We start from the raw sequence: 40,925 nt of genomic DNA on the forward strand, positions 1-40,925 counted from the left end.
GGTTTTTTTTTTGGCTCCCGTTGGGGTCCCCCTTTCCGGTCCCGGGGGGGGTGGGCCGTTTCTGGGGTTGGTGGGGGTCCTCTTGGGTTTCAAAAATACGGGGGGGGTGGGGTGGGGGGGGTGGACATTTGCGGTGTCGCGGCTTGCGCGGTCTGCGCGCAATCTCCGCCAGGAGCTGATTAATGTCGATGTCGGCCATTTTTTTGCATGCTGAAGTAGGCGGGCTTTCCTCGCGAATTTGCTGTACTCGCCCTTTTCTTACGCTCTAAATATAACACCCTATATTGAGAAAAAGGGCCATTCCGCAGCACTTAACTAGCGCCATTAGTTTGCATTTCCGCAGGTCGCGAGAAATGGCCAGAAATATTTGCTGGCCATTCCCCGCTGGTCAGCCCCCATTCTCACAGTATGTGAGCAACGTCACACTAGAACGTGTTACAGAACGATAGACGTTACGGAATTTGTCGCGTACAATGCCGCGCCCCGGTTCTTTACCTGTAGCCCGCGCCCAGCGGCCTACCGTGGGCCAGCAGCGACTCCCGCTCGATGCGTATCAGTCGGCCGCCGATGCGCCGTGCCTTGAGGTCGCCGCGCCGGACCATTCGCCGCACGGTCTTGTCGGAAACGTCAAGGTAAACTGCGGCCTTCCGGATCGAGATCCACGGCGGCAGCTTCGGCAGGTCATGCATTAGTGTGCTCCCTCTTCGGGTCAGGTGGCGTAACCCTTGTGGCTACGCCAGGTTCTGACGGCGAAACGACAGGGGAGCGCTCTCGTGTGCCGTCGTGTCCAGTTTAGGCCAGCGTGACCGCGAATCCGAACACACTAGGGGGTCTCATTTTGGGAATCCTGTTGTCCCCATTTGTAAGTACCGACGCTTACGCCTGGCCCTTGGCGAGCTTGGACAGCGCCTCAGCGATGACTCTGTCTCGCCCCTGCGCCGCATGCTGATACCGCATTGCAGCCTGAGGTGTTGAGTGTCCGAGTCGGGCCATCAGCTCCGCGAGAGTCGCCCCAGACTGAGCCGCGAGCACTGCTCCCGTATGCCGCAGGTCATGGAATCGCAGGTCAGTGCGCTTCGCCTTCGTTCTGGCCTTATACCAATGTCTGTAGAGGGTTGACGGTTGCAAGTGCTCCCCTGTCTTGGCGGGGAACACTAGGGCGTTCTGTTGCTTACCAACGTGTTTGGCTAGGTGATCCTCAACAGCGGGGATGATGTGCGGCGGGATCGCCACGTCGCGGATACCAGCGTCCGACTTGGGATCGCCGATCTTCCATCCCTCATCGACGCGGACCGCCTGGCGGCGGATCTTCACCAGATCCTCATCTAGGTCGATGTCCTTCCGGCGCAACTCCACCAGTTCGCCGAACCGTAGCGCCGTCCATGTGGCCAGCAGAACCATCAGCCGCAGGTTCTCGGGCATCTCGGTCACGATGGTGTTGAGCTGGTCCAGGGTGGCGGGTCGCGGTTTGATCACCCGTGATGCGGTCGCAGCGCCAACGATCATGCAAGGGTTGCTGTCGATGATTCGGTCACGAGTCCGTGCCGTTTCTAGAATCGTCTTCAGCAGGCTGTAAGCGTGACTACGAGAAGTCGGCTTGTCGACAAGGGTTTTGGCATACCAGCGGTCGACCTGTTGCATGGTGATCGTCCGGACAGCCTTGGCGCCGAACGTCGGGTAGACGTGGCGCTCCAGAATCTCTTCATAGTGTTCCAGCGTCCGCGGCCGAAGTGCCCGACCCTTCACGGTTCGCGTCTCCAGCCACCTCGCCGCGTAGTCCCTGAACGTCACATCAGCAGCGCGCTTAGCCTGCTTCTGCTCTTCGGTTCCAGGCGGACTCCACAGCTCGCGGTCGATCTCGCGACGGCGATCCGTCAACCACGCCTCGGCGTCCTCCTTGGCACCGAAGGTGCGCGGAGCGTCGTAGAGTAGGCCATCGGGTCCGGTGTATGACGCCTTCCACCGACCACTGCGGAACTGCCGCAAACGCCCGAACTTGCGTCGGGTGGAGCGAGGTTCACGCGCCACTGTGCTCACCCCAGTATCCAAAGCTGCACGACTTTTGCACCACATGAGTGTATAGCTGTGGATGATTGAGTCCAAGTAGGTCCGGTGGTACTGTTTCTCCTATTAGCAGGTCAGATGCCTGTTAATGCAGGTAGAACAACTACACAGGAAGTTTGCTCAGGCGGTTTCAATCCCAGTATCGCGCACCACACTTTTTGCAGGTCAGAGCGGTTTCCGCCGAGATTGGGGCGGCGGGATCTAAACGACCAACCAATGGCATCGGGTGATTCTGTGGTCCCCCCGAGTCGATTCGCAGACCGGTCTACACATTCGCGATCAGTGACCGCGACAACACCGCCCGAGTCAGCGAGACTGTCACCGGCCTTGAAGGCGATGTAATCGCCGAGCACCTTCCCATCGGCCGATTGGCGAGGTGGCGACGACCGGCAGCCGACCCCCGTTGGTGATCCGCCAGCGCGCGATATCGCCTGCGTGAGTCGGATGACGACGTGTGGTCCCCGGTAGGCCTGGCACGACCCGTGTGCAACCCTGCGCCGCTAGTCGTTGACGATGATCTCCGACAGCTTCGCAGCAATCGTCTCGTCGCCGTCCCCTGTGCGGCGTGCTGATCGAGCATGGCCGCGGCCGGAGTCGAACGGCGGAGGCGGGCCATCTATTCGGCGAGCGTGGTTCCCGCGGCACCATCCCGTCGACCCCGATCGCCGGCAATCGCTCGACACCCGAGAACGTCGTTCGTCACGACGCCAAAGACACACACTTGTGGCGATTTTCGAGAGCCGACGGGACTCGTGGCTATCGTCCGGGGTGACGTCGGGTGTGGAAACGGCTGGGAACCACTATTGCGACGCGGTCAGGCGATTGACGGGTGAAAGCGGGCGCGCGTTGGCGCACTGTGCGTGGGCCGAAAACAATTGCGATTGCAGCAACTGCATCCCCGCGTGCATGCGAAGATCACCGCATTGCGCGTGCGGTTCGGTGCAAAGGGGGCTAAAGCGTGAGTCCGGCCGACGAAGACGACGCCATGCCCGATCAAAACGACGACGCCAAGGGATTCGACCCGGCCGACCTCAACTCCACGGTGATCGCAATTCCGTTGCTCAAGGAGATGAAGGCCGAGCCTCACGAGCCGATCAAAGTGGTGATCGCGCTGCACAACGGCTACGGAACACCGGCGGAGGCCGCGGAACGCGTTCGTACCATCGTCAACGACGTCATCGCGAATGGCCCACACCCCGGCGAAAGAATCGTGGAGCGTCCGGTCGAAAAGTATGTGGTCGCCCGACTGACGGCGGATTCGATCAGAAGCGTCGCCGCGCGCGACCGGGTGGCAAAGAACAGGGCCATCTACCAGATTTGGCCGGACTTCGAGGTGACCGCGTTGATGAACCGGTCCGTGGCGACGGTGAAGGCGAACGCGGCCCGCACGACGTTCGCCGCGGAGGGCGCGGAAATAGTGTGGGCCGTCGTCGACTCCGGTATCGATGGGACGCACAAACACTTTGCCGAGCACAAGAACCTCGAACTGGACCCGTCGCTGAAATTGAAACATCGCGACTTCACCGAAGGCGCGACTGCGACGAGCGCACTACAGGATGCATACGGCCACGGAACACACGTAGCAGGCGTCATAGCCGGGGACAGCAAGAAATTCGGCCGAGCCAAACCTGCCGCCATCCGCGCTGTACTCGACGAGAACGGCGACACGGACTACAAGCCGCTGCCGGTCAAGGAGCGATTCGTTGGCATGGCGCCGAAGTGCAAACTCGTCAGTTACAAGGTCCTTGACGACAAGGGACGAGGTGACACCACGGCGATCATCGCTGCGCTGCAGGACATTCAGAAAGTCAACAGCTACGGTGACAAACTCAAAATCCATGGCATCAACCTGTCGGTCGGATATCCGATCGACCCGACCTGGTTCGCGTGCGGTCAGAGTCCCATCTGTGTCGAGGTGACCCGTCTCGTCAACTCCGGTGTCGTGGTCGTCGTCGCGGCGGGCAACACTGGATATGGCTTTTACAAGAACCGCTCGGGCGCAGGCGTTGCCGCCGGAATAGGGCAGACGATCAACGATCCCGGCAACACCGAGGCGGCTATCACAGTCGGGTCGACACACCGCGACATGCCCCACACGTATGGCGTCTCGTACTTCTCGTCCAAAGGGCCGACCGGTGATGGTCGCGCCAAACCGGACGTCATCGCGCCCGGCGAGAAGATCCTGTCGTGCGCGGCGGGACAGAAGAAGGCCGACATCGTAGCCAAATTGGGCGAGGGGGCGTCGGTTGACTACGTCGAGGACAGCGGCACCAGCATGGCGGCAGCACACGTCTCCGGTGTGATCGCCGCTTTCCTGTCGATCCGTAACGAGTTCATCGGCAAGCCTGCCGAGGTGAAGAACATCTTCACCTCGACAGCGACCGACCTCGGCCGTGTTGCCGACTTCCAGGGTAGAGGTCTCATCGACCTCATGCGGGCCATCCAATCCGTCTAAACCATCAGATTTGGGGATCGAAAAATGTTCGACTCATTCGGGCTTCGCGCCGCCGAGGTGCAGTTCGACAAGAACGCAGAGATTGTCGGTTCGGCCGACGACGTGCGCAACCTCGCCGCAGACGGCGAGATAACAGACCTGGTCGTCATGTCGCACGGTTGGAACAATGACATGGCCCAAGCCCGCGAGCTCTACGGCAGCCTCGCGAAGCAACTCCGAGCCGTTCTAGACGAGAACTTGATACCCGGGCTGGCCGAGCGCACCATCGGACTCGCGGGAGTGTTGTGGCCATCCAAGAAGTTCGCGGAGGAGGACCTCATCCCGGGCGGCGCTGCCGCGGCAGACTCTCCGATAGGGCAAGCCGAGGTGCAGAGCGCGATCGATGATCTTCGTTCAGTGTTTCCGTCAGCCGCCGACCAGGCCATCCTCGACAAGGCAAGCCGGGAGGTCCCCCATCTCGAGGACAAGGCATCAGCGCGGGAGAAGTTTGTCACCAATTTGTTGTCGCTGCTCGACCAGTCGGCACAGGAACCCGACGACGGCACGACCGACCTGTTCGAAGTCCCGCCGCGAGAACTAATGGACAGGCTTTCCATACCAGCCGAGATCGCGCCACCGGAACCGCCGACTGAGGGTGGGGCGCTGGGCTTGGCCGGCGAGGACGACCCCGATAGAGAAGGTGGTGCCGCCGGTCTTTTCAGCACGTTGGGCGGCTTCTTCGGTGCCGCCAAGAACCTGCTGAACGGCGTCACGTATTACGAGATGAAGGCGCGTGCGGGTACGGTCGGCGAACGCGGATTGGCACCGCTGATCACTCAAATTCTCGCCGAGCGCAACGGTTTACGCATCCATCTGGTCGGACACAGCTTCGGCGGCCGACTGGTCACCGCCGCCGCGAGCAGCCTTCACGAGAACAGCCTGGCGAGCCTGACACTGTTGCAGGCGGCGTTCTCTCATTATGGTTTCGCAGCCGAATGGACCCCGGGGAAGGCTGGCGCTTTCCGAAGCGCCATCGTCAACCACGCCGTGTCCGGCCCGATCCTGATCACCCACACCGGAAATGACAAGGCCGTTGGAATCGCGTATGCGATCGCGTCACGCATCGCTGGGCAGAACGCCGCCGCCGTCGGCGACGCGAATGACACCTACGGTGGAATCGGGCGCAACGGCGCGCAGAAGACGTCGGAAGCGAGCTTCGGCGAGCTTCTCGACGTGCAAGACGCATACACATGGAATGCCGGCGCCGTGCACAACCTCAAGGCAGACCGGTTCATCAAGAACCACTCCGACATCAAGGGAAAGCCTGTCGCGTACGCCATCCTGTCGGCGGTCGCGAGCACCTGACGGCGCGACGCGCGGAGTCAACGCGAGCGTGCTGCACAGCGCGCCACACGAGCCGACGTGATCGAGTTCGATCCATCGCTACCGCCTGAGCCCGGTTTGTTAACGGCGGTTGCGCGTTCCGAGCACGTCGCGGGGATAACCCGAGCGCGCGAAGAGACCGTCGGCTGAGTCCCGGACGCGTCGGATCACATCGGGTACGGAGACGTCGACCAGGCTCCCCTGGTATTTCACGACGTTTCCTCCCACCAAGACCGTCCACACATTCGACGTGTCGAGCAGCGTCACGACAGCGCCGGTCGCCGAGTTCAGAGGCGCTGCGTTGAGCCTGTCGGCTCGCAGCACAACGACATCAGCCTCCTTGCCCGGAGTGAGCGACCCCGTCACGTCTGCGAGGTGCGCGGCATGCGCACCACCGATCGTGGCCATTTCCAGGATGTCGCGCGTCGACACCACCGAAGGCAAGTCATTCTCACCGCGTGCACCCGCCTCCTGAATTCGGCTCCGCTGCAACGCAAACGCGGCCTTCATCTGCGCGAAGAGATCTGTCGGCCCCATTGAGACGGCGTCGGTACCCAAGCTGGGACGAAGGCCGTGATCGAGCGCCGGTTGCAGACCGGCGAAACCGTGTTGAAGGGTCTGCTCGACGATGATCGACAGCGACACCTTTCCGCCCGTCTCCGCGATCCACCTCCAGGTGCTGTCTTCGAGCCAGGTGCAGTGGATGTATGTGGTGTCGCTGCCCATCACACCGGCGCGCCCGAGTTCTTCGAGCCCCAGTCCGCCCTTGGTGTAGTTCACGTGGGTGAAGATGGGAACTCCCACTTCCCTTGCAAGCGCCCAATTGTCGGCGTCCATCGGGCTGTGCAGAGCAAGAGTGACCAGGCCGTCGCCGGCAAGGGCATCTTTCAGGCGGTGCAGATCCTGTGGGTACGCGTAATCGGGGGCCGGGATGTTGTCACCGGTCGTCGGCGAGTACACATACACCGCACGCAGCCCGGAATCCTGGAGCCCACGGATGGCGGCGTCGGTGTGGGCTGGGGTGTAGGAGCATTGGGAGGTGTCGACAGCGGTGGTGACGCCCGCGTTCAGACACTCGAGCGCTCCCGCGTACTCGCCGATATAGACGTCGTCCGATGTGTACTTGTGAAAGATCGCGTCGGGACCTTCGCGGGACTGTGCGAAGTAGTCGGGCGCCAGCGCATCCGTCCAGTACCCGCGCAGCGCCGTTTGGAACATGTGGATGTGACTGTTCACGAACCCCGGGATGACGATGCTGCCCGAGCAGTCGATCACCTCGCCGTCAGTGCCCAAGTCCGGACCGACATCTCGGATCGTGCTGTCCTCGATGAGGACGTCCCCAGCGACCAGATCACCGACGTCAGGATCCATGGTCAGGACCGTGGCATTCTTGAGCAGCTTCCGCTTCCCTTTCGGCGCAGGGGGATTCTCCCCAGTCGCCGGCCCAGCCAGACCCGCGGCGCTGCCGTGCGATGTTTTCGGACTAGTCACAAAGGTCCTCCTCCTCGTTGACGAGTTCCCAGCCGGCGAGTCATCGCGGAGCCAGCAGGTCCGGTTGCGGAAGCGCCATGCCACGGTCGACGCCATTGGTGGACGCAGAACCCCGACGGATCACGTTCGCATCGGGTTCCGCAGCCCCATAGGGGGTCGCTCAATCGAAATTGTTGCGTCGGCCCTCCCGCACGTAGTCGACGGTCGATTTGATGTGCTCCTTACCGTGAATCGACTTCTTCTTGGCCACATGGCCGAACATCTGAATCCCGAAGCCGCCGTCGAGGTCATCGGTGATGCGCTTCTTCCACGGGCGCCGGACGATCTGGGTGGTCAAGCGGCGTGTGGTGCGCGGCTGGGACATGATGTGGCCGGCGATGGTGCGGGCACGGTCGATCAACTCGTCACGCGGAAGCACTTCGTTTACCATCCCCCACTCCAGCGCCTGCGCCGCGTCGATCGCCTGACCGGTCAGCAGCGCATAGGCGGCCCGCTTCACCCCGAGCAACTCCTGGAAGCAGTTGTGAATGCCGTCGGCGGGAACCGAGCCGATATCGAAGTGTAGATCGAAAATCCGTGCGTCCTCGGCACATAACGTGATGTCGCACATCAGCACGATCTCGGAATGGAAGCCGCTTCCGTTCATGATGCCGATGGTGGGAATTTCCAGGTCATTGATCAACGAGCTGACGTTGATACGCCCGTCCTTGTACGCGTACTCGTAAGCCCAGTACGTCATGTCTTCGTCTTCGAGGGCAAAGCCTTCCGGATCGGAATCCATCATGAATTCCTCGCCCGATCCGGTGAGAATCAGAATCTCGTTCTTCGGGTCGGCGCCGACGGTCTTGAGCATCTGACCGAGCGCGCGGTGGTTCTGCACGCTCAGCTGGATCGGTCCGCCGAGGGTGTGCGCTTGGACGAGGAGGACCCCGTCGTCGGAGCGTTCCATCTTGAAGAAGTCTTTGAACCGCTCCGAATACTCATCGAAATCGGGTGTATCAAGAAAACTCTGCAAAGACATGGCACTCCTTAGTTGCTACTTCACCACTCGGTAGAGATTGACTTGGTTTCAAAGTGTTCGAGATTCCCGGCGTGTCCGCCTTCGCGGCCCGGGCCACCACTCTTCATCGATGCAATCAAGGGCGACGGTTTTGCTCGCATGGGCGTCGCCATCAGACCGGCGCATATTCGCCGGCATCCACTTCGATCTCGGGCACCCGGGGCGCCGGCTCCTGCCGGCCGAGGACCGACCACGCGGCGTCGACGATGTCCTGCGTGGACAGTCCGTACTTCTCGAAGAGGAACGGCGCCGATTTGGCGCCTTCGGCGAAGGTGTCGCGCAGACCGATCCGCCGCAGGGGCCGGGCCATGCCCGATTCGGCGATGACTTCAGCGACGGCAGAACCGAGTCCCCCGATGATGGTGTGGTTCTCGGCAGTCACTACTGCGCGAGCACCGCGGATCACCTCCTGGACTGTCTGTGTGTCAAGGGGTTTGATCACGGGTGCGTTGACCACGCTGACGCCGACGCCGTGTGCTCCGAGGAGTTCGGCCGCGCGCAACGCACTGGAGAGCATCATGCCGTTGGCGATGAGGGCGACGTCGTCTCCCGGGGTGAGCACCTGGGCTTGCGACAAGCTGAACTCGTGGTCGTCTTCGAACAGCACGGGGATCTCGCCCCGTTTGAGCCGTAAATAGACCGGGCCGGGAACGTCGACGATCTGCGGGACGGCCTGGCGGATCTCGACCGCGTCGGCGACATCGACGACGGTCATGTTGGGGATCGCGCGCATCAACGCGACGTCGTCGATCGCCTGGTGGCTGGGCCCGCCGGGGCTGGAGATGCCCGGCATGAAACCGACGATTCGCACCGGAAGCTTCGGATAGGCAATGGAATTGATGATCTGGTCCAACGGACGACGGGTCGCGAAGACTCCGAAAGTGTGGACGAACGGGAGAAATCCTTCGCGGGACAGCGCGCCCGCCATGCTCATCATGTTGGCTTCGGCCATGCCACCGTGGATGAAGCGTTCCGGCAGCGCGTCTTGAAAGAGGTCGATCTCGCATTGTCGGGTGAGGTCGCCGGTGATGCAGAGGATTTCCTCCCGGTTTCGCGCCGCATCCAGTAGGGCCTGCCCGTAGGGCTTAAGGACGGTGGCGTAGGGCGGTGTGGCAATGCAGTCTCCAATTCGTGCTCGGGTGGGGCGGGCTCAGGCCAGGCGCGACTCCAGTTCGCCGATGGCGGCCTCGGCGAGGGGCGGCGGCAGCTTGATGAAGTGGCCGTCGGCGTCGGGGGGAAGCACGGACAGTCCCTGCGCCGTCGAGGTGCGGCAGATGACGACCGTCGGTGACTCGGCGGTGGCTGCTGCCGACAGTGCCTTGGCGACCGCTTCCGCGTCGTGACCGTCGACGTCGTGGGCGTTCCACCCGAACGATTCCCATTTCGCCGCAATGGGTTCGACGGTGGTGATCGAGGACACCGGCCCGTCGACCTGGGAGTCGTTGGCATCGAGCAGCACCACCAGCTGATTGAGGCGGTGATGGCCGGCGAGCATCGCCGCTTCCCAGACCTGGCCTTCCTCGAGTTCGCCGTCGCTGACGAGGACATAGACGCGGCTGTCGTCGCGGCCCTTCAACCTGTTCGCCAGCGCGAACCCCACGCCGCCGGACAAGCCGGTCGACAGCGACCCGCACGTCAGGTCGATGGCTGGGGAACGTTCGGTACCAATCGCTTCCAGCGGTGAGTCGTTCTCGCCGTAGGTGGCCAGTTGTGCCTCGCCGAGGCTTCCCATCTCGGCCGCCGCGGCGTACATCCCGATGATGTAGTGGCCGGGCGAGCACACCAGCTTGTCGCGGTCGGGTCGGTAGGCCGTGCAGTACAGGGCGGCCAGGAGCTCTGCCGAAGACAGGACTTGTCCCAGGTAGCCGAACCCGTGTGGGGCGACCATGCGAACCGCGCGGAGCCGCAAGCGGTCAGCGAATCGCGTGAGGTCGATGTGGTCGGCAGTGTCGTTCATGGTTGTGCGTCCAATCCACTCGTGAGGCATCTACTTGCCGAGTTCGATAAGCCGGTCGCTCATCCAGTCGGCCATGACTGGGCGTGCGATGCTGTACGCCCCAGTGAGGTCGAGCGCGCGTGCGCGGTCAGCGGCGTCGTCGAAATCGAGCCGATGAGCGCCTCCGCACGACGGGAACTGTCTCGAAGCAGCGCAGCAGACAAAGCTTGGTCGACGGCCATGGCCATCTCACCTCCTCGTTAGGGAGCCCACCACCGGCTGCGCGAGTAAGCTGAGTCGCGATGTAATCGATTACGGACCGTACTCGCACCGCCACAGGGACGTCAATACCCCGTCACGAAGTGCCTTTGGCGCTATGACGGCAAACGAGAATGCATACGGCGCAACAGGTGTTCGCCCTGTTAGCATCGGTCAATGCCGAAGCGTCGCAATGCTCCCCGCATCAGCGATGTCGCGCGCGAGTCGGGCTTTTCGGTGGCCACGGTTTCTCGCGCGCTCAACCCGTTGACGGCTTCTGCGGTGAGCCCGGAAGCCCGCCGGGCGGTCGAGGCCGCTGCTGAGGTGCTCGGCTATCGCCCCAACGAAGCCGCGAGGTCGCTGCGGACCAACAAATCGCTCATCGTTGGCGTGGTCGTGCCGGACATCGCGAACCCGCTTTTCCCCCGCATGGTGCGCGGCATCGACGATTTACTCGACGACGCGAATTACAGTTCCCTGCTGGCCAATTCGGGTGGTGATCCCGCGAAAGCGGACAAGGCGATCGACCGCCTCCTCCAGCGAGGAGCCGACGGGCTCATCATCGCGACCTCCAACCTCGAAGACCGGCGCCCCAGCGTGCTGTTCGATAGCAATTTCCCCGTCGTTCTGCTCAACCGCCGTACCTATGACACGCGCGTGCCGAGCGTCACGGCCGCAGGCTCCCGCGGAACCGCAGCGGCGCTGGCCCAACTCGTCAAAGACGGCCACAGCGGTATCACCGTGCTCGCTGCTCCTCAGCACACCAGCACAGGCTGGGAGCGTTTGCGCGACATCGAGGGAGCGGCCGCCAAGCGACTCGGCAGGACATTGCCGGTGGTGAAGGCGACTGCGGTGTCAGAGAGCGCGGGCTATGAGGCGATTCGCGATCTCCTCGAGTCAGGCGACAGCGTCCCCACCGCCATCGTCGCGGCCAACGACCTTCTGGCCCTGGGTGCCATTCGCGCGATTCGGGAGCGCAATCTGCGTGTCCCCGAGGATATCTCGGTGGTCGGGTTCAACGACATGCCGTTCTGCGACCGGATGGATCCCCCACTGAGCACCATCGGCTTCGACCACTACAAGATGGGCGCGGAGGCCGCACGGATGGTGATGAACATGATCGCCGGCGACGTCAAGCCGAAATCGATCAGGATTCCCACGGTGTGGATCCCCCGCGCCTCCACGGCCGTTTGCCGCGACGCGTCGAGTCGCGTCTGACTCAGCTGTCGGCGGCCAGCGGCATCAGGTGTGCCGATCGCGCCTGCTGCACGTACAGCGACAGGAAATCCTCCTCGCGAAGGCCGGTACCGATCGCCGACTGGATCAGCTGGTGCACGGCGGCACCCGCGGGCATCGGAACCTCAAGCTCCCGCGCCGCCGCAAGACCGAGGTCGAAATCCTTGCGCAACAGTTCAGTTGTGAACGTGGGCGTCCAATCAAGTTGCACCAGATCGGGCGTCCGCTTGCGCATCCAGTCGCATCCCAGCACGGTGGCGTTCAGGAACTCCAAGAACGCTTCACGCGATGTCCCGCCCTTTTCTGCCAGCGAGATCACCTCGACAAGTCCCTGGACGATGATGCCCAAATACAAGTTGTGACAAAGCTTTACCAACCGGCTCTGTTCTTCCGTGCCTGCATGGACCGCGACTTCGGCGATCTGCTTCAGGTACTGCAATACCTTGTCGAACGTCGATCGCGGTCCTGAGGCGACAATGCACGAGTGACCCTCGGCGACGACATGCGGGTTGCCGCTGATCGGGGCGGCCAGAAACTCGACCTCCTCGGCGGTGACGGCTCTGCGGATGTCGGCTGAAGCCTCTGCGGAGACGGTTGAGCAATCGACGATGACCGACGGCTTTCGATCGCCGCTCAGCAGGCCTTTTGGCCCGCGCACGACCTCATGAAGGTCGCGTGGCGTCGACACCATGATGAAAACGATGTCAGCCTCGCACAGGTCGACGATCTCGGCGACCACCTTGGCACCGCGCTTCGCCAGCGGAACCGTCTTTGCCTCGGTGCGGTTCCATACAGCGACGGTGTTGCCCGCATCGAGCAGGCGGCCAACCATCGCCGCGCCCATACGCCCCGTGCCCAGCCAGCCAAGATTTGCCATGCGGACGTCCCCTCATCGATAGGTGCTTGCTCGGTGCCGTTACGTGCGTCTAGGTAACGGGCTCGCCGGCAGACTGTAATCGATTACACCGTCGACGGTCAATCGGCCCTACGACGGGTAACTCACTCAGCAGTGTTGAACCAAGAGTGAGCTACAAAGTGCTGCAAGCTCTTTCAGCGCCCACATCGAGCTGAATTGTGAATTTGACGACGGTTGGACGCCAAAAAGCGTCGCGGAATTTACAAATGAGCGCAGGAGGGGGTGAGCATCCGGCCGAACACAAGCAGGCCGAGACGAGCATCCGGCCGGGGAACCGTCCGCTATGCGGCGGGGTGCACCGCCCAGAAGTTCCAGGGGTACTCGCAGAACAAGGGCAAGCCGTCCGGCGACTGTGCGGCCACATGCTGACGGAAGTCCGGCGACTGGCCGTAGACGTCGAGGATGCACTCGGAGCGGATCGCACGCACGCCGACGAGCTTTCCGCCGGGCACCCATTGCGATTGCTCACCGGGCAGCGGGCTGCGGCAGGCCAACACGTTGCCGTTGGCGTCCCAGCCGAAGACAAACCTAGTGGTGTTCGTGCACGGCGTCCCCAGCGCGACACCGTCTTTCATGTTCGGCACTGGCGTATCCCCCGGAGCCGCACCGGCCGTCGGCGCCGCGCAAAGCGCGAGTGCGGCGGCGGCTGCAGCTACAAATGGCGCACGAGTCATGTTCGCAACATACCCAACACCGCTTGAAACTAGTCCGCGCACCCCGTTACCCCGACGCGCGAGATTCCACGAGATACGGTAGATAACAGTGGGAGCGGGCTACCACGACGCGATCATTGAGCCCACCAAAGCGAGCAACGCGTCGATGGCGAAGAACAGCGGCACGACGCTCGGGTCGTAATACAGAGCGAACGACGCGCAGGTTGGGAGATCAGCTCCCGCTACCATGCGCATATCTTTACACGATCACCGCTGGAATGTCGATAATCAATGCCAAGGTTACTTAGCAAGCGCAACTAGCTTATTTGCTGATTCTGTGTCCTGGCACTGTCCTGAGAAAGCCTGGCCGTCGTGCCGACCCGGGCGGGTCAACCCTTCGGGAGGGATGAGCTTCCGCACGCCGTCGACGCAGGCGATGCCGCCCGTCGTCAGAGCGTTCTGCTGCTCGTCCGGGGACTGGTCGGCCGTTGGCTGATCGTTTGACGGCAAATTTGGCACGGGCGCCACAGGCGGTTGCTCACTCGCCGACGTGAGCACATAGCGCACATTCAGGCGGAACGACGGGCATTCCTCGGTTGTCGCAAGCGAATCGGCGTCCGCGACGGCGCGGCGGACGTCGGGGCGAAGCCGATTACTGTCCAACCATGGGACGCGTCATCGTGGTTGTGATCGGCATCGTGGTCGCCCTCTTCGGGCTGCTCTTCGCGCTACAGGGATTTGGGGTGGTGGGGGGTAGTCCCATGAGCAACACCACCACCTGGTCGATCCTGGGCCCGATCATCGCGCTGATCGGCGTCGCCATAGCCTTCAGCGCCGGCCGCGGTCGCAAGCCCTGAACGCGTCGGCCGCGAGGCGATTCGCTCGTCAAGCAACTCGTCGATGAGATCCGTGGACGGTTTGCCGCCCAGCCGACGGATCGACGCGCTGACGGCAGCAAGTAATGACAACTGTCGGTCGATGGCGCTGATGTCGCGGTGTTTCACTACTCCCCAATCACCGGAACTCCCGGATGCGGCATTCGATCGTAGGCGCCGCGGCGGGTCTGTGCCGGGATTGGCTCCGGCGTGCCGACAAGGTAGCCGCTGCCGGCTGACCCCGGCCCCGTTCGCCAGATGGAGCAGGGGCTAAGCAGTGCAGAAGGCAGGTTCGCAGTTCCCGCTGCAGACAGCAACGACCGGCGCGCGCAACTCTGGTTTGCGACGCGCCGGTCGTCGGCGTCTGTTATTTCGGTCGCGAAATCTGCGTTACGGCAGCCACTTCCACGGCTTGTCCCAATGGCCGGGCGGCGGCACGAACGGCAGATGGGCGATGTGTCCCGGCGGCGGGACGAACGGCAGGTGACCGATGTGGCCCGGCGGCGGCACCGGATCCCAGTGCTTGTCGGCCTGTGCGGTCGCGGTGCCGAATCCGAGGGCCCCCACGCCGAGGGCACCGGCCATCACCGCGCCCGCGACGATTTTCTTCAACGTGTTCATCGTGAACTCCTGTCCACTCGTTTGCGGCACGCCCTACACAACGCTCGACTTGGGTTAGCGCTTCCAGCGCACCGCGTTCACATGTCGGAGGGTCGGCGGCATCAATCGATGGCCTCAATCCGTCGCGATGCACTCAACGACCCCTCGACAGGTCTGTCGACCCCCGCGGGCCGATCGTTACGCCGGGCGTGCGGGCTGGGCCCGCAGTGTGTGACTCGGCGCGGTGCCGAACGCCGCCTTGTACGCCAGGCTGAACCGGCCGGCGTGGCTGAACCCCCACCGTCCCGCGATCGCGGTGACCGTGTCGTTGGCGGGGTCGGCCGCCTTCAGATCGCGGTGTGCCCGATCGAGGCGTACCCGCCGCAGATACTCCAGCGGCGTCGTGCCCATGTTACGCCGGAACGCGTATTGCACCGAGCGCGGTGAGACATTTACCGCTGCGGCAATATCTTCCAGCCCGATGTCGGCGTCAGCGTTGTCCTCGATGAACGCCATTGCATCTCGCAGGATGGGCGGCATTCTCCGCCCGGTGACGTGACCAGCCACTGCTCGCGCACTCCCCTGAATCGGTTGGTCAAGGTTGGAAAGGATGCGTCCGTATACCCCCCGCCGCACGGACAAAAACTCCAAATTTCGGCGAGCAGACGAGCGAGCAGACGCGTAGGTCTCAGTCCGCCTGGGCTTTTGCGGGCACGAGCGCCTGCTCGCGCCTGGGAGCAAACCACAGCGGGGCGTCAACCACAGGTTGACGGAAAAGGATCGTCAACCTAGAGTTGACGGCATGACCGAGCCCGCCAAGATCGCCCACCCCGTCCGACTCGACGACCTCATCGAGGTCATCAAGAACGTGCACTCCGAGCCGCTGGATCAGCTCACCGACGCGGTGCTCGCGGCCGAATCGCTCGGCGAGATCGCCGACCACCTCATCGGCCACTTCGTCGACCAGGCGCGCCGCTCGGGCGCATCGTGGACCGACATCGGCAAGTGCATGGGCGTCACCAAGCAGGCGGCGCAGAAGCGGTTCGTGCCCAAGGTCCCCGACTTCGATTCGGGCGCGCTGGACCCGAACGCCGGCTTCGGCCGCTTCACCCCGCGCGCCCGCAACGTGATCGTCGCGGCGCAGAACAGGGCGCATAAGGCGGGCAACGTCGAGATCACCCCCGACCATCTGCTGCTGGCGCTGTTCGACAACCCTGACGGGCTGGCGGTCAAGCTCCTGGCCGGGCAGGGCATCGACGCCGCCACCGTGCAGAAGGCGATCACGTTGCCGCCGCGCACCGACGGCGACACGCCGGCGCTGATCCCGTTCAACGGCCCGGCCAAGAAGGCGCTGGAATTGACCTTCCGCCAGGCTCTTCGGTTGGGCCACAACTACATCGGAACCGAGCACATCGTGCTCGCGCTGTATGAGGCCGAGGAGGAGGACGGCCCGCTGCACCGCATCGGCGTCGACCGCGACCGCTTCGAACGCGAACTGGTCGCCGCGCTGGAGCAGTTCACGAAGAGCTGATCTCACAGACGCGACGGCCGCGGCGTCTACATGATGTGAGTATGCGACCGTTCGAGAACGTGGTGGCCGAGCACGGCGCGACCGTGCTGCGCGTGTGCCGAGCGGTCGTCGGACCCGACGACGCTGAGGACGCCTGGTCGGAGACCTTCCTCTCGGCGTTGCGGGCATATCCCGACCTGCCTGCCGACGCCAACGTCGAGGCCTGGCTGGTGACGATCGCGCACCGCCGCGCCCTCGACGTCGGCCGCGCCAACAGCCGTCGCGCCGTCCCGGTCGCCTCCCCGCCCGACCGGCCCTCGTCGCGCGCCGATCCCACCGCCAGGTTTCCGGATCTGTGGGCGGCGCTGCAGCGCCTGCCCCGCAAGCAACGCATGGCGGTCGCCTACCACCACATCGCCGGCCTGCCGTTCGCCGAGATCGCCGCACTTCTCGACAACTCCCCTGACGCCGCCCGCCGCGCCGCCGCCGACGGCATCAAGACCCTCCGCAAGCTCTACCCCGAGGACGAAACCGCATGAGCACCAACCTTTTCGGCGACCTGCATGCCGACGACCAGACGCTGGGCCGTCTGCATCAACGGCTGGAGCGCGACGCCGCCGCCGACAATCTGCTCGACGTCGCTTACCACACCATCGACAGCCCGGTCGGCCCGCTGCTGCTGGCCGCGACGACCGTCGGCCTCGTCCGCGTCGCCTACCAGATCGAGGACCACGACGCGGTGCTGACGAATCTGGCGACCACGGTCAGCCCGCGGGTGCTGCGCGCGCCGGCCCGGTTGGACTTCGTCGCCCGTCAACTCGACGAGTACTTCGCCAAGCGGCGCACCAGCTTCGAGGTGCCCGTCGACCTGCGGCTGGCAGCAGGGTTCCGCCGCAACGTCATCGAACGCCTGCGCGACATCGGCTACGGCCAGCGACGCAGCTACGCCGCAGTCGCCGCGGCCGTCGGCAGCCCCCGCGCCGTGCGCGCGGTCGGCACCGCCTGCGCGCACAACCCGCTGCCCGTCGTGATCCCGTGTCACCGCGTGGTGCGCTCCGACGGGTCGACGGGCCAGTACGTCGGCGGCGCGGCCGCCAAGGCGCGGCTGCTGGCCCTGGAAGCCGCGTGAACCCACATCGGGAATGAAAACGGGCGCGCCGCGGTAGGAAAGCGCATGAAACTCAATGACGCGGCGCGGGACCTCATCGGAAACGGTGTCGACGCCACCCTGGTCACGCTCAATCCGGACGGCAGCCCGCAGGCGACCGTCGTGTGGATGGCGCTCGAATCGACGCCCGACGGCGACGAACTCGTCGCCGCCCACCTCTCCGAGTACCGCAAGACCCGCAACGTCCGCCGCGATCCGCGAGTGGCCGTGACGATCCTCGGCACCGCCAAACCGGGGCAGCAGACGCCCTACCTGGTGGTCAACGGGACGGCCCGCATCGTCGAAGGCGGCGCCCCCGAACTACTCAAGAAGCTGGCCACCAGGATGCTCGGCTCTGACGAGCATTTCCCGCCGCAGGATGCGCCGCCGGGGCTGTTGACCCGCGTCCAGATCGAGAAGGTGGGCGGCCTCGGCCCCTGGGCGTCCTGACGGACTCGCTGTCCCCGGTGTCGCGCGTGTGCCATCATGCGAGGCGACTTAGGAGGGGACATGCGCCGTTGGTTCGTGTTGCTGATGGCCGCGCTGACGATCACCGGGGGCGTGGCCGCTGCGCCGGCCACGGCGGCCGAGACCCCGATCGGCCGGCTCGGCGAAACGCTGCGGGTCGAGTTCAAGGGTGTCGTCGCCGACGTCACCGTCCACGACATCCTGCCCTCCCCCGTTCCGCCCGGGTTCGGCTATCCGCCGCGCGCGCCGCGCTATCAGGTGTTTCGGGCCAACATCACCATCCACGTCGTCGAGACGCCCGCCCCGTATGCGATCGGGATGTCGTTCGTCTTCCGGGGTGTCACGCCCACCGGCGACGCCTACGAGCCGCGCAACTCCGACGCCCCCGACGCGCTGCAGCACGCCATGATCAACATGCCGACGGGCGCCACGGCCACCGGCGGCGTGTGGTGGGACTGCTACCGCGATCTGGTGTCCAACGTCGTGCTGGTCGACAAGGTGACGGGGCTGCACCTCGGCCAGTGGAACGTATGACACACCAGGTCGCGGTTGTGGTCACGGGCGCCGTCGCCGCCGACCTTCCGGAGTTGGCCCGCGTCGCGGCGATCACCTTCCCGTTGGCGTGCCCGCCGTCGGTGACTCCGGAGAACGTGCAGGCCTTCATCGATGAGAACCTCACCGAGGCGCGATTCGCCGACTACCTCGACGATCCCGACCGGCAGGTGTTGGTCGCCCGCCATGACGAACGAATCATCGGCTACGCCTTGCTGATTCGCGGCGTGCTCGATGACGACGGCGTGCAACGTGCGGTCACCGCACGCCCCGCGGTGGAGATTTCGAAGATCTATGTGCTGCCCGACAACCACGGATCCGGTGCGGCCGCGGCGTTGATGGCCGAGGCGCTTGAGCGCGCCGGGAAGTCCGACGCCAAGTGCGTGTGGCTCGGGGTGAATCAGCACAACCAACGGGCGCAACGCTTTTACGCCAAGCACGGCTTTACCATCAGCGGCACCAAGACATTTCGGCTCGGCACCCGCATCGAGAACGACTACGTGATGGTGCGTCCGGTCTGAGCCGCGGCCGTCAACGCCAGCAGCCGTGACGTCGCCCGCAAATACTTCTTGCGGAAGCCGCCCGCCAGCATCTCGGCACTGAAAATGGTGTCCAGCTTCGTCCCCGACGCCGTCACCGGAATGCCCGCGTCGTACAGCCGGTCGGTCAGCGACACCAACCGCAGCGCGACGTTCTGATCGTCGATCGGATGCACACCGGTGATGAACACCGCCGTAACACCCTCGATCAGCGTGAGATAACGCGACGGATGCATGGTCGCCAAGTGCGCGCACAGGGCGTCGAAGTCGTCGAGGGTCGCGCCGGGCACGGCCTCGGCGCGCTCGATGACCTCGCTGTCGGTCAGCGGTTCCGGCGCCGGCGGTAGGTCGCGGTGCCGATAGTCGGGACCCTCGATCCGCACCGTCTCGAAAATGGCTGCCAGCGTGTGGATTTCACGAAGAAAGTCCTGCGCGGCGAATCTGCCCTCCCCCAGTTGCTCGGGCAGGGTGTTTGACGTCGCCGCGATCGACACCCCGCGCTCGACGAGCTGGGACAGCAGCCGCGAAATCAGCGTGGTGTTGCCGGGATCGTCCAACTCGAACTCGTCGATGCACACCACCGCGTAGTCGGCCAACAAATCGATGCACTCGACGAAACCGAAAACACCGGCCAGTTGCGTGAGCTCGCCGAACGTCGCGAACGCCGCAGGCGCGGGCGAGTCGGCCGAGATCTTGTAGTAGCTCGACGCCAACAAATGCGTCTTGCCGACGCCGAACCCGCCGTCGAGGTAGAGCCCAACACCCGGCAGCGTCTCGCGCTTGCCGAACAGCTTCTTCTTGCCCGCGCGCCGCGTCACCACCTCGTCGCAGAACCGCAGACACGACTGCACCGCTTGGGCCTGCGTCGGCTCGGCCGGATCGGGCTCATAGCTGGAGAAGCTGACGTCGGCGAACGTCGGCGGCGGGTGCAGCTGCGAGATCAGCCGTTCAGGGCTGACGTCGGGGTGGCGGTCCACGAGTCGGCCCACATGCATGCACGAACTCTATCGACGTGCTCCAATCGATCCCATGCCCGACGACGCCGCTGGGACCCAATTCACGGTCCTCGAGCCCGTCGACACCTCCGACTCCCTCGACGAGTCCGGGCTGGCGGACCTCTACGCCTATCCCGACGGCCTGCAGTCCTGCTGGGTGCGCGGCAACATGATCGCCAGCCTCGACGGCGGCGCTACCGCCGACGGCAGGTCGGGCGGGCTGGCGGGCCCCGGCGACCGCGCGGTGTTCACCGTTATGCGGCAACTGGCCGACGTCGTCCTCGTCGGCGCGGGCACCGTGCGCGCCGAGAACTACTCCGGCGCCCAGTTCAGCCCCGCGCAGCGGCAAGCGCGGCAGCGCCGCGGCCAGGCCGAGGTGCCGCCCATCGCGGTCGTCACCAACCGTGGCGTGCTCGACCACGACGCCAAGCTCTTCACCCGGACCGAGGTGCCGCCGCTGATCCTCACCTGTGCCGACGCGGTCGCCGACGCCAGCGGCAGGCTCGGGTCGGTCGCCGAGGTGATCGACGCGTCAGGGCCGCGTCCCGACCGTGTCGACCCCGCTACCGCGCTGAAGATCCTGGCCGAGCGTGAACTGTTCCGGGTACTCACCGAGGGCGGCCCGCAGCTTCTCGGCGTGCTGATCGCCGACGGTCTGCTCGACGAGTTGTGCCTGACCATCGCCCCGCTGCTCGTCGGCGGCGAGGCCACCCGCATCGTCACCGGGACCGGCCAGGTGCGCACCGGCATGCGCCGCAGCCACCTGCTCACCGACGACGCCGGCTACCTGTACAGCCGCTACGTGCGGGGCCGCTGACCAGTCCATCGATGCGGTGATCGGTACGGTGGTTGCCATGCATCGGCGTCGCCTGGTCCGTGCCCTGAGCACCTCGACCGTCGTCGTGTCGGCGTTGCTGGCCGGTTGCGCACCCCTGCTGGCCGCCAATCCGCGGTATGCCACCGACTCCGGGGCACGCCCCCAGGGGCAGCCGGCCCCCGAGCCGAAGGCCGACGGCCCGCCCGCGGTCGAGTCGCCCAAGAACGACCTTTCCTGGCGCAACTGCACTTCGCAGATCTTCAGCGAGTCCGCGGTTGATCCGTTGCCCGGCGTCATTCTCGACTGCGCCAGCTATGACGCTGACCTCGACCCGATCGCGGGCGCCACCGGGTCGGTCAGTATCGGTGTGGTGCGGGCCCGCTCGGTGCAGACACCCGAGAACGCCGGCCCGCTGGTGATGACGACCGGCTCGGACCTGCCGACCTCGGTGCAGCTGCCGGTGTGGTTGTCGCGCGCGGGCGCCGACGTGCTCAAGAGCAATCCGATCGTGGCGATCGACCGCCGCGGCATGGGCATGTCGAGCCCCATCGACTGCCGCGACATGTTCGATCGCCAGGAGATGCTGGAGCAGGCGCAGTTCCAGTCGGGCGACGATCCCGTCGCCAACCTCAGCGCCATCACCCAGACGGCGACCACGAACTGCACCGACACCATCGCCCCCGGCGACTCGGCCTACGACAACGCGCACGCGGCCGAGGACATCGAACGGCTGCGCGACCTGTGGGACGTCCCTGCACTTGCGCTGCTGGGCATCGGCAACGGCGCCCAGGTCGCGCTCGCCTACGCGGGTTCACATCCCGACAAGGTGGCGCGGCTGGTGCTCGACTCGCCGCTGCCGGTGGGCATCGGCGCCGAGGCCGCCACCGAACAGCGCGTCAAAGGTGAGCAGGCCGCGCTGGACGCCTTCGCCGCACAATGCGCGGCCTCCGACTGCCCGCTGGGGCCCGACCCCAAGGCGGCCGTCGACGCGCTGCTCGCCGACGCACGCGCAGGCAACGGACCCGGCGGAGCGTCGGTGGCCACCGTCGCCGACGCGATCACCACCGCGCTGGCCTACCCGCGCGGTGACCGCACCGCCGCCACCAACAGCCTCGCCTCGGCGCTGGCGGCCGCCCGCTCGGGCGACGTGAACCAGCTCAACAACCTGATCAACCAGGCCGACACGCTGCGCCAGACCGACGGTCAGTTCGTCAACACGTGCAGCGATGCGCTCAACCGGCCCACTCCCGACCGAGTCCGTGAACTCGTCGTCGCCTGGCCGAAGGTGTATCCGCAGTTCGGCGCTGTCGGCGCGCTGAGCATGGTCCAGTGCCTGAACTGGCCGTCCGGATCGGCGCCGAAAGAGCCGCAGGACCTGAAGATCCCGGTGCTGCTGATGGGCGTGCAGAACGACCCGATCGTCGGCAACGAGGGCGTCTCACAGGTCGCTGCGACGATCATCAACGCCGGCACGTCCAGCAAGCGGGTGATCTGGCAGGGCATCGGCCACGGCGCCAGCATCTACTCCGAGTGCGCGCTGGCGCCGATGATCGGCTACCTCGACAGCGGCAACGTGCCGGAGACCGACACTTACTGCCCCGCCTAGTTTTACCCATGATGCCTTCGGTGTACGGTGCGCTGGTGGCGGCACCAGAGACCATCCGTACCGGCCTGCTGAACCTGTTCCGTCCGCGCACCTCACCGCCCGGTGTGGCAACGGTGCTGCGGTCGATTCTGTGGCCCCTGGCGATCCTGTTCATCATCCACCGCAGCTACGTCCTGGCCACCAACGGCTACATCACCGACGACTACGGCCCGGTCTACCGCGCCGTGATCAACCTGAAGATGGGCTGGGACATCTACAACGAACACCTCAACTACGTCGACCCGCACTACCTGTACCCGCCGGGCGGCACACTGTTGATGGCGCCGTTCGGCTACCTGCCGGTGGACGCGTCGCGGTACTGGTTCATCACGTTCAACACCATCGCGATCGTGATCGGCGCCTACCTGCTGGTGCGGCTGTTCAACTACACGTTCACCTCGGTGGCCTTCCCCGCGTTGCTGGTCGCGATGTTCTGCACCGAAAGCGTGATCAACACACTGGTTTTCGGCAACATCAACGGCTGCGTGTTCCTGGCCGAGATGCTGTTCCTCCGGTGGCTGCTGGACGGCAGGACCAGCCACCAGTGGTGGGCCGGGGCGGCGATCGGGCTGTCGCTGGTGGTCAAACCCGTGCTGGGTCCGCTGCTGTTGCTGCCGCTGCTCAACCGGCAGTGGCGCGCCCTGGTCACCGCCGCGGCGGTGCCGCTGTTCTTCAACGCCGCAGCGGTTTTCAGCCCGATCGAGCGGTTCCGTGTGAAAGACCCGATGGGCTTCGTCACCAATACGCTGCCCTACATCTTCTCGATCCGCGACTACTTCAACAGCTCGATCCAGGGCAACGGCGTGTACTACGGGCTGCCGATGTGGCTGATCTGGTCGCTGCGCATCCTATTCGCCGCGCTCGCGGTGGTCAGCCTGTGGCTGCTGTACAAGTACTACCGCAAGCGCGACCCGCTGTTCTGGATGGCGACGTCGTCGGGTGTACTGCTGATCGCATCGTTTTTGGTGCTGTCGCTGGGCCAGGGCTACTACTCGATGATGCTGTTCCCGTTCCTGATGACGGTCGTGCTGCGCAACTCGGTGATCCGCAACTGGCCGGCCTGGGTGGCGGTCTACGGCTTCATGAGCGCCGACAAATGGCTGCTGGGCCACTGGCCGACGACGGGGCGCGCGCTGGAGTACCTGCGGGTGACCTACGGCTGGTCGCTGATGCTGATCGTGGTGTTCTGCGTGCTGTACTTCCGCTACCTGGACGCCAAAGCCGAGGGCAGGCTCGACAAGGGCATCGACCCGCCGTGGATGGCGGAACCCGACGCGAAGCCCGCACTCGAGGGGCAGGCCCGGCGACCCGAGGCGCTGGACGCCGTCGAACCCAAATCGGTTCCGTCGCGCTAGCGGCCGCTGCCGTCCTGCGGCCAGGTAAGCCTTACTCGCATGGTGATGGCCGGGCCAAAAAGCGCGATCGCAGCGGCCGCCATTGGCCTGACAAGCGCGATTCCTGCTGCGGCGGAACCAAATGTGCTGCCCGTTGACGGACAGTGGGAGATCGTCCAAAGCAACGGCTTCAGGGTCTTTCTGAATCTTCACCAGGACGGCGGCAACATCACCGGCACCGCGAGGACGTCATCGGCGTCGTCGAACAACGTGACAGGCACGGTCGATGACCACTCCATCCACCTCAGAATCCCGGAGGATCGATCGGCAATTACGGCGGCGAACTGACGCCCAACGAATTCTCGCTACCAGGCAACTACCTCAGCGGCAACACCTGCGACGAGGCGCACCCGGGCAGTTGCGCCACTTGGTATAGCGAAAAGAAATCGTTCTAGCGCTCGCGGATTCGACGGTCACACACCGATCACCGCCTCTCCGCACGGCTCGTCGCGGCCCGACTGCGCTAGCGTGGAGGCATGACCTCTCCACGGCCCAGAGTCGAACTCACCGACGACGAGTGGCGGCAGAAGCTGACGCCCGAGGAGTACGCGGTGCTGCGCCAGGCGGGCACCGAGCGTCCGTTCACCGGCGAGTACACCGACACCAAAACCGAAGGCGTGTACCAGTGTCGTGCCTGCGGCAACGAGCTGTTCCGCAGCACCGAGAAGTTCGAATCTCATTGCGGCTGGCCGTCCTTTTTCGACCCGGCGGACTCCGACGCGGTGATCCTGCGGACCGACAATTCGTTGGGCATGACCCGCGTCGAGGTGTTGTGCGCCAACTGCCACAGCCATCTCGGCCACGTGTTCGAAGGCGAGGGCTACCCGACCCCGACCGACAAGCGCTACTGCATCAACTCGATCTCGCTACGGCTGGTGCCTGCAGAGGCTTAGCGTCGAGCTGCAACCCCAGCCGCGATGCGCGGTTGGTCCGGCCGGAGGCGAGCATGTTCATCATCGCCGCGGCGCTGACCGGCGGGCTGTAGTAGAAGCCCTGCACCACCTCGCAGCCGAATTCGCGTAGCCGCTCGGCGGTTTCGACGTTCTCCACCCCTTCGGCCACGGTGGTGACGCCGAGCACGTGCGCGAGATCGACGACGCCGCGCACCACCGCCGCCGCGCGCGCGTCGGCGCGGATCGGCGCGATGAAATGGCGGTCGAGTTTCACCTCGTCGATGGCCAGCTCGCGCAGATACCGCAGCGCCGAGTAGCCGCTGCCAAAGTCGTCGATCGCGATCCGAATTCCCCTCTGCCGCAACCTCTCCAGCACCGAGCGGGTGCGGTCGATGTTGTCCAGCAGGAAGTCCTCGGTGATCTCGATCGTCAAATCTTCCGGGCTGAGGTTGCGCGCCGCCAACTCGGAGGCGATATGGGTGGGCAGATCCAGATCGCCGAGCGAAGGCGCGAAGACGTTCACCGCGATCGGCACGCCGATGCCTATCGAGTGCCACTCGGCCGCGTCGTCGAGAGCCTGGGTCAGCACGATGTCGGTCACCGCCCGCATCAGCCCGCGCTTGCGAACCAACGGCAGGAAGTGGGACGGCCCGAGCATGCCGCGCTTGGGATGCGGCCACCGCACCAGCGCCTCGACGCCGACGACGTCACCGGTGCGCAGGTCGAACTTGGGCTGGTAGTACACCGTCAGGTCACCGTGGTCGACCGCGTGCCGCAGTTCGCCGAGCAGACGCACCGCGGCGCCGCGTTCGCTCTTCTCGCTGGAATCGGTCGGCAGTTCGAACTCGTGCGGGTCGGCCAACGCCATGTCCGGCGTATAGGTGTGCAGGCCACCGGATTTCGAGCGCTTTGCCGAATACATCGCGACATCGGCCTGCTTGAGCAGCATGTCGGCCGACAGGTCCGGATTGGCGGCCGACGCCACCGCGAGCCCGACGCTGGGCCGCATCAGCAGCTGCTGGCCGTCGATGACGAAAGGCTCCTCGAACGCGGCGACCACGCGGTGGGCGACCAGGCGGCAGAGCTCGGGCAGCCCTTCCATCAGTACGGCGAACTCGTCGCCGCCGACCCGCGCCACGGTGTCGGAGGTGCGCACGCATCCCAGCAGCCGCTCGGCGGCCTGGACCAGCAGCGCGTCCCCCGCGGGATGCCCGAGGCTGTCGTTGACCAGCTTGAAGTCATCGAGGTCCATGGACAGCACCGCGACCGACTGGTTGTCGTTCTCGTGCACCTGCACCGCGTGCATCAGCCGGTCGTTGAACAGGTCGCGGTTGGCCAGGCCGGTCAGCGTGTCGCGCATCGCCTGGTCGGCGACCATCTTCAGCAGCTGCTGGTTCTGCCGCACCACGACGAACTGGCGGGCCATCACGGCACCCATCAACAGCGCCGATGACAGGAAGATCGGCCCCAGTCCCGGCGTCGGCAGGTACGTCGGGATGCACACCAGAGCGGCAATGGTGATCGGAATGTAGGGCATCCACGTCGTCAACGGCGACGGCAACGGCGGCACCACGACTTCGGTCTGCGGCGCCGAGCGGCTGATCAGCGCGGCCACGCTGAACGTGAGAAATGCTGCGGCCCAACCGATGTCGGACAGGTAACCGCTGCGGTAGATGCCGTGCGCGGTGAGGTAGACGAAGGCGGTGTCCGAGACCGCCATCATCAGCACCCCGGCGGTCAGCAGGGCCAGCGTCTGACGCCGCCCGGTGCGGGCCCGGGTCAGCACCAGCAGCGCGACGGTGATGATCGCGATGTCGGCCAGCGGGTAGGTCAGCGACAGGGCCAGTTCGACAACGTCGGTGCCGCCCATGTTGTACACGGGCCGCAGCACGAACACCCAGCAGATCTCGAACAGCGCGCCGGCGACGATGACGCCGTCGAGCACGAAGCGGGTCCGGGAGTGCCGCGAGTAGCCGGCCGGGAAGAGCACCATCGCCAAGCCCGCGCCGATCGGGAAGAGCAGGTAGCCGAGATCGGCCAGCGAGGGGAACGGCGGTTGGTCGTGGACCCGCGAGTACACGATCCAGAGCACTTCGCCGACGGCCCAGCCGGCCAACCCGACCGCCAGACAGATCCATGCCCGACGCTGTCGGTCCCTGGCCGTCCAGGCGGCCAGCGCGCTACACGCGCAGGCGAACAGCGCCAAGGTGAGCAAGCCGAATTCGGCGACCGCGCTCGAGGTGGGGTAGCCGCCCCACTGTTGCATCAGGCTGAGCGCGAACAGTGCGCCGACCGCGACAGCGCCAACCCCCATCCACGCCGCTTTGGTCACCGCCCCACGCTAGCAACAAATCGGCGCTCACGAAACCGTTAACAGCAAACAAGCGAATCGTTTGCCGCCATGTCGGCCGGTCACCTTTTTCGCAGCGATATCGCGGTGACAGCCTTCCCGGCCCGTTGCCGCAATTGACGCAGGTGTTGAACTCGGCGACCGTCGTGTATCGCCAGCAAACACAGGGGCCTCAGGGGAGCTTGTTGACGAGCTCCTCCACACCGACCCGCGGACCGGTGAAGAACGGGGTCTCCAACCGCACATGCCGCCGGGCGTCGGTGGCGCGCAAATCCCGCATGAGGTCGACGATGCGGTGCAGTTCGGGCGCCTCGAACGCCAGCACCCATTCGTAATCGCCGAGCGCGAACGCGGGCACGGTGTTGGCCCGCACGTCCTTGTAACCGCGCGCGGCCATCCCGTGTTCGGCCAGCATGCGGCGGCGTTCGTCGTCGGGCAGCAGATACCACTCCAGCGACCGCACGAACGGATAGACGCAGATGTAGGCGCCGGGTTCCTCGCCTGCCAGAAACGCCGGGATATGGCTCTTGTTGAACTCGGCGGGCCGGTGCAGCGCAACCGTGCTCCACACCGGGGTGCAGGCCCGGCCCAGGGTGGTGGTGCGGCGGAAATCCGAATAGGTGGCCTGCAACGCCTCGACCCGTTCGGCGTGGGTCCAGATCATGAAGTCGGCGTCGGCGCGCATCCCCGCGACGTCGTAGAGGCCGCGGACCACGACGCCGTTGTCCTCCTGCTGCTTGAGGAACGTCGCCGTCTCGTCGATGACGGCTTCCCGCTGGTCGCCGAGCTCCCCCTGCCGGACGGAGAACACCGAAAACATCAGGTAGCGAAGGGTCTCGTTGAGAGCGTCGTAATCGAGGCGGGCCATGGTTCTATCGTGCCACGCGCGGCCTGGCCAGCGTCGCCGCCGCCCGTGTGGCCGTGGCCACGCACGCGGGCACGCCGATACCGTCCAGGAAGGCGCCCGCCACCGCCAGCGTCGGCGGCAGGCCGGCCCGCATTTCGGCCACCAGATCGCCGTGTCCCGGCCCGTACTGCGGCATCGCGTCGATCCAGCGCTGCACCCGGCAGTCGAACGGCTCGTTGGTGACCCCGAAGACGGTGGCCAGGTCGTCGGCGGCCCACGCCAGCAGGTCGTCGTCGCCGACCCGGTGGGCGATGTCGTCGCCGAAACGGCCGTAGGACAACCGCACCAGCTCGACGTTGCCGCGCGGCCCCCACTTGCGCGACGACAGCGTGATCGCCTTGGCGTTCAACCGTTCCGAGGTGGCCACCAACACACCGGAGCGGTTCGGCAGCGGGGTGCCGCCGGGCAGCGCGAGCGCCACCAACGCCGATGAGGCGACCGGGATCCGCCGCGCCGCGGCGGCGGTGCGCGGTGCGACGCCCGCCACGATCCGCGCCAGGCAGGGCGCCGGAACGGCCAACAACACTCCGTCGGCGGGCCACTGGTTGCCCTCGTCGTCGACGACCAGCCAGCCTCCCCCGTCGTCCCGCCGCTCGACGCTTTCGACCGCGACCTGCGCCCAGCGGAATCCGGCCCGCTCGACGAGTTCGTCGACCAGCACCGCGTAGCCGCCGTCGATCGCGCCGAAAACCGAACCCGGTCGCGGCGGCGGCAGCGCCGCGCGGGCCGCCTCTGTCAGGTTCGGCGCGCCCCGGTCCAGCGCCGCGGCCAGCATCGGGGCGGCCGCCCGCAACCCGATCGTGGTGGCCGAACCGGCGTACACGCCTGCCAGCATCGGGTCGACGGACCGGCTCACCACCTGCTCGCCGAACCGGTCACCGACCAGCTGGGCGACCGCCGGGTCCGCGCCGGGCCGCCAGCTCAGCGGCCGGGTGGGCTCCTCGCGCAGTCGGGCGACCGTGGCCTCGTCGACGAGGCCCGCCACCGTCGACGGATCGGTCGGTATGCCATTGACGGTGTCGCGCGGCAACTCGTGCAGCCGGCCCTGGCTGTAGATCAGCGGCCGCGCGCCGGTGGTGCCGATCTGCCTGTCGGCCAGGCCGAGCTCGGTCAGAAGCGCGGGCACCTCGGGGCGTCGCGCGACGAAGGCCTCGGCGCCCAGGTCCATCGGCTGTCCCCCGACCAGCTCGGTGCGCAGCACCCCGCCGAGGCGGTCGGCCGGGTCGAAGACCGTGATGTCGGCGTCGTCGCCCAGCGTGACGCGCAACCGGTACGCGGCGACTAGACCCGAAATGCCGCCGCCGACAACGCAATACGCCGGCTTTTCCGCTCCTCGCGTGCGCGGCGTCTTCTCCGCTCCTCGCGTGCGCGGCGCAGTCACAGCGAGTGCACCAACGCCACGACTTCGGTGATGACGCCCGGATCGGTCGCGGGCAGCACACCGTGACCCAGATTGAAGATATGGCCCGCGGCGCCCGCGTCGACGGCGCGGCGTCCGTCCTCGACGACCGCGCGCGCTGCGCGCTTTGCGACCGCCATGCCCGCCAGCAGCACCACAGGGTCGAGGTTGCCCTGCAAAGCGGTGCCCGGCACCACGCGGGCGGCGGCGTCGGTCAGCGAGGTGCGCCAGTCCACGCCGACGACCGGGCTGGCGGCGGAGCTGACCGCCTCCGACATCGCGCCGAGCAGCTCGGCGGTGCCCACGCCGAAGTGCGTCATCGGCACGCCGGTGTCGGCCAACGCCTGAAACACCCGTGTGCTGTGCGGCTGCACGTAGGTGCGGTAGTCGGCCAGCGACAACGTGCCTGCCCACGAGTCGAACATCTGGATCGCGTCCACCCCGGCGTCGAGCTGGACCCGCAGGAACGCGGTGGTGATGTCGGCCAGCGCCGACATCAACGCGTGCCAGGTGTCGGGTTCGCCCAGCATCATCGCCTTGGTGCGCTCGTGGTGGCGGCTCGGACCGCCTTCGACGAGGTAGGACGCCAGCGTGAACGGGGCACCGGCGAATCCGATCAGCGGCACCTCGCCCAATTCGTGCACCAGCATCGTGACCGCGTCGGCGACCGGCGCGACCTGTTCTGCCGCAAGCGGTTTCAGCGCAGCGACGTCAGTGGCGTTGCGCACAGGATGCTCGATCACGGGTCCGACGTCGGGCACGATGTCGAGCTCGATACCGGATGCGCGCAGCGGCACCACGATGTCGGAGAACAAGATCGCGGCGTCGACTCCGTGCCTGCGGACCGGCTGCAGGGTGATCTCGGTGATCAGCTCGGCGTCGAAGCACGCCTGCATCATGGTGTTCTCGGCGCGCAGCTCGCGGTATTCGGGCAGCGATCGGCCGGCCTGCCGCATGAACCACACCGGCACCCGGCTCGGCTTGCGGCCGCCAGCGGCCGCCAGGTAGGGCGACTCCGGCAGCTCACGACGGTTATTCATCGGCATCAATGCTGCCATGGCGCCCGGTTTACTGGCCGTTTGACGTCCGCAGACACTCGATACGGCGCGCCTGCGCACATACCCGGCCAGATGGTCTACCGTCAAGCCGGTGACCACCGCCGAACCGGCGCAGTTCCGGGAAGCGGTCGCGGCGATGAACGCTGCCACCGTTCGACCGGAAATCGAACTCGGCCCGATCCGGCCGCCGCAGCGGCTGGCGCCGTTCAGCTATGCCCTTGGTGCCGAGGTGCGCCATCCCGAATCCCCCATCGTTCCCGAGCAGTCCGAGGGCGACGCCTTCGGGCGGCTGATCCTGCTGCACGACCCCGACGGCGCCGAGGCATGGGACGGCACCATGCGCCTCGTCGCCTACATCCAGGCCGACCTGGACTCCAGCGAGGCGGTCGACCCGCTGCTGCCCGAGGTGGCCTGGAGCTGGCTGGTCGACGCGCTGGAAGAGCACACCCAGGACGTGACGGCGCTGGGCGGCACCGTCACCGCCACCACATCGGTGCGCTACGGCGACATCTCCGGCCCACCACGTGCGCACCAGCTCGAACTGCGCGCATCATGGACGGCGACGACACTGGAGCTGGGCCCCCACGTGGCCGCGTTCTGTAAGGTGCTGGAGCACGCCGCAGGCCTGCCACCAGCAGGGGTGACCAGCCTGGGGTCGCGCACCCGAGCTTGAGAATGATCGACGCCGACTCCGGCGGGGCCGAGCCAGCAGAGGCCCCAGAAACCGCAGTCACCCCGTTGCTGGCGCCTGCCGACGGGGTGCCTTCGCTGTCGGTAACCGAAGCCGACATCGAAGCCGCCGCCGACCGGCTGGCCTCCGGACGCGGCCCGTTTGCGGTGGATGCCGAGCGGGCGTCGGGCTTCCGCTACTCCAACCGCGCGTATCTGGTGCAGATCCGGCGCCAGGGCGCGGGCACCGTGCTGATCGATCCGGTCAACCACGGCGGCGACCCGCGGCAGACGCTGGCGCCGATCGCCGAAGTACTGGCCACCGACGAGTGGGTGCTGCATGCCGCCGACCAGGACCTGCCCTGCCTGGCCGACGTCGGGATCACCCCGACGAAGATCTACGACACCGAACTCGCCGGCCGGCTGGCCGGCTATGACCGGGTCAACCTGGCGACGATGGTCGAACGGCTGCTGGGGCTGGGGCTGAAGAAGGGCCACGGCGCGGCCGACTGGTCCAAGCGGCCGCTGCCGCAGGAGTGGCTGAATTACGCCGCACTCGACGTCGAGGTGCTGCTGGACCTGCGCGACGCCGTCGCCGCCGTACTCGACGAGCAGGGCAAGACTCAGTGGGCGGCACAGGAATTCGACTACCTGTGCTCCTACGTGGCCGCGCCGACGCGACGCGACCGGTGGCGCCGGACGTCGGGCATTCACAAGATCCGCGACCGCCGCGCGATGGCCGCCGTTCGCGAACTGTGGACGGCCCGCGACCAGATCGCCCGCAGGCGCGACATCGCGCCGGGACGCATCCTGCCGGACTCGGCGATCATCAACGCCGCGATCGCCGACCCCAAGACCGTCGAGGAACTGACCGCGTTGCCGATCTTCGGCGGGTCGCGGCAGCGCCGCTCCGCCCAGGTGTGGCTGGACGCGCTGGCCCGTGCCCGCAGCGGCGCCAACCCGCCCGAGGTCTCCGAACCGTCCAACGGTCCCCCGCCCGCGTCGCGGTGGGCCAAACGCAAACCGGAGGCCGCCGCCCGTCTCGAGGCCGCTCGCGCCGGGCTGGCCGAACTGGCCGAACGGGTGAAGGTGCCCACCGAGAACCTGATCACCCCCGAGGTGGTGCGCCGGCTGTGCTGGGACTGGGAACCGGTCGACGACGCTGCCGCCGCGGTCGACGCGTTCCTGCGCGACGCGCAGGCCCGGCCGTGGCAGCGCGAACTCGTCGTGCCTGTCCTCGCTGACGCGCTCGACAAATCCGGTCACCCCGCCACCGACTGACCTCGCGCTGGCCTAGGGTCGAGTGATGGGATTGCTTCTCGGGCCCGCGCTGCGGCACGTCTCGGACACCACTGCGCTGGTGTGGGTGCAAACCGAATCCCCCTGCACCGTCGAGATTCTCGGCTGCTCAGCGCGGACCTTCGAGGTGCAGGGCTATCACTTCGCGCTCGTCGAGGTGACCGGCCTGACGCCTGACAGCGTGACCGAGTACCAGGTCGAAATCGACGGGCGGGTGGAGTGGCCGATCGCCGACGAGCAGTTCGCCGCGTTCCCGCCGAGCGTCATCCGCACCCGCGGACCGGAGAGCGCGCACCGGCTGCGGGTGATCTTCGGGTCGTGCCGATATCCGAAAACCGAAGACAAGAAGCTCGAGGCGAAACTCAAGCGCGACGCGTTGGACTGCTACGCGGCGCGGATGGCGCGCCGCCCGATCGACGAGTGGCCCGACGCGGTGATCATGCTCGGCGATCAGCTGTACGCCGATGAACTGCCGCCCGGCGAGGTGCAACGGGTGGCTGGGCGCAGAAAGCGCAGCCGACACGGCAGCCGGCCACCCGACGAAGTGGTCACTTTCGCCGAATACGAACGCCTGTACCGGCATTCGTGGGGCGACCCGGAAATCCGGTGGCTGATGTCCACGGTGCCCACGGCGATGATCTTCGACGACCACGACATCCGCGACGACTGGAACACCTCGAGGCCGTGGCGGCTGCAGATGGCGCAGGTGCCGTGGTGGAAGGACCGGATCCGCGCCGGGCTGGCGTCCTACTGGGTGTATCAGCATCTGGGCAACCTGAGCCCCGCCGAGCTTGCCGACAACGAGGACTATCGGCGGCTGCGCAGCTGCGAAGGTGACACCTGGCCGCTTCTGGCCGAGCTGGCCGACCAGGCCGACCGCGAGGTCGACTGCAACAAGGGCATCCGGTTCAGCTACCGCTGGGACCTCGGCCGCACCCGGCTGATCATGATCGACTCCCGCAACGGCCGGATCCTGGAATCCGGTGAGCGAATGATGATCGGCGAGAAGGAGTTCGGCTGGGTGGAGGCCAACGCCGAAGACCACCCGGAGTCGTATGACCACCTGCTGCTGGCGTCGTCGGTGCCGTGGCTGATGCCACCGGCCATCGGCGACCTGGAGACGCTCAACGAACGGGCAGCCGACCGCCCCGGCCGACGCGGCAGGATCGCCGAAAAGCTGCGTCAAGCAGGCGATTTCGAGCATTGGCCGGCGTTCTTCAAGTCATTCGTGCGGCTGGGCGAGATGATCACGCGCATCGCCAACCATCCCGAGGGCCCCGCCACGATCAGCGTGCTGTCCGGCGACGTCCACCACAGCTACGCTGCTCGCGCCGAGCTCGAGGACGTGTCGCCGACGGGTACGGCCGTGTATCAGCTGGTGTGCTCGCCGGTGCACAACTATGTGCCGGTATTCGTCAAACCGGCGTTCATGCTGGGCTGGGCCAAACCCGCGGCCGCCGTCACGCACTGGTGGGTGCGCCGTCGCGGACTTCCGTCGCCGCCGATGAGGTGGAGCAACGTCTGCGGCCCGCTGTTCGGCAATACGATCGCGACACTGGAGATCGACGGCCGATCGGCCAAGGTGCTCTTCGAGCAGCCGCGCACATCGACGACTTTGCAGGAGGCAGCGAGGGTTTCGCTGACCTGAACCGCCGCGCGCGTGTGCGTAATCGGACGCCGCTGCGGCGTGTCGCGTACGACAGCGCACAATCGGGCGATGCGGCGATGCTAGTCGAGCTGGTTGCTGACCTCGGCCTCGGACACCGCGCTACCGAGTGCGGCCACCCAGCCGGTGATCTGGCGAGCGACGTGCTGGTCGGTCAGCCCGACCGCGGCGAGCACCTCACCGCGGGACGCGTGCGCATGGAACTCCTGCGGCAGACCGACGTCGCGACACGGCACGTCGATCTCCGCACGGCGCAGCGCGGCCGAAACCGCTGAGCCCACGCCCCCGCGAACGCCGTTGTCCTCCAACGTGACCACGAGTTTGTGCGCCTTGGCCAGCGCGCCGATCCCCTCGGGCACCGGCAGCACCCAGCGCGGGTCGATGACCGTCACGCCGATGCCCTGGTTGCGCAGCCGCTCGGCGACCGACTTCGCCATCGCCGCGAACGGTCCGACCGCCACCAACAGCACGTCCTCGGACAGTCCCTCGGCAGGTACGGTGAGCACGTCGATGCCGTCGCGCCGCTCGATCGCCGGAATGTCTTCGCCGACATCACCTTTCGGAAAACGCAGCGCGGTCGGGCCGTCGGTGGTCTCCAGCGCCTCGCCGAGCTCCTCGTAGAGCCGGACGCCGTCGCGCGGTGCGGCCACCCGCATGCCGGGCACGATGTTGAGCATCGACAGGTCCCACATGCCGTTGTGGCTGGCGCCGTCGGGGCCGGTGACTCCGGACCGGTCCAACACCAATGTGACCGGCAGCTTGTGCAGCGCGACGTCCATCATGATCTGGTCGAACGCGCGGTTGAGGAACGTCGAATAGATCGCCACCACCGGGTGCAGGCCGCCCATCGCCAGGCCGGCGGCCGACGTCATCGCGTGCTGTTCGGCGATGCCGACGTCGAACAGCCGGTCGGGGAACTTCTTGCCGAACGCGGTCAGCCCGGTCGGCCCCGACATCGCCGCGGTGATGGCCACGATGTCGCGCCGTTTGCTGGCGTACTTGATCAGCGCCTCGGAGAACGTCGAGGTCCAGCCCGGGCCCGCGACCTTGGTGGCCTGACCGGTCTGCGGATCGATGACCCCGGTGGAGTGCATCTGGTCGGCCTCGTCGTTCTCGGCGGGCGCATACCCCATCCCCTTGCGGGTGACGACGTGCACGATCACCGGCGCGTTGAAGCCGCGGGCGTGGCGCAGCGCCGCCTCGACCGCGTGTTCGTCGTGGCCGTCGATCGGGCCGACGTATTTCAGGCCCAGGTCGGTGAACATCACCTGCGGGGCCAGCGCATCCTTCAGTCCCGCCTTGACGCTGTGCATGCACTGGTAGCACAGCTCGCCGATGACCGGCATCGAGCGCACCGCGGTGCGGCCCTTGTCCAGCAGCTTCTCGTAGCCCGGCTGCAGCCGCAGCGCGGCCAGGTGATCGGCGAACCCGCCGATGGTCGGCGCATAGCTGCGGCCGTTGTCGTTGACGACGATCACCACCGGCCGCGAGGCTGCGGCGATGTTGTTCAGCGCCTCCCAGCACATGCCGCCGGTCAGTGCGCCGTCGCCGACGACGGCGACGACGTGGCGGTTGCGGTGCCCGGTCAGCTCGAACGCCTTGGCCAGCCCGTCGGCATAGGACAACGCCGAGCTGGCGTGGCTGGACTCCACCCAGTCATGGTCGCTCTCGGCGCGCGACGGATACCCCGAAAGGCCGTCCTTCTTGCGCAGCGTGTCGAAGTCCTGGCAGCGACCGGTCAGCATCTTGTGCACGTAGGCCTGGTGGCCGGTGTCGAAGATGATCGGGTCGTGCGGGGAGTCGAAGACCCGGTGCAGCGCCAGCGTCAGCTCGACCACGCCGAGGTTGGGGCCGAGATGGCCCCCGGTGGCAGCGACCTTGTGAATCAGGAACTGGCGGATCTCGTCGGCAAGATCGCTTAGCTGCGACTGAGTCAGGTGCTGCAGATCGGCGGGACCGCGGATCTGTTCAAGCATTCCGTCAGTGTACGCAGGGCGGTACCCCTCAGTCTCACCGAGCGACATAGATGTCGGGCACACCGTCATGATCGGCGTCCCGCCTCTCGAGAGCGTGAATGCGCCGGTAGGCGGCGTTTCGGCTGCGCAGGACCACCGCGGCCAGCAGAGCGGCGAAAACTGATGCACACAGCACCCCGATCTTGACATCGGCGCCGGCGGTGGAGCCGTGGCCGAAAGCCAATTCCCCGATCAGCAACGACACGGTGAAACCGATGCCTGCCAGCAGCGCCACGCCTGCCACATCGCGCCACGCCAGGTCATCATCGAGGGTGGCCCGGGTGAACTTGGCCAGCAGGAAGGCGGTGCCGAACACGCCGAGGGGTTTGCCGATGACGAGCCCGGCGATCACCCCGACGGTGATCGGGTGCAGGATCGATGCGCCGAGGCCCTCCCAGCCGCCGACCGTCACGCCGGCGGCGAAGAACGCGAACACCGGCACCGCGAAACCCGCCGACAGGGGGCGGGTGGTGTGTTCGAACCACTCGGCGGTGGGCCGGCCGTGGCGTCCGAGCACCGGAACCGTGAAGCCCAGCACCACACCCGCGACTGTGGCGTGCACGCCGCTGGCATGCACCAGCGCCCACGCGCTGACCGCCAACGGGACCAGCAGCCACCACGGATGGATGCCGCGCTGCACCGCCAGGGCGAACAAGCCGATCGGGATCAACGCAAGGGCCAGCGGGCCGAATGCGAGATCGTCGGTGAAGAACACGGCGATGACGGTGATCGCCAGCAGATCGTCGACGACGGCGAGGGTCAACAGGAAGGTGCGCAGCGCCGTCGGCAGGTGCGTCGACAGCACGGCCAGCACCGCCAGCGCGAAGGCGATGTCCGTAGCGATCGGCACCGCCCAGCCGCTCAGATGGTCGGGTTCGCCGGTGGCAACGACGATCGCGATGTAGATGGCGGCGGGTACCACCATGCCGCCGACGGCGGCCGCGATGGGCAGCGCCGCGCGTGCAGGGTCTCGCAGATCGCCGGCGACGAACTCGCGCTTGAGTTCGAGCCCGACCACGAAGAAGAAGATCGCCAGCAGCCCGTCGGCCGCCCATGCCGAAACGGAGAGGTGCAGGTGCAGAAACTCAGGTCCCCAGGCGAAATCGGACACCGCCCGGTAGGACTGCGACCAGGGCGAGTTGGCCCAGACGAGAGCGGCGCCTGCGGCCGCGAGCAGAAGCACACCGCCGACGGTCTCCTTGCGGAGAACCTCGGCGAAGCGCTGCGTCTCCGGCCAGGAGCCGCGCGCAAGCAAGCGTGAAGGGGCAGACATCGAGTAATCCCGAAATAGGAGGGGTGGCCACCGTGCCATCTCATCGAGATAGGTTGCGGGGCTTACTAATACGACTGAATACGGCGGCTACGGATGATGGGCGCGCAAAACGGCGAACCAGGGGTCAGAAGAGGGATTCACGATGTGCTCCAAGGTCGGTCGGTCAGGACATTGCCGACCAGACTTCCCGGCGCACCGGCATCCAACCTACCAGGTGAACCCCATCCTCGGCTACAGCAACCTGGCCCCGCGGCGGGGTTGACGCGATTCACTCGCTCGCAGAACGGCTTTCGTCACGCCGGGCAACACCGTATGGTGCTGACATGCACGCAGAGCAATTCGCCGAGGAATTCCCTGTGGTCACCGCCGACTCGAACGCCCTGGAGGCGGCCCGCACAATGGCCGAGCACCGGCTGCCGGGAATCGTCGTGACCGATGCGTCCGGACAGCCCTATGCGGTGCTTCCCGCCTCGCAGGTGGTGCGGTTCATCGTGCCCACGTATGTCCAGGATGATCCCTCGCTGGCAGGGGTGATCGACGAGTCGTGGGCCGACAAGGCCGCCGAGCGCCTGGCGAACAAGTCGGTGCGCGACGTGCTGCCCGAGCATCTTGAAGACATCCCGTTCGCCAACGCCGACGACACGATCATCGAAGTGGCGGCGTTGATGGCCCGGCTGCGAAGTCCGCTCATCGCCGTCGTCAAGGACGGCAAACTGCTCGGAATGATCACTGCGTCGCGCCTTTTGAGCGCTGCTGTGAAACGCTGACCGGTATGGCCATATTCGCGATATCCGTATTCGTTGTCGCGTATGCGCTGATTGCCAGCGATCGCATCAACAAAACCTTTGTCGCGCTGATCGGTGCCGGATTGGTGCTTGCCGTCGGCATTCTCGACGCCCAGGACGCGTTTTACCATCACGAAACCGGGATCGACTGGAATGTCATCTTCCTGCTGTTCGGGATGATGATCATCGTCGGCGTCCTGCGCCAGACGGGCGTCTTCGAGTACGTGGCGATCTGGGCTGCCAAGCGCGCCAACGGTTCACCGCTGCGCATCATGATCCTGTTGATACTCGTCACCGCGTTCGCGTCGGCCCTGCTGGACAACGTCACGACGATCCTGCTCATCGCGCCGGTCACGCTGCTGGTGTGCGATCGGCTTGAGATCAACCCGATCCCCTTTCTGATCGCCGAGGTGCTCGCCTCCAACATCGGCGGCGCTTCGACCCTTGTCGGTGACCCGCCGAACATCATCATCGCGAGCCGCGCGAACCTGACGTTCAACGACTTCCTCGCTCACATGACGCCGATCGTGCTGATCATCATCGCGGTTTTCATCGCGTTGGTGCCGTTCATCTTTCGCGGGTCATTCCACGTCGATCCGGAGCGGGTGGCCGACGTGATGTCGCTCAACGAGCGCGAGGCTATCCGCGACCGGTCGCTGCTCATCAAGAGCTGCATCGTCCTGGTCCTGGTGTTCGCCGCGTTCATTCTCCACTCGGTCCTGCACATTGAGCCGTCGATCGTCGCGCTGCTAGGCGCCGGCGTCCTGGTCGTGATATCCCGACTCGACCGCGACGACTATCTGGCCAGCGTCGAGTGGGAGACCCTGCTGTTCTTCGCCGGGTTGTTCATCATGGTCGGCGCGCTGGTGAAGACCGGCGTCGTCGAGGCGCTGGCCCGGTCCGCCATCGAATTGACCCAGGGCAACGGCCTGCTGACGGCGATGCTGATCCTCGGCGTGTCTGCGCCGGTGTCTGGGATCATCGACAACATCCCGTTCACCGCGACGATGACGCCGATCGTGGCCGAGTTGTCGGCCTCGATCACCGACCTCTCCCACCCCGATGTGCTCTGGTGGGCTCTTGCGCTCGGCGCTGACCTCGGCGGCAATCTCACCGCCGTCGGCGCCAGCGCGAACGTCGTGATGCTCGGCATCGCCCGCCGCGCAGGCCATCCCATCTCGTTCTGGGAGTTCACCCGCAAGGGTGCGCTGATCACGGTTGTGTCAATTGTGCTGTCCGCGTTGTACTTGTGGTTGCGTTACTTCGTGTGGGGCTGAGCCGTCACGCCTTCTTGGCGATGAAACGACGGAACAGCGGCCAGCCGATGAGCACGTTATAGGCGAGTCCGACGAGCAGGTACGGCCACCACGTGCCGTGGGCGCTGGCGACCCAGAACGCCTTGGCGACCGAATACAGCGGTAGCACACCGAAACTCAGATTCCACGCCGAGTCGATGAACCAACCCAGGCATGGCAGACCGGCGATCAGCATGCCAAGCGCGCGCAGCATGGCGATGCCCTGGATCTTGTTGTTCGCCGCCACGACGATCAACAGCATCGTGACGACCGCGGAGCAGCCGGCGAGTAGGCCGATCGGGACGAGGGCAGGCACGACACCGGGTTCGAGTATTCCGCTGAACCACAAGGTCGCCACAATGTACGCCGTCGTCACCACCACAACGGTGCCTGCACGGTATGCGAAGAAGGTGGACATCGGCGCGGGGGTGACCCGCAGCGCGGTGAGCGTGCCTGCGTCGAGCTCGTCGAGCACGAGGAAAGCGGCCACTCCCCCGGCGATGATGATGCTCGTCAGCAGAAGGAATCCGGTCAGAACGAGCGGATAGTACGGAACCAGATCAAAGTTTGTAGCGCCTGGCCAGCATGTCCGTGACCAATGGCGTCACAATGCGCACGCTAGCGGTCCAGATCACGGGGGCGAGGACGATCATGATGAGCAGCGGATCGCGAAACGTTGCGCGTAAGTCGTTTCGGCCGAAGGCCTTCAGCGCTCTGGTACTTGTCGACACACCGATCACGCCCCTGACCGGGCCACGACGAAGCGGTCGAACGCCGCCTTTGCCACCCACCACAACGCCCCCGCGCAGACAACCGGATAGATCACCGCGTACGTCACCTGCCATGGCGCGAGGGCCACCTGATCGAAGGCCTCACCCATGAGCATCAGCGGACCCAGCGTCGGGATGACGTACAGCGCGGGCTGCGGCCACACGTCCGAGAAGTGAAGCACCGGCGGACCCGACATCACCACCAACCACACGGTCGACGAGATGAACCAGTCACTGACCGAGGTGAACGGCATCGATGTGATGAATCCGACCAGCAGCATGACGAGTGTGCCGAGCAGCACCCCGACGATCAGCGGAAGCGGACGATAGGCAATGCCATGCGCCACCGAAACCACGATCAGCGCGACGAAGAGGGACAGCGCCGACAGCACAACAAGTTTCGCGGCCAGATACTCCGAGAACCGCAGTGGCGTCGAGATGATCGCGCCGAGTGTGCGTTCCTGCTTCTCGAAGAACACCGAGCCGCCGATGAAGAAGATTCTCAATGACGTTGTCAAGCGGCCGCAGCAGTAGTTGTGGGCTGGTAGACGGCGTGGTCGCGGAGCATTGCCC

At 66.0% G+C, this 40,925-nt stretch carries 39 protein-coding genes and 1 pseudogene; 20 read left to right on the forward strand and 20 right to left on the reverse strand.

Translation table 11 applies throughout. The features are described 5' to 3' along the window. Positions 1-491: 491 nt before the first annotated feature. Positions 492-689, reverse strand: a complete 198-nt coding sequence (locus tag CQY20_RS22610; RefSeq protein ID WP_097942320.1) for a helix-turn-helix domain-containing protein — start codon at positions 687-689, stop codon at positions 492-494. 187 nt (positions 690-876) lie between these two features. Continuing rightward, positions 877-2,028, reverse strand: a complete 1,152-nt coding sequence (locus CQY20_RS22615; protein ID WP_234816368.1) for a tyrosine-type recombinase/integrase — start codon at positions 2,026-2,028, stop codon at positions 877-879. Between the two features lie 994 nt (positions 2,029-3,022). On the opposite strand from CQY20_RS22615, the gene CQY20_RS22620 reads away from it, so the two are divergent. Beyond that, complete coding sequence (locus CQY20_RS22620; protein WP_097942322.1) at positions 3,023-4,519, forward strand: S8 family peptidase; 1,497 nt, start codon at positions 3,023-3,025, stop codon at positions 4,517-4,519. 24 nt (positions 4,520-4,543) lie between these two features. Continuing rightward, positions 4,544-5,863: a hypothetical protein gene (locus CQY20_RS22625; protein WP_207767311.1), complete on the forward strand. Its 1,320-nt coding sequence runs from the start codon at positions 4,544-4,546 to the stop codon at positions 5,861-5,863. Between the two features lie 99 nt (positions 5,864-5,962). Here CQY20_RS22625 and CQY20_RS22630 read toward each other — a convergent pair whose 3' ends face one another. The 4 genes from CQY20_RS22630 to CQY20_RS22645 form a co-directional block, all read right to left on the reverse strand. Continuing rightward, positions 5,963-7,252, reverse strand: a complete 1,290-nt coding sequence (locus CQY20_RS22630) for an amidohydrolase family protein (RefSeq protein WP_097942323.1) — start codon at positions 7,250-7,252, stop codon at positions 5,963-5,965. A gap of 280 nt (positions 7,253-7,532) precedes the next feature. Further along, the gene (locus CQY20_RS22635; RefSeq protein WP_097942324.1) at positions 7,533-8,393 is read right to left on the reverse strand and encodes an enoyl-CoA hydratase/isomerase family protein; all 861 of its coding nucleotides are present in this window, start codon (positions 8,391-8,393) and stop codon (positions 7,533-7,535) included. A 151-nt stretch (positions 8,394-8,544) separates the two neighbouring features. Continuing rightward, positions 8,545-9,561 carry a transketolase family protein gene (locus tag CQY20_RS22640; protein ID WP_207767316.1) on the reverse strand — a complete coding sequence of 339 codons (1,017 nt, stop codon included), beginning with the start codon at positions 9,559-9,561 and terminating at the stop codon, positions 8,545-8,547. Between the two features lie 21 nt (positions 9,562-9,582). Then, positions 9,583-10,389 carry a thiamine pyrophosphate-binding protein gene (locus CQY20_RS22645; RefSeq protein WP_207767312.1) on the reverse strand — a complete coding sequence of 269 codons (807 nt, stop codon included), beginning with the start codon at positions 10,387-10,389 and terminating at the stop codon, positions 9,583-9,585. 414 nt (positions 10,390-10,803) lie between these two features. On the opposite strand from CQY20_RS22645, the gene CQY20_RS22650 reads away from it, so the two are divergent. Continuing rightward, the gene (locus CQY20_RS22650; protein WP_097942327.1) at positions 10,804-11,844 is read left to right on the forward strand and encodes a LacI family DNA-binding transcriptional regulator; all 1,041 of its coding nucleotides are present in this window, start codon (positions 10,804-10,806) and stop codon (positions 11,842-11,844) included. A 1-nt stretch (position 11,845) separates the two neighbouring features. Here CQY20_RS22650 and CQY20_RS22655 read toward each other — a convergent pair whose 3' ends face one another. From CQY20_RS22655 to CQY20_RS35990, 3 genes are all read right to left on the reverse strand, one after another. Continuing rightward, positions 11,846-12,739 (reverse strand): NAD(P)-dependent oxidoreductase, encoded by an 894-nt coding sequence (locus CQY20_RS22655; protein ID WP_097942328.1) that lies wholly within the window; start codon positions 12,737-12,739, stop codon positions 11,846-11,848. A 320-nt stretch (positions 12,740-13,059) separates the two neighbouring features. After that, complete coding sequence (locus CQY20_RS22660; RefSeq protein WP_097942329.1) at positions 13,060-13,362, reverse strand: hypothetical protein; 303 nt, start codon at positions 13,360-13,362, stop codon at positions 13,060-13,062. A gap of 189 nt (positions 13,363-13,551) precedes the next feature. Continuing rightward, on the reverse strand, positions 13,552-13,680 hold the full coding sequence (locus tag CQY20_RS35990; RefSeq protein WP_272938828.1) for a hypothetical protein: 129 nt from the start codon (positions 13,678-13,680) through the stop codon (positions 13,552-13,554). A gap of 416 nt (positions 13,681-14,096) precedes the next feature. On the opposite strand from CQY20_RS35990, the gene CQY20_RS22670 reads away from it, so the two are divergent. Beyond that, positions 14,097-14,288, forward strand: a complete 192-nt coding sequence (locus CQY20_RS22670; RefSeq protein WP_097942331.1) for a hypothetical protein — start codon at positions 14,097-14,099, stop codon at positions 14,286-14,288. A gap of 408 nt (positions 14,289-14,696) precedes the next feature. Here the strand turns inward: CQY20_RS22670 and CQY20_RS22675 are convergent, their stop codons facing one another. After that, positions 14,697-14,927, reverse strand: coding sequence for a hypothetical protein (locus CQY20_RS22675; RefSeq protein ID WP_097942332.1), 231 nt, complete (start codon positions 14,925-14,927; stop codon positions 14,697-14,699). Between the two features lie 177 nt (positions 14,928-15,104). Then, positions 15,105-15,422: a helix-turn-helix transcriptional regulator gene (locus tag CQY20_RS22680; protein ID WP_207767314.1), complete on the reverse strand. Its 318-nt coding sequence runs from the start codon at positions 15,420-15,422 to the stop codon at positions 15,105-15,107. A gap of 286 nt (positions 15,423-15,708) precedes the next feature. Between CQY20_RS22680 and CQY20_RS22685 the strand changes: the two genes are divergently transcribed. Genes CQY20_RS22685 through CQY20_RS22710 form a run of 6 tightly spaced genes read left to right on the forward strand, consistent with a single transcriptional unit; the run spans position 15,709 to position 19,104 of the window. Beyond that, positions 15,709-16,437 carry a Clp protease N-terminal domain-containing protein gene (locus CQY20_RS22685; RefSeq protein ID WP_097942334.1) on the forward strand — a complete coding sequence of 243 codons (729 nt, stop codon included), beginning with the start codon at positions 15,709-15,711 and terminating at the stop codon, positions 16,435-16,437. Positions 16,438-16,478: 41 nt separating this feature from the next. Further along, on the forward strand, positions 16,479-16,955 hold the full coding sequence (locus CQY20_RS22690) for an RNA polymerase sigma factor (protein WP_097942335.1): 477 nt from the start codon (positions 16,479-16,481) through the stop codon (positions 16,953-16,955). Next, the gene (locus CQY20_RS22695; protein ID WP_097942336.1) at positions 16,952-17,545 is read left to right on the forward strand and encodes a methylated-DNA--[protein]-cysteine S-methyltransferase; all 594 of its coding nucleotides are present in this window, start codon (positions 16,952-16,954) and stop codon (positions 17,543-17,545) included. The genes CQY20_RS22690 and CQY20_RS22695 overlap by 4 nt, the downstream gene beginning before the upstream one ends. Positions 17,546-17,590: 45 nt before the next feature. After that, positions 17,591-18,013, forward strand: a complete 423-nt coding sequence (locus tag CQY20_RS22700; protein WP_097942337.1) for a PPOX class F420-dependent oxidoreductase — start codon at positions 17,591-17,593, stop codon at positions 18,011-18,013. A gap of 60 nt (positions 18,014-18,073) precedes the next feature. Further along, positions 18,074-18,565: a hypothetical protein gene (locus CQY20_RS22705; protein ID WP_097942338.1), complete on the forward strand. Its 492-nt coding sequence runs from the start codon at positions 18,074-18,076 to the stop codon at positions 18,563-18,565. Continuing rightward, on the forward strand, positions 18,562-19,104 hold the full coding sequence (locus CQY20_RS22710) for a GNAT family N-acetyltransferase (protein WP_097942354.1): 543 nt from the start codon (positions 18,562-18,564) through the stop codon (positions 19,102-19,104). Before CQY20_RS22705 ends, CQY20_RS22710 begins: the two co-directional genes overlap by 4 nt. Here the strand turns inward: CQY20_RS22710 and zapE are convergent. Further along, positions 19,080-20,117, reverse strand: a complete 1,038-nt coding sequence (gene zapE / locus CQY20_RS22715) for a cell division protein ZapE (protein WP_097942339.1) — start codon at positions 20,115-20,117, stop codon at positions 19,080-19,082. The genes CQY20_RS22710 and zapE overlap by 25 nt on opposite strands. Before the next feature lie 34 nt (positions 20,118-20,151). Here zapE and CQY20_RS22720 point away from each other — a divergent pair, with 34 nt between their 5' ends. The 5 genes from CQY20_RS22720 to msrB all read left to right on the forward strand — a co-directional run bounded on the left by CQY20_RS22720 (position 20,152) and on the right by msrB (position 24,866). Further along, entirely contained in the window at positions 20,152-20,934 is a 783-nt protein-coding gene (locus CQY20_RS22720; protein ID WP_097942340.1) for a pyrimidine reductase family protein, read from the forward strand. A 37-nt stretch (positions 20,935-20,971) separates the two neighbouring features. Next, positions 20,972-22,540 carry an alpha/beta fold hydrolase gene (locus CQY20_RS22725; RefSeq protein WP_097942355.1) on the forward strand — a complete coding sequence of 523 codons (1,569 nt, stop codon included), beginning with the start codon at positions 20,972-20,974 and terminating at the stop codon, positions 22,538-22,540. Positions 22,541-22,560: 20 nt separating this feature from the next. Further along, a complete protein-coding gene (aftC, locus tag CQY20_RS22730) occupies positions 22,561-23,934 on the forward strand; it encodes an arabinofuranan 3-O-arabinosyltransferase (protein ID WP_163701293.1) in 1,374 nt (457 codons plus the stop codon). A 39-nt stretch (positions 23,935-23,973) separates the two neighbouring features. Further along, positions 23,974-24,261, forward strand: a complete 288-nt coding sequence (locus CQY20_RS34550) for a hypothetical protein (RefSeq protein ID WP_133119114.1) — start codon at positions 23,974-23,976, stop codon at positions 24,259-24,261. A gap of 188 nt (positions 24,262-24,449) precedes the next feature. Beyond that, positions 24,450-24,866 (forward strand): peptide-methionine (R)-S-oxide reductase MsrB, encoded by a 417-nt coding sequence (gene msrB, locus CQY20_RS22735; RefSeq protein ID WP_097942341.1) that lies wholly within the window; start codon positions 24,450-24,452, stop codon positions 24,864-24,866. Here the strand turns inward: msrB and CQY20_RS22740 are convergent. From CQY20_RS22740 to hemE, 4 genes are all read right to left on the reverse strand, one after another. Next, on the reverse strand, positions 24,826-27,198 hold the full coding sequence (locus CQY20_RS22740) for a putative bifunctional diguanylate cyclase/phosphodiesterase (protein WP_133119115.1): 2,373 nt from the start codon (positions 27,196-27,198) through the stop codon (positions 24,826-24,828). The two genes, msrB and CQY20_RS22740, sit on opposite strands and share 41 nt — an antisense overlap. Positions 27,199-27,388: 190 nt before the next feature. After that, positions 27,389-28,084 (reverse strand): hydrogen peroxide-dependent heme synthase, encoded by a 696-nt coding sequence (hemQ, locus tag CQY20_RS22745; RefSeq protein ID WP_097942343.1) that lies wholly within the window; start codon positions 28,082-28,084, stop codon positions 27,389-27,391. Positions 28,085-28,088: 4 nt separating this feature from the next. Next, on the reverse strand, positions 28,089-29,504 hold the full coding sequence (locus CQY20_RS22750; RefSeq protein WP_097942344.1) for a protoporphyrinogen oxidase: 1,416 nt from the start codon (positions 29,502-29,504) through the stop codon (positions 28,089-28,091). Next, positions 29,501-30,562: a uroporphyrinogen decarboxylase gene (hemE, locus tag CQY20_RS22755; RefSeq protein WP_097942357.1), complete on the reverse strand. Its 1,062-nt coding sequence runs from the start codon at positions 30,560-30,562 to the stop codon at positions 29,501-29,503. Before hemE ends, CQY20_RS22750 begins: the two co-directional genes overlap by 4 nt. A 70-nt stretch (positions 30,563-30,632) precedes the next feature. On the opposite strand from hemE, the gene CQY20_RS22760 reads away from it, so the two are divergent. The 3 genes from CQY20_RS22760 to CQY20_RS22770 are packed head-to-tail and all read left to right on the forward strand — an operon-like array spanning position 30,633 to position 34,196. Beyond that, positions 30,633-31,253 (forward strand): DUF3000 domain-containing protein, encoded by a 621-nt coding sequence (locus CQY20_RS22760; RefSeq protein ID WP_371871085.1) that lies wholly within the window; start codon positions 30,633-30,635, stop codon positions 31,251-31,253. A gap of 2 nt (positions 31,254-31,255) precedes the next feature. Continuing rightward, complete coding sequence (locus CQY20_RS22765; RefSeq protein WP_097942346.1) at positions 31,256-32,530, forward strand: HRDC domain-containing protein; 1,275 nt, start codon at positions 31,256-31,258, stop codon at positions 32,528-32,530. Between the two features lie 25 nt (positions 32,531-32,555). Next, the gene (locus CQY20_RS22770; RefSeq protein ID WP_097942347.1) at positions 32,556-34,196 is read left to right on the forward strand and encodes an alkaline phosphatase D family protein; all 1,641 of its coding nucleotides are present in this window, start codon (positions 32,556-32,558) and stop codon (positions 34,194-34,196) included. 80 nt (positions 34,197-34,276) lie between these two features. Here the strand turns inward: CQY20_RS22770 and dxs are convergent, their stop codons facing one another. Further along, positions 34,277-36,190: a 1-deoxy-D-xylulose-5-phosphate synthase gene (gene dxs, locus CQY20_RS22775; RefSeq protein WP_097942348.1), complete on the reverse strand. Its 1,914-nt coding sequence runs from the start codon at positions 36,188-36,190 to the stop codon at positions 34,277-34,279. Positions 36,191-36,224: 34 nt separating this feature from the next. Next, the gene (gene nhaA, locus CQY20_RS22780) at positions 36,225-37,502 is read right to left on the reverse strand and encodes a Na+/H+ antiporter NhaA (RefSeq protein WP_097942349.1); all 1,278 of its coding nucleotides are present in this window, start codon (positions 37,500-37,502) and stop codon (positions 36,225-36,227) included. Positions 37,503-37,825: 323 nt separating this feature from the next. On the opposite strand from nhaA, the gene CQY20_RS22785 reads away from it, so the two are divergent. Both CQY20_RS22785 and CQY20_RS22790 read left to right on the forward strand, forming a co-directional pair. Next, positions 37,826-38,269 (forward strand): CBS domain-containing protein, encoded by a 444-nt coding sequence (locus CQY20_RS22785; RefSeq protein WP_097942350.1) that lies wholly within the window; start codon positions 37,826-37,828, stop codon positions 38,267-38,269. 5 nt (positions 38,270-38,274) lie between these two features. Further along, complete coding sequence (locus CQY20_RS22790; protein ID WP_097942351.1) at positions 38,275-39,564, forward strand: ArsB/NhaD family transporter; 1,290 nt, start codon at positions 38,275-38,277, stop codon at positions 39,562-39,564. A gap of 4 nt (positions 39,565-39,568) precedes the next feature. On the opposite strand, the pseudogene CQY20_RS22795 reads toward CQY20_RS22790, so the two are convergent. Continuing rightward, positions 39,569-40,322: pseudogene (locus CQY20_RS22795) on the reverse strand (ABC transporter permease). Then, on the reverse strand, positions 40,319-40,925 hold a 607-nt coding region (locus tag CQY20_RS22800; RefSeq protein WP_207767315.1), incomplete at its 5' end, for a fluoroquinolone export ABC transporter permease subunit. The pseudogene CQY20_RS22795 and the gene CQY20_RS22800, both read right to left, overlap by 4 nt.

The sequence above is a fragment of the Mycolicibacterium agri genome (genome assembly GCF_002553505.1).
Taxonomy (GTDB): Bacteria; Actinomycetota; Actinomycetes; order Mycobacteriales; family Mycobacteriaceae; genus Mycobacterium; species Mycobacterium agri.

What these genes read in the sequence shown, in the direction of transcription:
- CQY20_RS22695 (WP_097942336.1), top strand. Translation starts at nt 16,952, where the DNA reads ATGAGCACCAACCTTTTCGGCGACCTGCATGCCGACGACCAGACGCTG.
- CQY20_RS22645 (WP_207767312.1), bottom strand. Translation starts at nt 10,389, where the DNA reads ATGAACGACACTGCCGACCACATCGACCTCACGCGATTCGCTGACCGC.
- nhaA (WP_097942349.1), bottom strand. Translation starts at nt 37,502, where the DNA reads ATGTCTGCCCCTTCACGCTTGCTTGCGCGCGGCTCCTGGCCGGAGACG.
- msrB (WP_097942341.1), top strand. Translation starts at nt 24,450, where the DNA reads ATGACCTCTCCACGGCCCAGAGTCGAACTCACCGACGACGAGTGGCGG.
- hemQ (WP_097942343.1), bottom strand. Translation starts at nt 28,084, where the DNA reads ATGGCCCGCCTCGATTACGACGCTCTCAACGAGACCCTTCGCTACCTG.
- CQY20_RS22785 (WP_097942350.1), top strand. Translation starts at nt 37,826, where the DNA reads ATGCACGCAGAGCAATTCGCCGAGGAATTCCCTGTGGTCACCGCCGAC.
- CQY20_RS22720 (WP_097942340.1), top strand. Translation starts at nt 20,152, where the DNA reads ATGCCCGACGACGCCGCTGGGACCCAATTCACGGTCCTCGAGCCCGTC.
- CQY20_RS22700 (WP_097942337.1), top strand. Translation starts at nt 17,591, where the DNA reads ATGAAACTCAATGACGCGGCGCGGGACCTCATCGGAAACGGTGTCGAC.
- CQY20_RS22675 (WP_097942332.1), bottom strand. Translation starts at nt 14,927, where the DNA reads ATGAACACGTTGAAGAAAATCGTCGCGGGCGCGGTGATGGCCGGTGCC.
- CQY20_RS22680 (WP_207767314.1), bottom strand. Translation starts at nt 15,422, where the DNA reads ATGGCGTTCATCGAGGACAACGCTGACGCCGACATCGGGCTGGAAGAT.
- CQY20_RS22655 (WP_097942328.1), bottom strand. Translation starts at nt 12,739, where the DNA reads ATGGCAAATCTTGGCTGGCTGGGCACGGGGCGTATGGGCGCGGCGATG.
- CQY20_RS22790 (WP_097942351.1), top strand. Translation starts at nt 38,275, where the DNA reads ATGGCCATATTCGCGATATCCGTATTCGTTGTCGCGTATGCGCTGATT.
- dxs (WP_097942348.1), bottom strand. Translation starts at nt 36,190, where the DNA reads ATGCTTGAACAGATCCGCGGTCCCGCCGATCTGCAGCACCTGACTCAG.
- CQY20_RS34550 (WP_133119114.1), top strand. Translation starts at nt 23,974, where the DNA reads ATGGTGATGGCCGGGCCAAAAAGCGCGATCGCAGCGGCCGCCATTGGC.
- CQY20_RS22765 (WP_097942346.1), top strand. Translation starts at nt 31,256, where the DNA reads ATGATCGACGCCGACTCCGGCGGGGCCGAGCCAGCAGAGGCCCCAGAA.
- CQY20_RS22725 (WP_097942355.1), top strand. Translation starts at nt 20,972, where the DNA reads ATGCATCGGCGTCGCCTGGTCCGTGCCCTGAGCACCTCGACCGTCGTC.
- CQY20_RS22625 (WP_207767311.1), top strand. Translation starts at nt 4,544, where the DNA reads ATGTTCGACTCATTCGGGCTTCGCGCCGCCGAGGTGCAGTTCGACAAG.
- CQY20_RS22635 (WP_097942324.1), bottom strand. Translation starts at nt 8,393, where the DNA reads ATGTCTTTGCAGAGTTTTCTTGATACACCCGATTTCGATGAGTATTCG.
- hemE (WP_097942357.1), bottom strand. Translation starts at nt 30,562, where the DNA reads ATGAATAACCGTCGTGAGCTGCCGGAGTCGCCCTACCTGGCGGCCGCT.
- CQY20_RS22670 (WP_097942331.1), top strand. Translation starts at nt 14,097, where the DNA reads ATGGGACGCGTCATCGTGGTTGTGATCGGCATCGTGGTCGCCCTCTTC.
- CQY20_RS22690 (WP_097942335.1), top strand. Translation starts at nt 16,479, where the DNA reads ATGCGACCGTTCGAGAACGTGGTGGCCGAGCACGGCGCGACCGTGCTG.
- CQY20_RS22770 (WP_097942347.1), top strand. Translation starts at nt 32,556, where the DNA reads ATGGGATTGCTTCTCGGGCCCGCGCTGCGGCACGTCTCGGACACCACT.
- CQY20_RS22710 (WP_097942354.1), top strand. Translation starts at nt 18,562, where the DNA reads ATGACACACCAGGTCGCGGTTGTGGTCACGGGCGCCGTCGCCGCCGAC.
- CQY20_RS22705 (WP_097942338.1), top strand. Translation starts at nt 18,074, where the DNA reads ATGCGCCGTTGGTTCGTGTTGCTGATGGCCGCGCTGACGATCACCGGG.
- CQY20_RS22610 (WP_097942320.1), bottom strand. Translation starts at nt 689, where the DNA reads ATGCATGACCTGCCGAAGCTGCCGCCGTGGATCTCGATCCGGAAGGCC.
- CQY20_RS22650 (WP_097942327.1), top strand. Translation starts at nt 10,804, where the DNA reads ATGCCGAAGCGTCGCAATGCTCCCCGCATCAGCGATGTCGCGCGCGAG.
- CQY20_RS22685 (WP_097942334.1), top strand. Translation starts at nt 15,709, where the DNA reads ATGACCGAGCCCGCCAAGATCGCCCACCCCGTCCGACTCGACGACCTC.
- zapE (WP_097942339.1), bottom strand. Translation starts at nt 20,117, where the DNA reads ATGCATGTGGGCCGACTCGTGGACCGCCACCCCGACGTCAGCCCTGAA.
- CQY20_RS35990 (WP_272938828.1), bottom strand. Translation starts at nt 13,680, where the DNA reads ATGGTAGCGGGAGCTGATCTCCCAACCTGCGCGTCGTTCGCTCTGTAT.
- CQY20_RS22630 (WP_097942323.1), bottom strand. Translation starts at nt 7,252, where the DNA reads ATGGATCCTGACGTCGGTGATCTGGTCGCTGGGGACGTCCTCATCGAG.